55 protein-coding genes (1 of these 55 running past the window's edge) are annotated in these 56,897 nt (G+C 49.1%); 21 read left to right on the top strand and 34 right to left on the bottom strand.

Features of this window, described 5'->3' with window-relative positions:
* The 3 genes from B160_RS0109315 to B160_RS0109305 all read left to right on the top strand — a co-directional run.
* Positions 1–235, top strand: partial view of an MGMT family protein gene (locus B160_RS0109315; RefSeq protein WP_018627641.1) — the 3' portion only. The gene continues 158 nt to the left of window position 1, outside the view; the window shows 235 of its 393 coding nt (coding positions 159–393); the start codon falls outside the window, past its left edge; its stop codon occupies positions 233–235.
* Positions 236–487: 252 nt separating this feature from the next.
* A complete protein-coding gene (locus B160_RS0109310; protein WP_018627640.1) occupies positions 488–1,912 on the top strand; it encodes a Gfo/Idh/MocA family oxidoreductase in 1,425 nt (474 codons plus the stop codon).
* A gap of 108 nt (positions 1,913–2,020) precedes the next feature.
* Entirely contained in the window at positions 2,021–2,464 is a 444-nt protein-coding gene (locus B160_RS0109305; RefSeq protein WP_157557975.1) for a hypothetical protein, read from the top strand.
* A 33-nt stretch (positions 2,465–2,497) separates the two neighbouring features.
* Here the strand turns inward: B160_RS0109305 and B160_RS0109300 are convergent, their stop codons facing one another.
* Positions 2,498–3,997 carry an aminotransferase-like domain-containing protein gene (locus B160_RS0109300; protein ID WP_026309660.1) on the bottom strand — a complete coding sequence of 500 codons (1,500 nt, stop codon included), beginning with the start codon at positions 3,995–3,997 and terminating at the stop codon, positions 2,498–2,500.
* A 129-nt stretch (positions 3,998–4,126) separates the two neighbouring features.
* On the opposite strand from B160_RS0109300, the gene B160_RS0109295 reads away from it, so the two are divergent.
* The gene (locus B160_RS0109295; protein WP_018627637.1) at positions 4,127–6,079 is read left to right on the top strand and encodes a TonB-dependent receptor plug domain-containing protein; all 1,953 of its coding nucleotides are present in this window, start codon (positions 4,127–4,129) and stop codon (positions 6,077–6,079) included.
* Positions 6,080–6,103: 24 nt separating this feature from the next.
* On the opposite strand, the gene B160_RS0109290 is transcribed toward B160_RS0109295, so the two are convergent.
* From B160_RS0109290 to cysS, 5 genes are all read right to left on the bottom strand, one after another.
* Complete coding sequence (locus B160_RS0109290; protein ID WP_018627636.1) at positions 6,104–7,153, bottom strand: NAD-dependent epimerase/dehydratase family protein; 1,050 nt, start codon at positions 7,151–7,153, stop codon at positions 6,104–6,106.
* Positions 7,135–8,574: a S41 family peptidase gene (locus tag B160_RS0109285; protein ID WP_018627635.1), complete on the bottom strand. Its 1,440-nt coding sequence runs from the start codon at positions 8,572–8,574 to the stop codon at positions 7,135–7,137. Before B160_RS0109285 ends, B160_RS0109290 begins: the two co-directional genes overlap by 19 nt.
* Positions 8,575–8,592: 18 nt before the next feature.
* The gene (locus tag B160_RS0109280; protein WP_018627634.1) at positions 8,593–9,114 is read right to left on the bottom strand and encodes a DUF2975 domain-containing protein; all 522 of its coding nucleotides are present in this window, start codon (positions 9,112–9,114) and stop codon (positions 8,593–8,595) included.
* An 88-nt stretch (positions 9,115–9,202) separates the two neighbouring features.
* Positions 9,203–10,489, bottom strand: a complete 1,287-nt coding sequence (locus B160_RS0109275; RefSeq protein ID WP_018627633.1) for an ABC transporter permease — start codon at positions 10,487–10,489, stop codon at positions 9,203–9,205.
* A 51-nt stretch (positions 10,490–10,540) separates the two neighbouring features.
* Positions 10,541–12,043, bottom strand: coding sequence for a cysteine--tRNA ligase (gene cysS, locus B160_RS0109270; RefSeq protein WP_018627632.1), 1,503 nt, complete (start codon positions 12,041–12,043; stop codon positions 10,541–10,543).
* A 271-nt stretch (positions 12,044–12,314) separates the two neighbouring features.
* On the opposite strand from cysS, the gene B160_RS0109260 reads away from it, so the two are divergent.
* Entirely contained in the window at positions 12,315–12,875 is a 561-nt protein-coding gene (locus tag B160_RS0109260) for a hypothetical protein (protein ID WP_018627630.1), read from the top strand.
* Positions 12,876–12,886: 11 nt separating this feature from the next.
* Here the strand turns inward: B160_RS0109260 and B160_RS0109255 are convergent, their stop codons facing one another.
* The 6 genes from B160_RS0109255 to B160_RS0109230 all read right to left on the bottom strand — a co-directional run bounded on the left by B160_RS0109255 (position 12,887) and on the right by B160_RS0109230 (position 18,523).
* On the bottom strand, positions 12,887–14,011 hold the full coding sequence (locus B160_RS0109255; protein ID WP_018627629.1) for an endonuclease/exonuclease/phosphatase family protein: 1,125 nt from the start codon (positions 14,009–14,011) through the stop codon (positions 12,887–12,889).
* Between the two features lie 70 nt (positions 14,012–14,081).
* Positions 14,082–15,020 carry a rhomboid family intramembrane serine protease gene (locus B160_RS0109250; protein WP_018627628.1) on the bottom strand — a complete coding sequence of 313 codons (939 nt, stop codon included), beginning with the start codon at positions 15,018–15,020 and terminating at the stop codon, positions 14,082–14,084.
* A gap of 56 nt (positions 15,021–15,076) precedes the next feature.
* Entirely contained in the window at positions 15,077–15,751 is a 675-nt protein-coding gene (locus tag B160_RS0109245; RefSeq protein ID WP_018627627.1) for a rhomboid family intramembrane serine protease, read from the bottom strand.
* Positions 15,752–15,779: 28 nt separating this feature from the next.
* Positions 15,780–17,210 (bottom strand): 23S rRNA (uracil(1939)-C(5))-methyltransferase RlmD, encoded by a 1,431-nt coding sequence (gene rlmD, locus B160_RS0109240; protein ID WP_018627626.1) that lies wholly within the window; start codon positions 17,208–17,210, stop codon positions 15,780–15,782.
* Between the two features lies 1 nt (position 17,211).
* Positions 17,212–17,514 (bottom strand): putative antibiotic biosynthesis monooxygenase, encoded by a 303-nt coding sequence (locus tag B160_RS0109235; protein WP_018627625.1) that lies wholly within the window; start codon positions 17,512–17,514, stop codon positions 17,212–17,214.
* 58 nt (positions 17,515–17,572) lie between these two features.
* Entirely contained in the window at positions 17,573–18,523 is a 951-nt protein-coding gene (locus tag B160_RS0109230; protein WP_018627624.1) for a methylenetetrahydrofolate reductase, read from the bottom strand.
* A 205-nt stretch (positions 18,524–18,728) separates the two neighbouring features.
* Here B160_RS0109230 and lptB point away from each other — a divergent pair, with 205 nt between their 5' ends.
* Positions 18,729–19,547: an LPS export ABC transporter ATP-binding protein gene (gene lptB / locus B160_RS0109225; protein ID WP_157557974.1), complete on the top strand. Its 819-nt coding sequence runs from the start codon at positions 18,729–18,731 to the stop codon at positions 19,545–19,547.
* 14 nt (positions 19,548–19,561) lie between these two features.
* Here the strand turns inward: lptB and B160_RS0109220 are convergent, their stop codons facing one another.
* The 6 genes from B160_RS0109220 to B160_RS0109190 form a co-directional block, all read right to left on the bottom strand.
* Positions 19,562–19,846 carry a hypothetical protein gene (locus tag B160_RS0109220; RefSeq protein ID WP_026309659.1) on the bottom strand — a complete coding sequence of 95 codons (285 nt, stop codon included), beginning with the start codon at positions 19,844–19,846 and terminating at the stop codon, positions 19,562–19,564.
* Between the two features lie 192 nt (positions 19,847–20,038).
* Positions 20,039–20,875, bottom strand: coding sequence for an SDR family oxidoreductase (locus B160_RS0109210; RefSeq protein WP_018627620.1), 837 nt, complete (start codon positions 20,873–20,875; stop codon positions 20,039–20,041).
* A 65-nt stretch (positions 20,876–20,940) separates the two neighbouring features.
* Positions 20,941–21,603 (bottom strand): LPS export ABC transporter periplasmic protein LptC, encoded by a 663-nt coding sequence (gene lptC / locus B160_RS31340; RefSeq protein WP_245562180.1) that lies wholly within the window; start codon positions 21,601–21,603, stop codon positions 20,941–20,943.
* 171 nt (positions 21,604–21,774) lie between these two features.
* Complete coding sequence (locus tag B160_RS0109200) at positions 21,775–23,181, bottom strand: hypothetical protein (protein ID WP_026309658.1); 1,407 nt, start codon at positions 23,179–23,181, stop codon at positions 21,775–21,777.
* Positions 23,153–23,881: a type III pantothenate kinase gene (locus B160_RS0109195; RefSeq protein ID WP_018627615.1), complete on the bottom strand. Its 729-nt coding sequence runs from the start codon at positions 23,879–23,881 to the stop codon at positions 23,153–23,155. The genes B160_RS0109200 and B160_RS0109195 overlap by 29 nt, the downstream gene beginning before the upstream one ends.
* A 79-nt stretch (positions 23,882–23,960) precedes the next feature.
* The gene (locus tag B160_RS0109190; protein ID WP_018627613.1) at positions 23,961–24,617 is read right to left on the bottom strand and encodes an LON peptidase substrate-binding domain-containing protein; all 657 of its coding nucleotides are present in this window, start codon (positions 24,615–24,617) and stop codon (positions 23,961–23,963) included.
* A 340-nt stretch (positions 24,618–24,957) separates the two neighbouring features.
* Between B160_RS0109190 and meaB the strand changes: the two genes are divergently transcribed.
* Entirely contained in the window at positions 24,958–25,860 is a 903-nt protein-coding gene (meaB, locus tag B160_RS0109180; RefSeq protein ID WP_018627611.1) for a methylmalonyl Co-A mutase-associated GTPase MeaB, read from the top strand.
* A gap of 30 nt (positions 25,861–25,890) precedes the next feature.
* Here the strand turns inward: meaB and B160_RS0109175 are convergent, their stop codons facing one another.
* From B160_RS0109175 to B160_RS0109150, 5 genes are all read right to left on the bottom strand, one after another.
* Positions 25,891–26,706 carry a glycosyltransferase family 2 protein gene (locus tag B160_RS0109175; RefSeq protein ID WP_026309656.1) on the bottom strand — a complete coding sequence of 272 codons (816 nt, stop codon included), beginning with the start codon at positions 26,704–26,706 and terminating at the stop codon, positions 25,891–25,893.
* Positions 26,707–27,240: 534 nt separating this feature from the next.
* On the bottom strand, positions 27,241–27,957 hold the full coding sequence (locus tag B160_RS0109165; RefSeq protein WP_026309655.1) for an RluA family pseudouridine synthase: 717 nt from the start codon (positions 27,955–27,957) through the stop codon (positions 27,241–27,243).
* 68 nt (positions 27,958–28,025) lie between these two features.
* Positions 28,026–28,946 (bottom strand): pseudouridine synthase, encoded by a 921-nt coding sequence (locus B160_RS0109160; protein ID WP_018627607.1) that lies wholly within the window; start codon positions 28,944–28,946, stop codon positions 28,026–28,028.
* 104 nt (positions 28,947–29,050) lie between these two features.
* The gene (locus B160_RS0109155) at positions 29,051–29,434 is read right to left on the bottom strand and encodes a hypothetical protein (RefSeq protein WP_018627606.1); all 384 of its coding nucleotides are present in this window, start codon (positions 29,432–29,434) and stop codon (positions 29,051–29,053) included.
* Between the two features lie 31 nt (positions 29,435–29,465).
* Positions 29,466–30,155 (bottom strand): hypothetical protein, encoded by a 690-nt coding sequence (locus tag B160_RS0109150; protein ID WP_157557973.1) that lies wholly within the window; start codon positions 30,153–30,155, stop codon positions 29,466–29,468.
* Positions 30,156–30,312: 157 nt separating this feature from the next.
* Between B160_RS0109150 and B160_RS0109145 the strand changes: the two genes are divergently transcribed.
* From B160_RS0109145 to B160_RS0109125, 4 genes are all read left to right on the top strand, one after another.
* A complete protein-coding gene (locus tag B160_RS0109145) occupies positions 30,313–31,152 on the top strand; it encodes a metallophosphoesterase (protein ID WP_018627599.1) in 840 nt (279 codons plus the stop codon).
* A gap of 423 nt (positions 31,153–31,575) precedes the next feature.
* Positions 31,576–32,241, top strand: coding sequence for a DUF3575 domain-containing protein (locus tag B160_RS0109135; RefSeq protein WP_018627597.1), 666 nt, complete (start codon positions 31,576–31,578; stop codon positions 32,239–32,241).
* A 73-nt stretch (positions 32,242–32,314) separates the two neighbouring features.
* A complete protein-coding gene (locus tag B160_RS0109130) occupies positions 32,315–33,058 on the top strand; it encodes a DUF3575 domain-containing protein (protein WP_245562178.1) in 744 nt (247 codons plus the stop codon).
* A 56-nt stretch (positions 33,059–33,114) separates the two neighbouring features.
* Positions 33,115–33,858 (top strand): DUF3575 domain-containing protein, encoded by a 744-nt coding sequence (locus B160_RS0109125; RefSeq protein WP_245562175.1) that lies wholly within the window; start codon positions 33,115–33,117, stop codon positions 33,856–33,858.
* A 19-nt stretch (positions 33,859–33,877) separates the two neighbouring features.
* On the opposite strand, the gene B160_RS0109120 is transcribed toward B160_RS0109125, so the two are convergent.
* On the bottom strand, positions 33,878–34,573 hold the full coding sequence (locus B160_RS0109120) for a YjjG family noncanonical pyrimidine nucleotidase (protein ID WP_026309654.1): 696 nt from the start codon (positions 34,571–34,573) through the stop codon (positions 33,878–33,880).
* A 197-nt stretch (positions 34,574–34,770) separates the two neighbouring features.
* Between B160_RS0109120 and B160_RS0109115 the strand changes: the two genes are divergently transcribed.
* The 3 genes from B160_RS0109115 (at position 34,771) to B160_RS0109100 (ending at position 39,747) form a co-directional block, all read left to right on the top strand.
* Positions 34,771–35,646, top strand: a complete 876-nt coding sequence (locus B160_RS0109115; protein WP_018627591.1) for a UDP-2,3-diacylglucosamine diphosphatase — start codon at positions 34,771–34,773, stop codon at positions 35,644–35,646.
* Positions 35,612–36,592, top strand: coding sequence for a glycosyltransferase family protein (locus B160_RS0109110; RefSeq protein WP_018627590.1), 981 nt, complete (start codon positions 35,612–35,614; stop codon positions 36,590–36,592). The genes B160_RS0109115 and B160_RS0109110 overlap by 35 nt, the downstream gene beginning before the upstream one ends.
* A 317-nt stretch (positions 36,593–36,909) precedes the next feature.
* Complete coding sequence (locus B160_RS0109100; RefSeq protein ID WP_157557987.1) at positions 36,910–39,747, top strand: outer membrane beta-barrel protein; 2,838 nt, start codon at positions 36,910–36,912, stop codon at positions 39,745–39,747.
* Between the two features lie 456 nt (positions 39,748–40,203).
* Here B160_RS0109100 and B160_RS0109095 read toward each other — a convergent pair whose 3' ends face one another.
* The 4 genes from B160_RS0109095 to B160_RS0109070 form a co-directional block, all read right to left on the bottom strand.
* On the bottom strand, positions 40,204–40,905 hold the full coding sequence (locus B160_RS0109095; protein WP_018627588.1) for an SIMPL domain-containing protein: 702 nt from the start codon (positions 40,903–40,905) through the stop codon (positions 40,204–40,206).
* Positions 40,906–41,039: 134 nt separating this feature from the next.
* Positions 41,040–41,837, bottom strand: coding sequence for a TIGR02757 family protein (locus B160_RS0109085; RefSeq protein WP_018627586.1), 798 nt, complete (start codon positions 41,835–41,837; stop codon positions 41,040–41,042).
* Entirely contained in the window at positions 41,815–43,092 is a 1,278-nt protein-coding gene (locus B160_RS0109080) for a Fic family protein (protein ID WP_018627585.1), read from the bottom strand. The genes B160_RS0109085 and B160_RS0109080 overlap by 23 nt, the downstream gene beginning before the upstream one ends.
* A gap of 306 nt (positions 43,093–43,398) precedes the next feature.
* Positions 43,399–44,538 carry a cystathionine gamma-synthase gene (locus B160_RS0109070; protein WP_026309653.1) on the bottom strand — a complete coding sequence of 380 codons (1,140 nt, stop codon included), beginning with the start codon at positions 44,536–44,538 and terminating at the stop codon, positions 43,399–43,401.
* 401 nt (positions 44,539–44,939) lie between these two features.
* Here B160_RS0109070 and B160_RS0109065 point away from each other — a divergent pair, with 401 nt between their 5' ends.
* Together B160_RS0109065 and B160_RS0109055 are read left to right on the top strand one after the other, a co-directional pair.
* On the top strand, positions 44,940–45,380 hold the full coding sequence (locus tag B160_RS0109065) for a hypothetical protein (RefSeq protein WP_018627582.1): 441 nt from the start codon (positions 44,940–44,942) through the stop codon (positions 45,378–45,380).
* Positions 45,381–45,969: 589 nt separating this feature from the next.
* Positions 45,970–46,416 (top strand): hypothetical protein, encoded by a 447-nt coding sequence (locus B160_RS0109055; RefSeq protein ID WP_018627580.1) that lies wholly within the window; start codon positions 45,970–45,972, stop codon positions 46,414–46,416.
* Positions 46,417–46,476: 60 nt separating this feature from the next.
* On the opposite strand, the gene B160_RS28785 is transcribed toward B160_RS0109055, so the two are convergent.
* From B160_RS28785 to B160_RS0109035, 4 genes are read right to left on the bottom strand one after another with little or no spacing between them, the layout of a single operon-like run.
* Positions 46,477–47,118 carry a DUF2911 domain-containing protein gene (locus B160_RS28785; protein ID WP_018627579.1) on the bottom strand — a complete coding sequence of 214 codons (642 nt, stop codon included), beginning with the start codon at positions 47,116–47,118 and terminating at the stop codon, positions 46,477–46,479.
* 9 nt (positions 47,119–47,127) lie between these two features.
* A complete protein-coding gene (locus tag B160_RS0109045; RefSeq protein ID WP_018627578.1) occupies positions 47,128–47,688 on the bottom strand; it encodes a DUF2911 domain-containing protein in 561 nt (186 codons plus the stop codon).
* Positions 47,689–47,695: 7 nt separating this feature from the next.
* Positions 47,696–48,289, bottom strand: coding sequence for an acyl carrier protein phosphodiesterase (locus B160_RS0109040; protein WP_040679675.1), 594 nt, complete (start codon positions 48,287–48,289; stop codon positions 47,696–47,698).
* A 41-nt stretch (positions 48,290–48,330) separates the two neighbouring features.
* Positions 48,331–48,888, bottom strand: coding sequence for a thioredoxin family protein (locus tag B160_RS0109035; protein ID WP_026309652.1), 558 nt, complete (start codon positions 48,886–48,888; stop codon positions 48,331–48,333).
* 243 nt (positions 48,889–49,131) lie between these two features.
* Between B160_RS0109035 and B160_RS0109025 the strand changes: the two genes are divergently transcribed.
* Positions 49,132–49,632, top strand: a complete 501-nt coding sequence (locus tag B160_RS0109025) for a DinB family protein (RefSeq protein WP_026309651.1) — start codon at positions 49,132–49,134, stop codon at positions 49,630–49,632.
* Positions 49,633–49,746: 114 nt separating this feature from the next.
* Positions 49,747–49,935 carry a hypothetical protein gene (locus B160_RS0109020; protein ID WP_018627573.1) on the top strand — a complete coding sequence of 63 codons (189 nt, stop codon included), beginning with the start codon at positions 49,747–49,749 and terminating at the stop codon, positions 49,933–49,935.
* A 127-nt stretch (positions 49,936–50,062) separates the two neighbouring features.
* Here the strand turns inward: B160_RS0109020 and B160_RS0109010 are convergent, their stop codons facing one another.
* Positions 50,063–51,118 carry an acyl-CoA dehydrogenase family protein gene (locus B160_RS0109010; RefSeq protein ID WP_157557972.1) on the bottom strand — a complete coding sequence of 352 codons (1,056 nt, stop codon included), beginning with the start codon at positions 51,116–51,118 and terminating at the stop codon, positions 50,063–50,065.
* Positions 51,115–51,720: a nicotinamide riboside transporter PnuC gene (gene pnuC / locus B160_RS0109005; protein WP_018627571.1), complete on the bottom strand. Its 606-nt coding sequence runs from the start codon at positions 51,718–51,720 to the stop codon at positions 51,115–51,117. The genes B160_RS0109010 and pnuC overlap by 4 nt, the downstream gene beginning before the upstream one ends.
* A gap of 447 nt (positions 51,721–52,167) precedes the next feature.
* Between pnuC and B160_RS0108995 the strand changes: the two genes are divergently transcribed.
* The 3 genes from B160_RS0108995 (at position 52,168) to B160_RS0108985 (ending at position 56,505) form a co-directional block, all read left to right on the top strand.
* Positions 52,168–52,605, top strand: a complete 438-nt coding sequence (locus B160_RS0108995; RefSeq protein ID WP_018627569.1) for an SET domain-containing protein-lysine N-methyltransferase — start codon at positions 52,168–52,170, stop codon at positions 52,603–52,605.
* A gap of 95 nt (positions 52,606–52,700) precedes the next feature.
* Positions 52,701–53,711, top strand: coding sequence for a GTPase ObgE (obgE, locus tag B160_RS0108990; RefSeq protein ID WP_018627568.1), 1,011 nt, complete (start codon positions 52,701–52,703; stop codon positions 53,709–53,711).
* 91 nt (positions 53,712–53,802) lie between these two features.
* Positions 53,803–56,505 (top strand): alpha-L-rhamnosidase, encoded by a 2,703-nt coding sequence (locus tag B160_RS0108985; RefSeq protein ID WP_018627567.1) that lies wholly within the window; start codon positions 53,803–53,805, stop codon positions 56,503–56,505.
* The last annotated feature ends 392 nt before the right edge of the window (positions 56,506–56,897 follow it).

Raw genomic sequence — 56,897 nt, 5'->3', positions numbered from 1 at the left:
CTCCGGCAAATCGGCAAGGCTGGTGGGCTGGGCCATGAGTGCCGCGGGGAGGGTAAAACCCAAGGTACCGGCGCACCGGGTGGTAAACAGTGCCGGGCTGCTGTCCGGAAAGCATGCTTTCAAAACACCTACCTATATGCAGGAGCTGCTGGAAAAGGAAGGGATAAAAGTAAAGAACGATAAGGTGGTGGATTTTAAGACCCGGTTCTGGGATCCGGCGTTGGAGCTGGTTTAAAAGAGCACGGGTGAGGATCATCAACAAGCAGCATCAGCGGGAAAGCTCCCCCGCAGGCGATCCGGCATCAGCGTAGCAGCCGTATTTTGATCTTATCTTAACGATAACGATTTCGAGGTCTGTTGATCCTGCAATGCTTAAAATACATAAATTCGCTTCGCTCTATAATTGGGAGTAAAAGGACAGCTGTTGTTCAAAAAGATCACCGCTGCTTATTTTTTTATCGATTGTTTTACAAAATAATTTTCAGGAATGGCTACAACAAGAAGGGCTTTTATACAGCATACTGCGCTGGCAACGACCGGCGTGGCGTTATCCGGTTTATTTACGAAGGTAAATGCTTCCAGTTATAACCGCATCATCGGTGCCAACGGCAAAGTGAACCTGGCGCATATCGGTATCGGTAACCGGGGAGGAGAGATCATTAATGATTTTGCAAAAACCAACCTGGCAAATGTAGTGGCCCTGTGTGATGTGGATATGGGCGCCAAGCATACGCAGGCCACCATCGCTAAATTTCCCAATGCAACACAGTTCCAGGATTTCCGGAAAATGTATGATAAAATGGAAAAATCCATAGATGCCGTAACCATTGCGGTGCCGGATTTTGCACATTTCCCGATTACGGTGCATTCTATGGCGCTGGGCAAGCATGTATATGTAGAAAAGCCAATGGCACGCACCTTTCATGAGGTAGAACTGATGATCCGGGCGGCGAAAAAATATCCGCAGGTGGTTACGCAAATGGGTAACCAGGGACACTCGGAGGCCAATTATTTTCAATTTAAAGCATGGACGGAAGCGGGCATCATTAAAGATGTAACGGCCATCACAGCCCATATGAACAGCCCGAGGCGCTGGCATGGATGGGATACGAATATTAAGAAATTCCCTGCGGCTGAGCCCATCCCGGAAACCCTGGATTGGGATACCTGGCTGTCGGCCCAGATGTATCACGATTTTAATAAGGACTTTCATTATGGTCAGTGGCGTTGCTGGTACGACTTTGGAATGGGTGCGTTGGGCGATTGGGGCGCACATATCCTGGATACGGCGCACCAGTTTTTAAACCTCGGCCTGCCGGAAGAGGTCACCCCGCTGAAGCTGGAAGGACATAACGATTATTTCTACCCGATGTCCAGCACTATTGAATTTAAATTTCCCAAACGCAAAAGGATGCCGCCGGTAGTGATTACCTGGTATGACGGTATCAACAACCAGCCCAGGCTTCCTGAAGGATTTGGCAACTCGGAACTGGATTCGAGCATTCCCACCGTAGGAGGCAAAAAGATCCAGGCTGCAAAGCTCAATCCCGGTAAAGAGATCTATAGTAAGACGCTTACGTTTAAAGGCGGGTCCCATGCCAGTACATTGAGCATCATTCCTTCCGCAAAGGCAAAGGAAATGGAGCATAAATTACCGGAAGTGCCCAAGAGCCCGTCCAATCACTTTGCTAATTTTTTACTGGCCAGCCAGGGAAAGGAAAAAACCCGGTCTCCCTTTGAAATAGCCGGCCCGCTGAGCCAGGTGTTTTGCCTGGGGGTGATGGCGCAGCGTTTGAACCGGAAGATCATTTTTGACCGGGAAACCAAGCGGATAACCAATGATGCCTTTGCTGATGCGTTCTTAACCGGTGCTCCTCCCCGCAAAGGATGGGAAGACTATTATAAGATATAAGCACAGGTCACTGTCTGAATATTCTTTTAAGAGCTGGGGTTGCCTTTTTTGAGCAGCCCCAGCTCTGTTTTGGGGTTTCTGCAGATGGTTCCGGGTAATGATAAAAGAATGGAATGCCTGCCTGAAGCACCCCCGGACCTTTGGGGGCGCAGGACAGCGATCATTGATAGTGCTCCTGTGGAGCGCTTAATAAAAGAATTTGTACTTTTGAAAGTGCAATTATTTTCAATAATGAAAGGGAAACCATTCCTGGTATTGGCTTTTGCCGGGTGTTGCAGCCTTCAGCTGGCTGCGCAGGGAAACCATGTAATGCCATCAATAAAAAAAGACAGCGTCTGCAGCTATGTGCGGATGCCGTTGAAGGCGGATGCCGGTATTTTTAAAGTGAAGCCCGTAGCGCTGCATACCGTTTACTATAATCATTTGGGGTTTATGTGCCGGCAGGAGCTGAAACTGGAGAAAGCCACGAAGACCTCATTCCGCATCCGGCTGGGCAGTGTGGAATATACAGACCGGATGGAGGGCAAAAGAAAACCGGTTACCCTGCATTGAAACGGATGCGGTCAGCGTTAAAAAATACGGCACTTACTGTGGATGATGACCGGATCCCTGTGCTGCTGCCTGCTTCAGCATGTCTAACACGATGGAGGCTTCTGTTGGAGTGAAATTTCCGAACCCTAACCGCATAGCGCTCAATTCCTGTGTCTGGTATAACAGGAACTGTGGAAGCTGTAAGCCCTGTGTGGCTAATGCTTTACTGATCCTTAACAAATTCAGCCCCTGTTCCCATTTTGTCCACACTGCCAGACCTCCCGGTGGTATGGAAAAAGAAACGCTGCTGCCCAGCTCTGTATCCAGCATTTTGCAAAAATGATTGCGCCGCTCGTGGTAGATCTTTTGCACTTTCTTCAGATGACGGTGGATCTCCCCCTCTGCGATCAGCTCGCCCAGGACCTGTTCCATGATAGAGTCTCCCTGGCGGTCAATAATGCCCTGTACTTTCTGCATTTCTGTAACCAGGTTTTCAGGCGCTACCAGGAACCCTGCCCGGAAACCCGGGGCCAGGGTTTTGCCAAAAGAACCCAGGTATACTACCATGCCTTCGGTATCGGCGCTGGCCAGCGGAAGGATGGGGCTGCTTTGATAATGAAAGTCATATTCATAATCATCCTCCAGGATGATGAAGCCATAGGTGGCCGACAGCTTTAACAGCGCTACCCTGCGCTGGGCACTTAGTGTGGCGGTGGTGGGGTAGTGGTGATGCGGGGTAATGTACAGCAGCCGGACGCGTTGCTTTTTGCAGATGCGCTCTACTGCTTCCACACTGATTCCATCCTGGTCTGCCGGAACGGTCTTCAACCTTGCTCCCGATTGCTGAAAGGTCATATTGGCGGTATAATAACCCGGTGAGCCTACCAATACGGTATCGCCCACGCCAATAAGCGTACGGGCCGCAACATACATACCCATTTCCATTCCCCGGGTTACCAGGATGTTTTTGGGTGTAATGTGCAGTCCGCGGGTGCTGTTTAAAAAATTAGAAAGCTGTATTTTAAAGAAGGAGTCGCCGGTGGCTGCATGGTATCCCAGATGTTTCCGGTTTACTTTCCTGCGCAGGGCGGCCGTATAGTAGCGTGCCAGCTGATCTGTGGGCGAAAGCCGGTAGTCCGGTTGTCCGTCCGTAAGCATAAGAGACAGGCCTGGCGTGGGTTCGGGCACATCCAGAATATTGTTCCTGCTGAAATGAAACCCGGCTTTGGCCGGATACGCTGTTAACTTCAATGCATCCAGCTTTTTTTTGGCGGTATCCTTATGCGATACGGTTTTCACAAAGCAGCCTTTATTCGGCACGGTGGCGATCCAGCCCTGCGCATCCAGTTCTTCGTAGGCGGCTACTGCCGTTTTACGGTGTACCTGCAGCAGAATACTCATGGCGCGGGTGCCGGGCAATTGCTGCCCCCCTGAAAGAAATCCCCGCTGGATGGCATTAATGACCTGGTGCACGATCTGAAGATAAACCGCCGTGGTACTTTGCCGGTCGATGGGCACAAGGGTTTTGTATGGCAATTGAACCGGACTACTCATTATATAAAAACCGGACTACCTGAGTCGTCCGGCAAGGTAATAGTTTTGGCGGAAAATAAAGAAAGAAATGCCGGGGCACAAGGCCCTGAGGCATCAAGACACAAGTGTATGGAGTTTAAGAAAAAAACAATGAAACTGTCAAAACGGACTGCATCTGCAAAAACATCCGTATTGTTATTAACAGCGGGACTGACCCTTACTTCCCTGGCGTGGACAAAAAAGTCCGGCGCACAGGATACCCTGCTGGACCCGGTTACCGTAACCTCGTCCCTTATTGAAAAAACGAGCTCGGAAACGGGAAGGAATATAACCATTATCAGTGGCGAAACCATTGCAGCCCTGCCCGTTCATTCAGTGGACGAGCTGTTAAAATACGTTCCCGGCGTGGAGGCGCAGATGCGGGGCCCCCAGGGCGCACAAACGGATATTTCGATCAGGGGAGGCACTTTTCAGCAAGTGCTGGTGATCCTGGATGGGTTACGGCTGAATGATCCCAATACCGGGCATTTTACGGGCTATATTCCCATCAGCCCTGCAGAGATCGACCGGATTGAAGTACTCAAAGGGGCTTCTTCGGCGGTTTACGGATCTGATGCGGTAGGCGGGGTGATCAATATCATCACAAAGGCGTTTAACAAAAACCAACAGACCCGGCAAAAGCAGGCGTCTGCAATGATAAGCGTGGGTGAATACGGATTATTGAATGCCAATGCCGGCGGGTTTTATCAGAATGAAAAAATAAATGTGGGTGCGGGTTTCCTGACCAATAATGCGAATGGGGTACAGCAGCGGGGCATCCGGGGTTATTTTCACAATACCGCGGCTTCTGCCGGATTGATGGTAAAGCTGAATCCTTACTGGAACCTGGCGCTGCGAACGGCTTATGACAACCGGGACTTTGCCGCACAAAATTTTTATACCACCTATGCATCGGATACAGCGTCGGAAACGATCAGCTCCTGGTGGAACCAGGCGCGGCTGCAATACCAGAAAGGAAATACACAGGTAAGTGTAGATGCCGGATATAAAAGCATGGAAGACCGGTATGCGTTCAATCCCACATCGATCGCTAATAATAATCGATCGCACCTGTTTCAGGCGCAGGCTGCATTGCAACAGCAGTTTTCCGGGCAAACCAGTTTGGTGGCCGGATTTAATTTTCAGAACCGGGATATCCGTTCCAATGACCGGGGCGACCACCAGTTGAAGACGGCGGCGCCTTTTGTTTCATTGATCCGGAAATTCGGGACGCACTTTACGATAAACCCGTCTTTAAGAATGGAAGTTTACGGCGCGCTGCCTGCCGAATGGGTGCCCCAGCTGACGGCATCCTATAAAATGAACAATGTGCAGTTGCGTGCCAGTGGAGGCAAAACCATCCGGAATGCAGATTTTACGGAGCTGTACAATAATTACAACAAAGCAGAAGTAAAAAGCGGAAGCGTGGGCAACCCGGCCCTGGAAGCTGAAAGATCCTGGACCTATGAAGCAGGCGTTGACTGGTTTAGCACCGTTGGTGTAAAGATCTCTACCAGTTTTTTCCAGCGGTTTCATGCCGGACTGATCGACTGGGTAAATACGCCTTATGCGGAGATGCCCCGGAAAGACAACCTGGTAACGGGCAGTAATTATGCGTTGGCCAAAAATGTAGCCGAAGTGAACACTACCGGATGGGAAACGGATGCAGCCTATACCCGGCGGTTTTCATCCTGTCAGTCGTTACAGCTAAATGGTGGTTTTGTATGGCTCTACAGCAAAAGCAGTGAGCCGAACCCTTCTTTTTACATCTTATCACACGCGCGGTTCCTGGCAAATGGCATGCTTGCTTATCATTTCGGACCGGCTTCCGTAAGTCTGACGGCCATTTATAAAGCAAGGAACCCGCAAACGGCACCAGGGATCGGAGCAGCGATCACCAAAGATTATTTCCTGATGAACGGAAGGATTTCTTATGGCTTCCTGAAAAACAGGCTGACCAGTTTTGTGCAGGTGGACAATATGCTTAACCGGGAATACAGCGATCTGCTGGGTGCCCCGATGCCCGGCCGGTGGTTGCAGGGCGGGCTGAGTCTAAAGCTATAGATCTACCTGTTAGGGTTTTAAAACCTAACAGGCAGATCTATAGGCGTTGCAGGCGTTCCGGATGGTTTCCTCCAGGGACCGGTATTCAAATCCAGGCAGGGATCTTGCCAGTTTGGATCCGTCAAAAAGAGTTTCGCTGTTGGCTACTTTGGCGCTTTCTTTTGTAATAAGCGGTTTGCCCCCGGTAAAAAAAGACCGCAGGCGTTCCAGGCGCCAGGCGATGCCCGAGATCAGCGGAGAAGCTTCCCTTGCCGGTTGTTTTTTACCAAAAGCATCCGCCATGGTGTTTAACAGATGCCGGAAGCGCCAGTTGTCATTGCATACAATAAAGCGTTCTTCTGTAATGGATGAGCCGGCGAGCATTACAGCAGCATTGGCCACATCTTCCACATCCGAAAAACCATTGATGCCGTTGGTGTACCAACCAAATTCTTTATAAACATTTTTAAAAATGGCGCAGCTGCCTTCATTCCAGTTGCCATAACCCAGGATGGTGGCCGGGTTCAGGACCACCCCTTCCAGTCCTTCGGCAAACCCGCGCCAGGCTTCCAGCTCTGCCCTGAATTTGCTGATGGCGTAATGGGTATTGTTTTTATTGTCTTCCCACTTTGCGGTTTCGTCTACCGTGCTGCTTTCCTTTTTACGCCCCAGGGCGGCAACGGAGCTGATGTGCACCAGGCGCCGCACACCTGTTTGCAATGCCATGTTCACAACGTTAGCGGTACCTTCTACGTTCACCTGGTACATATTCCGCCGCTCTTTTTTTGCAAAGGAAACAATAGCCGCGCTGTGGATAACGGTATCAATGCCCTGCAGGGCTTCTTCCAGCGATGTTACGTCCAGGATGTCGCCGCTTACCCACTCTACTTTATTGAGGATCTGCGGGTCGATGTATGCAGGAATTTTGGCGGTATCTCTTTTTATGGCTTTTACGGCAATTTTCCGCTGTACCAGCTCTTTCAGAATATAGGCGCCCAAAAACCCGGTACCTCCGGTAACCAGTATATTTGCCGTTTGTTGTTTGATGTCCTTGACGTTTTGGCGAAAATAGCTATTTATTTTCCAAGAATCCAATTTGCCGCAGCTTCCATATCGGCGTCCTTATCTTTCGATTGCTCTACCGGTACATCCGGCATAATACGGCCGATATGATGGTGCTTTTTGCGGTCTGCAGCGTATGTGGTTGCCAGTAAAAGAGTGGATCCATCGGAGAGCCGGAAAGAAGAATTAGCGGTAGTGTAGCCTGCTGTGGGCTGACCAAATAGCTTTGTATTGGGCCGTCCGATAAAGGAGATGGTGGTGAACTCCCCACTGCTGGCCGTCCGGGGGCCTACCAGTACGGCAATTTTGCTGCGCCCGTCTTTTATGGTGTAAGCTGCAGGAACAACGGTGCCTCCGCTCCATGCTTTGTTGCCTTTTCGCATAATGGACCAGGCGCTTTTTTTCTTGCCCCGTACAAAGTACCCCAGGGCTCCTTTTTTTAAAAAAGGCCCTAAACCAACGATCATCGGGTACATATTTCCACCGGTATTTTTTCGCAGGTCGATGATCCAGCCACGGATCTCGTTTTTTGTGTCCAGTTCCCGTACAAGATCCTGGATATTTTGTGCAAAGACCGTCATCGCAGAATCATTGGTAGATCCAAATCCCGGAACGGAAATATAACCGATATCGCCCGGCAGGAGCCGGCTGGTTGCATCTTCCAGCTTTTTGATGGGCTGGTTGTAGTTTTTTGATGCGGTTACCGACATATGGAAAGAGTGATGATCGCCTGCTTTCTTCAGCTGCGCCAGCAGGTAGCGGATCACCGGCTTTGCATCGTCTGTTGTTTTCTGTCCGCCGGAGATCACGCCCACCGTTTCATCGATCTGTTTCCAGTTCATTGAATCCGCATAAAGCGCATGTTGCCGGATGAGATCCCTTACTTCCTTTATAAGACCCGCTGCCGGCTGTTGAGCCGGCGTTGCCGGGAAAGCCAGCTCTTTGACTGAGAAGTCGTCAAACCAAACGGTGCCGGTACCCGATAACAGGCCGCCCAATACCAGTTTTTTGGCATCCGGCTGAACGGCAAAGCTGATCGAATATTCCTTCCAGTCCCTGGTGCCGTTCACCACCTGCCCTTGCATGGCAAGATTTGAGAAATCGATCTGTTGGGTATCATTCCAAACCTGGTACCAGATCGAAGCATTGGCAGCCACTTCACTGGTTTTGAACCGGGCACTAAGGATCACCTTTCTTATGCCGGTAATATTGAGCGGCACGGACTGTGAAAAGGATTGAAACGAGCCTTTTTCTGTTTCATTGGCAATTTTGAATGACCAGGCTCCGGAGTAATGAACCGTTGAATCCGGGGAAAGGGTGTAGCCGTTCTTAAATTGACTGAACCAGCCGGACGGCTGATCCTTTTGAAGGGTCTCAAACCCGCTGTTCTGCACCTGGGAAAAGGCCGTGGTTGCACCGGCGGCGCCAAGCAGTATAAAGGTTATGCGTTTCATGATGTTATGGAATGGTTTCTATATGACTGAATCGTTTTCCATCTTTATTTCACTGGTATATTGCAACAGGTCAGCGATCAGGAAAACACACAGGATCAAAAACCAGGAGATGGGGGAATTAAAAAGCGCTGTCAGGAGCGCATTTTGATACAAATTATGGTCGGTCAGGTGATTCGCAAGTGAATCCTGCTTTGAAAGAACGGACTCCTGCCAGTTGGAGATAGCAGCATCGATCAGCAATACCAGCACATTCAGCCAGCCGATCCACTTGATCTTTTTGTAATAGCCCATATTCCATTTGACGCGGTTCATTACATTCCGGATAATGCGGAACAGTAAATAGCCCATGATTAGTAAAATCCCCGATTTAACAAGCTCCAGGATATTTAAGGGCATTACCTGGTTGCGGTATTCCTGTATGGACGCAATATTGGAAGAAAGCGCATTAGTGATGGTAACGACCAGGTTTACAACAAAGGCAACGCAGAGAAAACCGAGCGCCATCAGGCTGCTGCCGGTAATTTTGAATTTTGGAGGCATGGTCTTATTTATTTAATTAATACTTGAGTCAGCTATTTGCATTGGCTGTGTTTCGGATCACAAACATAAAGGATCTGCAAAAAAAAAATCAGATCAGCCTCTTTTGCTTCATCCGCAGCCAGGTGGCCAGCTGCAAAAGAGCAATAATGATGAGGACCGGGACAAGATTTTTGAAGATATCTCCCAAACGGCCGCCTTCGAGAAACAGGCCATAGAAGGCTTCCAGGCACCAATAAAGCGGTGAGATCCGCATAACGCCCTGGAAAGAGGCCGGCATGGCGAAGGCCGGCACCAGCAATCCGCCGATGGCGGCAAACAGTACGATGCTGATGGCACCAACGCCGTTGCTTTGTTCCTGCGTATCCGCAAAAGTGCCGATGCAGATGGCAAAGCTGGTTGCACACCATCCGCAGAGGAAGACCACCAGTAACAAGCCGGCTTTGTCAGCCGGAATGTTCAGCGCCGGAAGACCGATCACAGGAAACAGCCAGCGGCCGATGCTGAAGATCACCGCGGCCTGCAGCATGGTAATGAGGATATAAGTGATCTGCTTGGAGGCAAGGGATACAGACAGGGAAGTAGGCATTGTTTTGAGCCGGAGAAAGCTGCCGCTGGTTTTTTCCCGCACCAGGCTGCTCCCCAGCGAAATGACGATGAAGAACATGGCAAAAAGTGTCCAGGCCGGTATATTGTGCTGGGTGGCATTGGGCACCGGAAGGCTATTGTCCCTCGAAACGGCCAGCTGGTTTACCGGGGTTTCATTGGAGAGGATCTGCTGCTCCAGCGACTGGGGGATGCCGGGCTCATTGTTGATGCTGCTGTACAGCGCGCGTACGATGTATTTGCTTTGAACGATCTGCAATACGCTGTTGAGCGCCCCGTCAATGCCCTGACGGAAGGATTTTTGCAATACGGGATGATAGTACAACGTTAAGGGGCTTGCTTTTATGATGGCCGGATCGCCCGCCGTGCTGTCGGCAACGGCAATGGTTTTCAGCGCTTCACCGGATACCCGTTCGGCTTTGGCCAGCACATCCTGTGTATATTGGGGAGGGATGATGATGCCCAGCAAGGCATCCTTATCTTCCATTCTTTTTTTGATATCGCCGGCAGTTGCCAATGCCGGTAGTTTCTTTAACGTAAACATACCGCCTTTTTCCAGTGAGGCGATCAGCTCTCTTGAAGCTTCTCCCGTATCCCTGCATAGCACCAGCAAGGGTACTTTTTTATCATTTACCAGCTCAAAGGTGCTGTTCTGTACCGAGGCGATGATGATGGCCAGGATAATGGGCATGAGGAACATCAGTGCCAGGCCCACTTTATCCCGCAACAGGATGCGGCCGTCTTTTTTTATGCTTGCCCAAAGTTTGTACATGTTCTTATTGGTCAGACCTGTCAGGCTTTTAAAAACCTGACAGGTCTTGTGTTACTCCACGCTCCAGCTGATATTGCCGTCTTTTTCGTCTTTTAAAAGAATGCCGATCGTTGCCAGCTGGTTGCGGATCTTGTCGGATGTGACAAAATCCTTGCGGCTGCGCGCTTCTTTGCGGATCTCGATCAGCAGCTGCATTACATTCTTCAGCTTTTCGTTATCGGCCGCCGAAACAGACGTTAGCCCTAAAATTGTTTCCAGGTAGGTATAAAACTGCTGTTGCAGCAGGTCAAACGTAGCTCTTGAGATGCCGGTGAGGGCAATGGTCTTATCCTTCAGACTATTGATAACGGGCACCAGCTCAAACATATTGGCCAGCACCTTTGCGGTGTTGAAATCATCATTCATGAATGTATCAAACTCCGTCATCAGCTTCCGCAGGCGTTCATCCAGCTCCGGGTCTGCTGCCGTTTCCTGCAGCTCACTGCTTCTGTCCCTGAGGCGTTGTAAGTTCTCATAAGCATCCCATAGCCTTTTTAATCCTTTTTCCGATGCCTGCAGCGCTTCATTGCTGAAGTCGAGCGTACTCCGGTAATGGCTTTGCAGGATAAAGAACCGCACCACCATGGGATGATAAGCCTGGGTAAGCAGGGGATGGTCACCGCTGAACAATTCGGTCAGCTTGATCACATTGTTGTAGCTCTTTCCCATCTTGCGGCCATTGATGGTGATCATATTATTGTGCATCCAGTACTTTACGGGGGCGCTGCCATTGCAAATGGTGCTTTGCGCGATCTCGCTTTCGTGATGCGGAAACTGAAGGTCCATGCCGCCGCCGTGTATATCGAAACGGGTCCCCAGATATTTTGTTGCCATGGCAGAGCATTCGATGTGCCATCCCGGAAAACCCTCGCCCCAGGGACTGTTCCAGCGCATGATGTGTTTGGCCGGTGCGGCTTTCCACAGCGCAAAATCTGCCGCGTCCCTTTTTTCTTCCTGGCCCTCCAGCTCCCGGGTCGCTTCCAGCAGGTCTTCTATTTTCCGGCCGCTGAGCTTTCCGTAGTCGTGCCCCGCCGCGTATTTTTTTACATCAAAATAAATGGAGCCGTTCTTTTCATAAGCGTAACCGTCCGCCATGATCTTTTTGATCATTTCGATCTGCTCTACAATATGCCCCGTGGCCGTGGGTTCAATGGAGGGGGGGATCGTGTTGAACAGGTTCATGGCCCAGTGGAACAGGTTGGTATATTTTTGTACCAGCTCCATAGGCTCCAGTTTTTCGAGCACAGCTTTGCTGGAAATCTTATCCTCCGCCTCGCGCCCTTCTTCTTCAAAATGACCCGCATCGGTAATATTACGTACGTAGCGTACCTTATATCCCAGGTGCTGCAGGTAACGGAAAACCACATCAAAGGTAATATAGGGGCGGGCGTGCCCGAGGTGGCTTTCGCCACTTACCGTAGGCCCGCAAACATACATGCCTACATAGCCCGGGGTAATGGGCTCGAACGTTTCTTTTTGACGGGAATATGAATTATGTATCTTGAGTGTACTCATACCATCTTTTTGTAAGATTACAAATATAAAGGAGGTCGCTGGTATTTGACCCGGGATGAATAAAAAGGGCGCAGAACATTTTTAATATGTCCCGCCCTTGCCGGTGTGGTCATCAGCAAACGGAAATCAACATCAACCCGGGCGGGCCCGGCGTTAACCGGAAGGGAATATAAAGCGGCCACCGGGTCTGTTAAACTGCTGCCAAATCCGGAAATTGCCGGTAGTTTCTGCAAGGGGATTGTCGTCTGATAAACAGATCAAAACCATTTTTATGAAATACCATTTTTTACTGGCCGCTTTCCTTTTGATATTGTCGGAAAGCGATGCGCAGTTTTTGCTGAAACCGGATGGATTTGCTGCATCCGGGGGGAAAAACTATTATGTGATTGAAGTGCCCGGAGCCTCGCAGCAGCAGCTGTTTGAAGCGGTTGAACGCCGGATACAGGCCAGCTTTGGTTCTTTCCGCGACCGGATAGTGACTGATCCCGGAAAGGAGATCATTTTTCAGGCAACCGACCGCCGGGGCCTTAACTATTATAGAAAGGATTATGATATTACCTTCCAGGCCAGTTTTGAGTTTAAGGAGGGGAAAATAAAGGTGAACGCCCCGGTGATCAGAGGCATCCGCAGCTTTGATCCTCGTGTGGATTCGGTGGCCACCGTATTAGCCGTGAGAAGCCCGGGAACGGTGATCTTCCTGAACCGGAGCTATTTTGTGTATGATAAAAAAGGAAAACTAAAGAACCGTTCACTGAAAGAAATACTGGAGACACGATTTAATCACGAGCTGCTGGCTCCCCTGCTTGCCGTTAAAACCACAGAAGACTGGTAACCGCTGCAAAACTAATTGGGAGAAGGGTTCAGCTGCAGATCGCAAACCATCATGTAATGGTCGGAATAGTTAGTCGTTACCCGTTTGATCTGATCGATCTCAAAATGATCATCGGTAAAAACGTAGTCGATCCTTAATGTGGGCGATAATGAATTATAGGTTCTTCCGATGCCCAGCCCCTTTTTTAAAAAGGCATCCTTCATATTTCCTTTAACCCTGTGGTAAGTGTAGGAGTTGGGCACGTCGTTGAGGTCGCCGCAAAAGATCGTTGGATTGGGACTGTTCTTCAGTATTTCGGGCATCATATCGGCCTGTATGCTCCGGTGCTGGATGGCCGTCCTCAATTTGGTAAAGATGTAGAAGGCATTGCCGAGGATGTTCCCTTTTGCTTTTTTTAAGGCTTCGATTTTGGAGATATCTTCTTTGCGGAACTGGTTCGACTGCAGGTGGGTGGTATAAACGCGGAAGAGTTGTTTTCCTTTTTTTATATCTACAAACAGCAGGGCCTCGGGCAGTGTGGGGCGTGGGTAGCGCACAATACCGGTGTCCACGATCGGGAACCGGCTAAAAATAACACTGCCGTTAAACAACCGGTCTCCGTCCCAGTCGTGCGAATAATAAAAATACGGATACCCCAGCCCCTTACTTACGGCCACTATATTGTTATACCAGTCCGGGTTGATCGAAGAGCTGAATTCCTGAAAACACAGGATATCGGCGTTGACGCTCTGGATCTGCTGCAGCATTTTGTACCGGGTTTGGCTTCCCTTATTGTTATTGATCACCATTTCTACAAAACGTGCCACGTTCCAGGTAACGATACGGATATGCCCTGCTTTTTTTTCCTGCCGGAACGGCTTTCTGAAGTTGAATGCAAAAAAATTGGTAATGGCTCCTCCTCCCAGCACCACTGCGATCGCCGAGATCAATGCCCATTTCTTCCGGATAAAGAGCCACCAGCCGAAAAAGGCCAGCACCAGCAACAATAAAAAAGGAAAGCCCAGGCTGAAAACATAGAGAACGGGCCAGTCCATAGGACTGATATAGGCCGCCAGGCAAGCCAACAGGAAAAAAAAGGCCACCAAAATATTGATGCCCAGTAAAACCCTGTTGCTGATTTTTGCGAAAATGCTCATCGACGGACTCTTTCAAACCGAAAGATAGTCAAGTTATCTGCAAACTGGTAAAAGTGTGGGAGGTTTTTGACTATTTGCCCCTCAGATCCTCATGGCTGGCACGGGTTAAAAAATCTTTTTCTTCCTGAGTAAGCCTTTCATAACCACCGGATTGATTCATTTTGTCTAAAATGGCATCTAACCGTTGCTGTGTAAGCCGGGAGGTTTTGGTAAAAGGCTCCCCGGGGGCCTTATAAAAGTAGGTGTCTTTTATTTTTTTCCGGTTCTCCTGCTTGTCGGGGTTGAAGAGGTTGATGAACCAGTCATAAACGCGGTTCATCCATTCGCTCCCGTCATACCCTTTCCTTAAAAGATAAATGAACAGGAAGCCCGTCAACGCCCCCGTAAGCTGTGAAAAATAAAGCGCCGGTACACCCGCGGGGATGGTGGCAAAGTCGATCACGGTATAAACAAGGGTAATGATCCACAGAGAAATTCCCCCGTTGAGCATGGGCAGCAATTTATAATTGGGCGAGATGGTGGTGGCGGCAACGGCGATTGCCAGGATACAGGCCCCGGAGCCGCTACAGTAAGGAAACGCATGTGTTTCCGGGTGCATGGATTTGCAAATAAGCACGTACACCAGGCCCGAGAACAGCGTGGAATAAATAAACAGGGGGATCAGCTTTCTGTTGCCGGTAATGTCAATGAAAATAAAACCAAAGCACCACAACCATAACATATTTGCAATCAACTCCCATACATTTACCTGTACGAATGAGTAGGTGAGAAAGGTCCATATTTTAGTAAGGGCCGTGCTCAGTTTTGGCGACAAGGCAATCGTGCTCAGAATATTGTCGTTAAAATACCCGGTAACATCAGCCCCTTCGTCAAAACGCAGGTAGGTGAGCGCTTTAAAAAACGCAAGGACTACAAACAGGATCATGCTGATGGCTATCAGTATGACCAGCGGATTCACCCTTGTGCCAAATGACAACCGGCTATCATAGTTTCTGTCAGAAATACCCATATCAATTACCCAACAAAATTAAAGGGTTAAAAGTTGATTCCTTATTTAGGATAAATTTAGTAAAAATTACGTCGGTTTGTCTGATTCCATATTTTCAGAAGAATAAAACCGGTAATGGCCCCTCCCAGGTGTGCATAGTGCGCAATATTGTCGCCTGAGGCTCCGTATAACCCAAAAAACAGGTCGATTAAAATGAGGCCTGTAATTGCCCATTTTGCTTTTACCGGCACGGGGATGAACATGATATACAGCTCCGTATTGGGGAAGGTCATGGCAAAAGCCACCAGCACGCCCATTACCGCGCCGGAAGCTCCCACGGCAATGCTGCTGGCCCCGGAATAATACTGAACGGCCAGATGAAGCACCGCTGCTCCTACCCCGCAGATAAAGTAAAAGATCAGGAACCGTTTGGTACCCCATACATTTTCCAGGATGCGCCCGAACATCCACAGGGTGAACATATTGAACAGGATATGAAAGAACATTTGCGAACCCGAGGCAGAGTGGGAAAACATGTGGGTGATCAGCTGGTAGGCTTTAAACCCGCCACCGATGGGCCACAAAGCCAGCTTTCCCGTTAAAAACCCGACCAAACTTCCGTCGCTTGTAATGGTAACGGGGTACTTTTTGTCAAAAATGACCTGCGCCAGCCAAACCACCACATTAATGGCGATCAGGTATTTGATGGCGGGCGGAAACTTTTCGGGGGGTCTTGTAAAATAAGAACTCATGAATAATGTTGTATTTATGTTTGGCTCATTACCGGAGTTTCAGCTGCACTACATTTTCTATATGGAGCGTGTGCGGAAACATATCTACCGGCTGAATTTTTGTAACCTCATATTTTTCGTTCAACAATGCCAGATCCCTTGCCTGGGTTGCGGGGTTGCAGCTCACATAAACGACCACCGGTGCGGCCATTTCATTGATCTTCTGCACCAGTTTTCCGTGCATCCCCGCCCGGGGCGGATCGGTTACTATAACATCCGGGCGCCCATGTTGTTCAAAAAAGGCGTCGGTACAGATATCGATCACATCGCCGGCGTAAAAACGGGTCTTGTCCAGGCCGTTCCATGCGGCATTTTCTTTGGCATCTTCAATGGCCGCATCGATCATCTCCACGCCGATCACTTTCCCTGCCTTTTCACTGCAAAAGATACCGATGCTCCCGGTGCCGCAATAGAGATCATACAGGGTCTCTTTTCCGGAAAGCTCCGCAAAATCGCGGGTTACCCGGTACAGCTCCACTGCCTGTGCCGTATTTGTCTGAAAAAATGATTTGGGGCCGATCTTGAACCGGTATTGTTCCAGCTGCTCGGTCACGTAACCCGGTCCGTGCCAGATCACGGGCTCCAGGTCATAAATGCTGTCGTTCCGTTTTGTATTGATGGTGTATAAAAGCGTCGTGATCTGCGGAAACCGGGTCTGGAGGTGGTTGAGGATCTTTTCCCGCTTTTCCGGGTCGTCTGCGCCCATTACCAGGTTCACCATCAGCTCCCCGGTTTCACAAAGACGTACCTGCATGGTACGCAGGAGGCCGGTATGCTGCCGCAGATCATAAAAGCTGTATCCCTGCTCCAGGGCAAAAGCTTTTACCGCCAGGCGGATGGCATTGGTGGGCTCGCGCTGTAAATAACAGGTCTGAATGTCTACGACCTTATCCCAGAAACCTTTTCCGTGAAAGCCGGCCACACCCTGTTTCCCATATTCATGCGGGTTGACGCCCTGCTCTTTCAGTGCGTTGAACTGCTCTTTGGGCATGAATAGCTCCGTGCCAAATGTATATTCGATCTTATTGCGGTATTGCCGGGTTTGGGCGGCCCCAAGGATGGGTCGTATTTCCGGCAACGGAACTTTGCCGATGCGCTGGAGGTTGTCCTTTACCTGCTGCTGCTTGTATTGCAGCTGTTTTTCGTAAGGCAGTATCTGCCATTGACAGCCCCCGCAAACGCCAAAATGAGTGCAGAAGGGCGTCACCCGCTCTTTGGAATAGGACCGGTAAGCGATGGGGTGTCCCTCGGCCCAGTCCTTTTTATTTTTTCCCAGCCGGATATCGACCACATCCCCCGGAACCACCTGTTCTACGAAAATAACCTTTCCCTCCACTCGGGCAATGGACCGGCCCTCTGCGGCATAGTCTTCGATCAGGATATTTTCAAGAACGATATTTCTTTTCTTTTTCCGAGCCATTTTATAGTTGTTTTCCCTGAATGAGAACAGCCGACCGGATGGATTGTTCCTTTAAGTGTAAAAATTGTTTTCTTTCTTCGTCTTCCAGGAACCGCTTGAGATCCTCCTCTGTTTCAAAAGAAACCAGATGCACTTCATAAGGCGGTTCCGTATTTATTTCAATGAAATCCGCTTTTTGCGGGCGCAGCCGGAACAAAAGGCGGCCGTTGTATTTTTCTATCAATGGGATGGCCCGTTGCTCAAAATCATGAAAAACGGCCTCGCTTCCTTCATTGATGTAAATGAGTTGTGTAACAAATATCATTCGGGTAATTCAATAATCACGTGTTTTGCAGCTCTCCGGGCTGCTCCTGCGGGGAATATTACAGTTCCTTTACCACGTTTGCTATGATCTCCGGCCGGCCAAGCGTATAATAATGCAGTACGGGCACCCCGTTTTTTTTCAGGTCTTTCGATTGCATCAGCAACCATTCGGTCCCTACTTTTTCCACATCTTCATTGGTCCGGCATTTCATCATTTCCTTTGAAAGATCGGCGGGCAGGTCAATATGAAAAGTTTTGGGCAGCACATTGAGCTGCTTTTGGGTGTACACCGGCTTCAGACCGGGAACGATCGGAACCTGAATGCCCGCGCTCCGGCAGGCGTTTACAAACGCATAATATTTTGCGTTGTCAAAAAACATCTGTGTTACGATATAAGCTGCGCCGTTGTCTACTTTTTGTTTCAGATAGGCCAGGTCCAGTTCCATATTCGGCGACTCAAAATGTTTTTCCGGGTAACCGGCAACACCGATACAAAAGTCCGTCTTGCGCGTATTTTTCAGGTCTTCTTCCAGATAAACGCCGTTATTAAGGTCCACCACCTGCTTCAATAATTCCGAGGCATATTTATGACCATCCGGCTGGGGAATAAAGGCTGTTTCGTTTTTTGCGGCATCTCCCCGCAATACCAGCACGTTATCAATCCCCAGGTAGTCGAGGTTGATCAATGCATCTTCGGTTTCATTAATGCTGAACCCGCCGCAGATCAGATGCGGGACCGTATCTACATTGTATTTATTCATAATGGCCGCACAGATGCTTTCAGTACCCGGCCGTTTCCGCACAATGACCTGTTTGAAACTGCCATCCGGCTTCTTTTTAAAAATATGCTCGCTCCGGTGGTAGGTAACATTGATAAAAGCAGGCTGGTATTCCATCAGGGGATCCAAATGATCATAAAGCGCCTCAATGCCCCGGCCTTTTAACGGGGGAAGTATTTCAAAAGAGATCAGTGTATCCTTTGCATTCTTAATATGGTCGATCACCTTCATAGGCTGCAAAACTAATGGAAAGATACCAGTATTGAAGTTCGGGGTTTAAAGTTCCAGGTTGATTGCCTGATACCTGATGTGATGTCCCGATTCCCGATCCTCGATTCTCAATTCCCGGATCCAGCTGCTGCAGGCTGGCGGATCGCCTTAATATTTAACGAAACCCGTAGCAGATAATGTGGAAGCTTTCTTATTTTTGCCGGGCATGTTAATGAAAATACATACCAGGGATCTGGTAAAACGCTACGGAGAGCGTACGGTGGTGAACCACGTATCTTTTGAGGTGAACCAGGGGGAGATCGTGGGATTGCTGGGCCCCAATGGCGCAGGAAAAACCACGTCGTTCTACCAGGTGGTGGGCCTCATCAAGCCGGATGAAGGCGATGTGTTTTTAAATGACCGGAATATCACCAGGCTGCCCATGTATAAAAGGGCGCAGATGGGTATCGGGTACCTGCCACAGGAAGCGTCCGTCTTCCGGAAGCTGAGCGTGGAAGATAATATCGCTGCGGTGCTGGAAATGACCAAACTTTCGAGGGCCGAGCAAAAGGAAAAGCTGGAGTCGTTGTTGATGGAATTTCGCCTGGGCCATGTACGCAAGAGCAATGGCGATGTGTTGAGCGGCGGCGAGCGCAGAAGAACAGAAATAGCCCGGGCGCTGGCGGTGAACCCAAGGTTTATCCTGCTGGATGAGCCGTTTGCGGGGATCGACCCGATCGCCGTGGAAGACATTCAAAGCATTGTGGCCCGCCTGAAATATAAGAATATCGGCATCCTCATCACCGATCATAACGTGAACGAAACCCTATCCATCTGTGACCGGGCCTATTTGCTGATCGACGGAAAAATATTTGAAAAAGGTACTGCTGAAGAGCTTGCGGCCAATGAGCAGGTACGCCGGCTATACCTGGGAAGGAACTTTGAGCTGAAACGGAAAGACTATCTGCACGAAGAAGCCCAGCAAGATACGGCGCAGGAACTGCGGGCGGCCGCGGGGGCCGACAACCCGGAGATTGAAGAATAAAACGGCCGGGAGGGTCAGGGATTGGAAGGCTGGTCTTCAGGCTCTTCCAGCTTATGCTCCCTGGAGAACCGGTTGCGATGTTCTGTGAACTGGCTGATGACCGTTTCGATCTGTTCAACCGCTGTATCAATGTTTTCGTGTACATCGGGAAGGGTTTGATCCAGTAACCCGACTCCAAGATTAATGTTCTCCGCCTCGATCTGGGAAATTTTCTTCAACACAGCGGTTTCACTGTTTTTCAGATCATCCAGTTCTCTCAGGATCTTGTCCATTGCGGCTAATTTTTCTCTTTTATCCATAAGTTCATTTTTTACCGGCAGTGTTGGTAGCGCCGGCCTTGCCTGAATGGGCACAAACATTGTGCGAGACTGCCGTTTCTGCACCGCCTTTTGCATTTCTTTTGCAAAGACGGCCTGAAAAACCGTTTTTGCGTTGCTGAATTTCTGCAGGGGAACGACCTGGTCCAGGTATTGAATGAAGACGGATTTTTTTCAGGAAATATCCCCGTCATCCAAAAAGAGGTCGGTGTATAAGGGGCCTCCCGGTGTTACGGCGTAGGGCGTAAAGTCCGTAATACCTTCCGCTGAGAGTACTTCCTCATCCAAAAAACAGTTGCCGGTACAGCTGGCTGCGTTTTTTTGCAGGATGAAAAAAGCAGCGTCCGCCACGATCTGCGGCGTCCGGCTCCTGCTGGCCAGGGCCTGTCCGCCCAGCAGGTTGCGTACCGCTGCCGTGTCAATGGTGGTTTTGGGCCATAATGCGTTTGCTGCAATGGGAAGGTTCTTAAATTCAGCGGCCCATGCCAGGGTCAGCAGGCTCATATTGTACTTGGAAATGGTATAGGCAATATGCGGCGCCAGCCATTTGGGGTGGAGGTTGATGGGGGGCGACAGTGTTAAAATATGGGCGTTGGCCGATTTTTTCAGGTAGGGGAGGGCTGCCTGCACCATCAGAAAACTTCCCCGTACATTGATCTCCTGCATAAGATCATATCTTTTTTGCGGGGTGGAAGCTGTATCCGTTAAGGAAATTGCGGAGGCATTGTTGACCAGGATGTCGATGCCGCCAAACGTTGCCGCTGCGGCCTCCATTACTTTTTTTACCTGGTCTTCTGCTCGTACATCACAGGCTACAGGAAGTGCCTTGCCCCCTGCGGCGTTCACCTCTTCAGCAGCCGAATAAATGGTGCCGCCCAGTTTTTCATTTTCGGTCACCGATTTGGCGGCGATAACGATATTGGCGCCGGCAGCGGCAAGCTTCAGGGCAATGGCCTTTCCGATACCCCGGGTAGCACCGGAGATCACAACGGTTTTGTCTGTAAAAATCATAAGGGAAATTACGAAATCAGCAGCATTCCCCGCTCAGGATTTATGAAAGGAATGTCTGCCGGCAACTATGTTCCGGGTTTTTGCGGCGCCGGCGCCGGAGTGGGGGAACCGGTTGAATCAGGCGCTCCTGCCGGAGCAGGGGGTGCCTGGCGACCGGATGTATCGGTTTGGCCGGGAAGCCCGACCTGACCCGATGGTATCAGGCCATGACTGTTGATGAATTTTATGTCTTTCAGATCCTGCGTGGCTACCAGGCCTTCGTCTCCCTGGACCCGGTCCCCGGCTAAAGTTACCGACCGGGCGGGTTTGTGGGTGTAAAAGATCTGCTTGTTCTGGTCCCACCAGAGATCCTGGCAGTAAAGGGTATCTCCTTTCACCGTGGTGACCCGCACACTGTCCCGGAGATAGATCATACTTATGGTCTCCATATACTTGCCATACTTGCTGTCCAGCCGGCTTTCGATCTTTGCGCTGTCGTTATAAAAATCGACGTGCAGGGTTTGGGGAAATTCTGTGTAGACCGTATCTGCCTGTACCCGGAGCATGATGGGGGCCGTTAATCTTGCTTTTGCCTTACCTCCCTGCGACAGATAGCCTTCTACTTTGATGGCCCTGTCTGTCATGCTCGCTTTTTTGTTAAGGGAATTGATCTCCTCTTCCGTGTTCTCACAGGCGGCCAGGAGCAGCAGTACTGCGGAAAGAAAAACGTATGGTGAACGCAACTTCAAAACCGGTTTATTGCAAAAGTAATGTAAATCAGCAGATGATGACCAGGCCCCTGCCGGCGGATGCGCAACATTTTTTCTGTAAGCCGCCGCATCTTTCGTAGTCTCTTTGCAGCTCCGCAACAGGCGGACACGAACAGCGAAGGATCCTTTCCACAAGTAGGGCTACCGGCATTAACGGTCTCCGTTTCTGCGTTTGCCAAACCACATATCGGTTAAGGAAAAGCCCACTGTTATCCGGTACATATTTTCCTGCAGGGGGCTGTTGTTGTTGCCCCGTTTCATGTACTCAAGTCCCAGGTTGATGATCGTGGCCTGGCCTCTTGCCTGTTGGTTATAATTGGCCAGGGGCAAACCGATACCTGCGGTAACACCATAAAGAGGCAGCTGCTCCCCGCGAAGCTTTATATAATCCGGGCCGGTGAAGAAGCCGAGCCGGTAATACATCTGACTAAGATAATTCCTTTTGTTCACGGGACTGAATTCCGCGCCTACTTTCAGTTTCCAGTTGCTGGCAACTGCGGTATCAGGCCGGCCGTTCTCCCGGTAATTCTGCCAGTTGGTAGTTGTCAAATCGGCTCCAAAAAGCCATCCGGCTTCTGTTTGCGTTTGGGGTTTCTGCAGGATAAAACCGGCCGTTAGATTAGTGGGGTAAATAATATTGCCCGGTACCTCGCCGGTGGAATACGCGGTATCCGGTATCCCGGTGGTATTACTGATCACGCTGGAGGTTAAAGAGGCCTTTGTATTGATTTTTTGCTGCCAGTTGCCATATACACCAACACCCAGGTAGAGTTTATCGCTCATTTTTCCCTGGTACTGCAGGCCTGCATCGGTGTAAAAGCCACCCATGGATGTTTTTGTATCCCAGGCCCCTGTTTGATACAGGGTAGTGTCGTTAAAGAAGCTCCGGTGCCGGGCATAGTCTTTTGAGCCAAACAAATACCCCCCGTTGATCCCCAGGCTGAGGTAGTGGTTTTTGGCCAGCGCGAACTTTACCCCTGTTCCCAGCGATGCAAGGTAGGCACCGCCGGATCCTTCAAAAACGGTAAGCGAAGAATCAATGTCTTCGCCGGTATGCTCATCCTGGAGCCTTCCGCTTTGCTGGATCTTATAGCTGATCCGGTTCATCGGCCTCAGTCCAAAAGCCATTCCCCAGTTACGCCGGAGGGGAATGCCCACAGAAACCCGGTTAAAAATAAGGTTACTGGAAGTAAAGCGGGTTTGCTGTGTTTTATCGATCAGTGTGCGCCCCGTTCCTTCGATCCCGATGTCCAGTATGGCCCGCCCCTGCAATTGCTTGCGTGTACCGGGTTCCGGGATGGACAGAAAAAAAGAATAGGATGCAGGGTTGGCATAGTTAACAGAAGTATAGCTGTTATAGGCCGCAGAAACGCCGCCCATGCCCCTGCTGGTAGCGCTGGACGAGGAGATCTCGTCGCCCAGGCCGTATCTCGAATAAGGGGAATTATCCTGGGCATTTGTAATCAAACCAAAGCCGGTCAGGCAAATTGCTGCGGCAAATTGTTTTATTACAGATGCGTCCAATTTTCTAAGCGTTGTTAACTTCACTAATCGCATATAGGCCTTTAAATATTAATTCAGGGTCGGCAAATATCCTGCTTTTCAGGTGTGATGCCAAATGTTGCATATCTCCGCCGGTTAAGACCACGTTAAAGTTGTCAAATTTTTCCTCGTAAGCGGCAATGAATCCGTCCAGCTCATAAGCGATTCCCAGGATCGTACCGGACAGTATATTGGTCTCTGTATCATAGCCCATCAGGGGAACGTCCGCTTTGGGCGCCACAAGGGGCAGCTTTGCCGTGTAGTATTGCATCGATTTGAGCCGCATTTCCAGTCCCGGTGAGATCGATCCGCCTACCAGCTCCCTGTATTTGTTCACAAAATTAAGGGTAATGCAGGTCCCCAGCCCCACTAAAAGCAGGTTCTTGCCAGGGTAAAAGTGTACTCCGCCGCAGGCAATGGCCAACCGGTCTGCCCCGATGGTCTCGGGCTTGCCCACCGGAGTGGTAATGGGCAGCCGCGACAGGTGGTTCAACAGATGAAAGCGGGTAGTGTCTTTTAAAATCGTCTCTATTTCTGCATTGTGATGGATTACCGAGGATAAAATGGACTTTGCCGGTTTGTACGTTTCTACCAGCGACCGGATGGTTGCCGTGGTATCATCCTGTAATACAAGGATCTTCACGATTTCTTTTTCCTGAAAAACAGCAACTTTTTTCCTTGTATTCCCAAAGTCGAAACAAAGTGTGGTAGACATAGGGTGCAAGTAAATAAAAAAACAGCAACTTTTTTTCCCTTTCTTGTAAACTCCTGGTTTTGAACGGTAACCGTTCTGGTTAACCTTTTCTGCCGGGTTTATTTATATCAAACCCGCCCAGGTTTTTAAAATGGCCGTTCATTTGTATTTTTTGTTTTAACTGGTCCATTTTTTCAAAGACCGGCAGTGTTTTTTCAAAATGCCGCTTTAAGTATTCCTGGCGCTGCCGTTCCTGGGTCAGCTGCAGGAACTCGTATTCCTCCTGTATGGTCAGGCCGGAGTGATGGGCGATATCATAGGCTGTTAAAAGGCCCTCGTCTTTTTTAAAATCTTTCGTTACCTGCAGGTATCCGTGCAGCGCCCGCATCTGCCTTACGAGCTGCCGCATCACTTCAGGATTGCCCTTCAGGTTGTTCTCCGGGTAGTTGACGATGGCGCCTGAATACAGTTTTTCCGGAATTTCGCGGATCACTTCCAGTATGCGGAACAGGTCGCTCCCACGGGTCCGGATATCCATTTCGCCGCTTTCATAGACCGTTGCGATCTCTTCCACATACACCAGTGAGCCCCATTCCTGCAGCTGATTGTCTACTACCACCGGGATCCCGAACGGTTTTTTGGTTGCCGCGGATTCGTTGATCAATTGTTTGTACCGGGGCTCAAAAATATGCAGGTTCACCTGTTCTTCCGGAAACACAACGATCGATAAAGGAAATATAGGAATGAAGTTGGTCATGCCCAAAGGTAAAAAAGTTTGCCGGTTGCTGTTTTTGGGGATGCAGAACATTTTTTTCTGCTCCGGGCCGCTGGATCCCTTAATGGAGTGCTCCGGTACGGAAGGGCAAAGGCATCAGTTTATTGCAGCAGATCGGAAGATTGAAACGGTTGTGAAAATACCGGGTAAAATAATATGCGTCAGCGGCACAAACCTGCGCCTGCCGGAATCAGTCAGGCGGGCCGCTGCAGCCATTTAAACTGAAAAGCTGCCAAGCAATCTTATTGCTGCTATTTATACGTTCGCCCCGGGCAATGGATGGCCGCCTTGCATTTTCTTCCGTATTTTAGCGATGTACAATATGTGGGATTCGTTATATACCGGAGTCATACAGGGCGATGTAAAGCTCATTGCGCGCGCCATCAGTCTTGTAGAAAATGAGCAGGAAGGCTATATTGCCTTCCTGGAACAGCTGCCTCAGCGTGCTGTTCCGGTTTTGGGTATTACGGGTCCACCCGGTGCGGGAAAAAGCACATTGACGGACGCGCTGATCGGAATGGCCGTGCAGCAGGGCAAAAAGGTGGCGGTTATCTGCATCGATCCTTCATCGCCGTTTCATTTTGGCGCTCTTCTGGGAGACCGCATCCGTCTGAACCAGTGGTATCTGGATGATCATGTTTTTATCCGGTCCCTGGCCAGCCGGGGAGCAATGGGCGGGCTGAACCCCAAGATCATCGAGATCACCGACCTGCTGAAGGCCGCGCCGTTTGACCTGATCATTGTGGAAACGGTAGGTGTGGGACAAAGCGAAGTTGAGATCGCCGGACTGGCGGAGGTAACGGTTGTGGTACTGGTGCCGGAGGCGGGGGATGAAGTGCAAACGATGAAGGCCGGGTTAATGGAAGTAGCCGATATTTTTGTTGTAAATAAGAGCGACCGGCCGGGGGCCACCATTTTTTTAAAGAACCTGCAACAGATGCTGGCCCCGGCTTTTTCCGGAACCAGCCGGTTGCCGCTGATTGTACCAACAGTAGCACACGAAATGAAGGGAGTAGCTGAATTATATGCCGGCCTTTCCCGGAAAATAGAGGAAGCCCACTCCAATGAACGGAAAGGATGGCTTCTGGCCGAAAAAGCTTACCAGCTCCTGCAGAAAAAAAGAATGCAGGGCATTGACCGGCGGAGACTAAAGGATGCCATTGAAGCCGGCATACGATCGGGCCGGTTTAATTTATATCAGTTTGTAAGGGAACATGAAAAATGAGGAGCGGTCGGCGGAGGCCGGGTGCAGCGGTCAGGAACTTTGCAGGTGGTTTTGAATACCCATGGGTGCCATAATGAGCTTTTGAGAGATCGATTTTTGAAGCAATTCGTTATTGGTCAGAACGCTGTTCCGCTCTTTTTCTTTGTGATAGATATGAAAAACAATGGCACTGTGCTTCACCACCATTTTTGTGATGCCAAGATTGATCAGACGGGCGGCGATCTCATTATCTTCCCGCCCCCAGCCCTGTATCTCTTCGTTATAGCCGTTCACTGCCATCAGGTCCTTTCTCCAAAAAGCCATATTGCAGCCGCGCAGGTAAAAGATATCGTCGGCCCGGTGTTTTTTATAAAGTTTTGTGAGCGCGGGTATCCGCAACCCGTTGTTTTTATTCAGCGACCCCCATCGGAATATAGAGGCCCTGCCCTGGCGGAGGGTCAGCAGTTTTCTGGAATAGGACTCGCTGAGGATCACCCGGCTGCCGGTTGCAAAACTTCCGGAGTTGCTTACCCGGAGGTGGTCTTCCACAAACCGTTTGTGCAGGATGAGGTCGCTGTCAATTTGTATGATGTATTCATACCGGGCTCTTGCAATGGCCTTGTTACGGATCCGGGCAAGCTGAAAACCATCGTCCGGTTGCCACACATGGATGAGGGGTACCGGAAATACCTGCACGAACCGCTCTATTAACGCACGGGTATCTGTGGTAGAGCCGTCGTCGGCAATGATCACTTCATTGGGCAGCAGGCTTTGTCTCAATATACTTTTCAGACAGCATTCAAGCGCTTCCGGCCAATTGTAGGTGGAAATTATCAATGAGGAAGTCGGATAACTTTTATTAGTCATGCTGTGTTAAACTTGAGCGACCCATTCCTGCAGCAACATCTTTTGGTCTTTCACTTCTTTAATCATTTTTGAATCCTGTTTCTTTTCCTTGCTGCCTTTATTGCCGGATCCAACAGACCGGCGCTTTCTTCCTCCCTGCCGGCGCGCTTTGTGGTATTATTTATCTTCTGCTGCGAACGGCCAATGACAAAAATAAGGCAGATCCTGTTGCTGCGCCCGATGTTTTATATAGACGAATATTTCTGGCCGGTTATACGCAGAAACAATTCGCAAAAGGGTCAAATGTTTCTTCATTATGTAGTTGCCGGTAAGGATCACCCGTCCTGCTGTTGTTACTTCATCATCCGCTGTCAGGGCCCTGGCACGATCACTGCCTGTGCCGGAAAAATACCATTGTACAAAGGTATCAATTCGTTGCGGATATTTTCAATATTTAAACGGATACCAGCGGAATTTGATGAGGATGGCACCCGGCACCGGATTGCAAATACCGGAACCGGGGAACAGGGAAAGCAACCTCCTTTTCATACCTGTTTACTTTCTTTTTTCCAGCTGCTGCAGGGTTGCCCTCAGATCTTTATGAAGCGGCGCATCCAGCTCCAGCCACTGCCCGTCACCTGCCTGGATCTTTAAACGGGCCGCATGCAATGCCAGCCGGTTCAGCAGCGGACGTTCTTCCAAACTTTCTTTAGACAGGTTGAACTTTGGTTTAAACGAGGAAAGGTACACCGGTTTGCCATCGCCGTAAAGGACATCGCCCACCAGCGGATGACCGATCTCTTTTGCGTGTACCCGTATCTGGTGCGTTCTGCCCGTATGGATCCTGAACTCCATCCAGCTGTAAATAGTAAAATCTCTTAATACCTTAAAATCGGTGAGCGCCGGTTTACCGCGCCGGTGAATGAGCATGGTACCGCGTTTGACCATATTTTCGGCAATGGGGGCGTCGATGCTTCCCGATGCCTCCGCAACAGACCCGATGACCAGTCCGTTATAGATCTTTATGGTTTTCCGGGTTTCGAACTGCTGATTCAGATGTTTGTGCGCACCGGCATTTTTTGCAAAAAGGATCAGGCCGCTCGTTTCACGATCCAGCCGGTGGGTGGTAAAAATGGCTGGATAGGCCTCCTGCAGCAACTCTTTGAGCGATGGATCCTTTCCTTCCCGGTCGGGAATAGAAAGCATGCCGGAAGGTTTGTTCAGGGCTACCAGGTCCTCATTTTCGAAAACAATTAAATCCTGCAGTTTCATGTTCATTCCTGATTGATCGCTTACGACCCGGCAGTAAAGCCGGCCGTAAATCAAAATGCTGAGCGGGGTTATTTTTTACCCTTTCCAAAAAATTTGAGGTTGCGTACCTCTTTTTCCGATAGAAAGCGGAATTTTCCACGTTCAACGTTTTTTTTGGTCAGCCCGCCAAACATAACGCGGTCCAGGTGCTTTACGTCGTACCCTACCGATTCGAAAATACGGCGAACGATGCGGTTCCGGCCATTGTGGATCTCGATGCCAACCTGGGTCTTGTCTTTCAGATCGGAGTACGCCAGTACGTCAACGGGAGCCGGACCGTCTTCCAGTACCACACCTTTGAGGATCTTATCAAAATCTTTTTTTTCAAGCGGCTTGTTCAGCGTGACGGCGTAGATCTTTTTCACTTCATTGCTGGGGTGCGTCAGTTGCTGGGCCAGTTCTCCGTCGTTTGTTATGAGCAGTACACCGGAGGTATTCCGGTCCAGCCGTCCTACGGGGTAAACACGCTCGGTTGTTGCGGTTCTTATAAGATCCAGCACCGTTTTCCGTTTTTGCGGGTCATCGGTAGTGGTAATATAATCCTTGGGTTTGTTCAGCAGGATATAGACCAGGTTTTTGGCCGGGGTTATTTTTTTATTATTCACCAGGATCACATCAGCGGCTTGTACCTTATAACCCGGCTCCGTGATCACAGCCGCGTTTACTTTTACTTTTCCGTCCTTAATAAAGGCAACGGCATCCCGGCGGGAGCAAATGCCACCGTGCGCCAGGTATTTGTTTAAAGGCATCTGGGCCTCTGCGGAGGTTTTCCGCTCAATTTTAGGGGCCGCTATATGCGTTGCTTTTGCTGCAGCCTCTGCCTTTTTTTGCTCAAAAAAGGCGGCGCGTTCTTTTTTATATTGCCTTTTTTCCTGTTTAAATGCTTCTTTTATTGCTGCATTGCTTTTTTTGTGCGCAAATTTTTCAAAGCGGGGGTCAATTTTTTTCATTGTGTGGATTGCTATTTTTACAACAGTAAGCTGCAAATATCGTAAAAAAAAGGGCCATCCTAAAATTAAGATGGCCTTCTGGTAAAATATAAAAAGACAACTTCTTACTGCTGTGCCTGTTTATTCCTGCCCCGCTCCCTGCGCTCTTTCATTTTTGCTTCCATTTTTTCTGCCTGTTCTTTTGTAAGGATCTTCTCTCTTGCTTCCTTTTGTGTGGCACGCAGCGCCTTCATTTTTTCCCTTTTCTGATCGTTATTGAGCGCGTTGTCCTCCCGGATCGCTTTCATTTGCTTCATGTTTTCCTCGCCCAGGGCCTTCAGCTTGTCTTTCTGGTCTTTTGTTAAATTGAGATCAGGGTCATCCCAGTTCGGACCACGGCGATTGTTCATGCTTCTTTCGGCTTTTTCCTTTTTGGGAGCATCCTGCGCAAACGTAGCGGAGGTGCTGAACAGGCTTACGATCGCCACAATTAAAATTGTTTTTTTCATTTTTTGTTTTTTAAGTTTAACAGATGTTTGTTTATTGTTGGGAAATGTTTCTACGTTTCCGGTCCTGCTTTGCCCATTGCTGCCATTGCTCTGCGGTAAGGAGGGCTTTTCTTTTTTTCCGGAATTCTTTTTTTAATGCATCCATTTGAAGCTGTTTCTCTCCTGCCGACAGGGTTGGGTCCTGTCGTACGGAGCGGGCCCGTTTTTTAAAGGTCTGGGCCAGTTCATTTATTTTTTGCTGCTGTGCGCCGGACAGGTTCAGCCGGGCCGCGTTTTTCCCGGCCATTACGGGCAGCCCGTTGTTGTTAAGGTCGCGGCTGATGGCGCGCGCATTTCGCTGAGCTACAACAACCGTGTGTTGTGTTCTGCCACCTTCCCCCAGGCCTTCCTCTTTCCAGATCTTTTGCTGCGCGGGGGTAAGAAGCGCCATCTGTTTTTGGATTTGCTCCTGCCGGAGCGTAAGCAGTTCTTCCCTTTTTTCACCCGGTGTTGCCGTCTGCCCGTTCCGGATGGCCGCAGCGGCAGCTTTTCCTTCCTTCTGTAAAACGGCCAGCCGGCTTTTTTGCTCCGCGGTAAGCTTTAGTTTTTGGTACCCGTTGTATTGTTCGCGCTTTGTTTCTGTACGGCGGATCCCTTCATTGGTCCTTGAGGGGATCTCCTGGGCGGCAGCCCGCAGCGTCATTAAGAGCAGCGCGATAAAAAAAACGGATCTTGTATTCACTTGCAGACGCATTTATTTTTTCTTAGATGGGTTTTTGGAAAAATACCTTCTATACCCGTGTTAAAATTTTATAAACAGGTATTGGACCCTGTTTTCGTATAAAAGTTTAATATTCTATTAGTGAATCCTGAGCCGGCAAAAACTAATTTTGCCGGGCATGAACCGGAGAAAATTTTTAAAATACGGCGGCATACTGGGGGGAACCGGTCTGCTGACCGGCCTGTACACCTGGCAGGTAGAACCTTTTTGGCTGGAATTTACCCATGTTCCGATGAAGATCCGGAACCTCCCGGAGGCGCTGTCCGGAAAGCGGCTGATGCAGATCAGCGATATCCATATTGGAAAACGTTCGAGAAACAGTTATATAAAGGACGCTTTTGTAAGAGCGGCGGCCTACAAGCCGGATTTTGTTGCTTATACGGGTGATTTTATTACCTATGATTCCACCCTGCAATTTGACCGGCTCTACGAGCTGATGGGATATGCCCCCAAAGGAAGCCTGGGCACGGTAGCTGTTCTGGGCAATCATGACTATGGTGCTCACTGGAAAGAAAGCCATGTGGCCGATAAGGTTGCGGAGATCCTGGGCCACAGAAAGGTGCATGTGCTCCGGAACGAGCAACAGTCATTCGCCGGTTTAAACTTTATCGGGATCGACGATAAATGGGGAACTTTTTTTCACCCGGAAAACGTAATGCCGCACTGGGATCGCCAGGGGGCAAATATTGTTTTATGCCACAACCCGGATGTTATGGACCTGCCCGTATGGAATGGTTACAACAGCTGGGTGATCAGCGGTCATACGCATGGCGGGCAATGCAAGCCGCCTTTTCTGCCGCCGCCCTTGCTGCCCGTTGACAACAAGCGCTACACTTCGGGCCTGTTTGATTTTGCTGACGGGCGAACCCTTTACATCAACCGGGCATTGGGTTTCTCCTGGCAGGTACGTTTTAACGTGCGACCGGAAATAACGATCTTCGAACTGACCCCGGCCTGATCAGCGTGTAACGGTGATGTGCTCATAAAGATGGTACGGTATCCCTCCTTTTTGAACGATGCCCGATGTTTTTTTATTCAGCGGCACAAGATCTGAATAAGCGGGTTAACTGCTGCCTTTGTAATCTGCACCGGATGCGTAAAAGCGCCATGTGTTGCATCGTCTTCAAACCGTTGTTGCGGCCTATACTGCGGGGCGGTTGGCCGCTACAAACAGACGGCCCTTATACAGCCTGTTTGCCGGTTGCATGGCCGGATCGGAATTCTACCGTATCTCCCACGCATTTTACCGCTTATGATGACGATTAACTACAAGGACATAAGGGGCTTTTGCCCATGAATTGCTGTTGCTACTCAAATGTATTTATTTTAATATAATGTTACTTTTTATATCATCTTCACGTTAATACGATAAATAGGGCATATGAAAATTAACTGCTGTTTTGCGTTATTGCTTTTTTGTATAACGGGGTTTGCACAGGAAGAGAAGCCTCCCGGCATGGGTATAAAACTTAATGCAACAGCGGCCGCGGCCGTGTTTGATTTTCCTACGTTACAGCTGGGTATTGAGAAAAGGATGGGTAAGCATTTGGGGCTTTTTGCCGAGGCCGGCTACCAGTTGTATAAGCCCCGGGCGCTGGATACGGTATTTGTAAAAACAAAGGGTCTTAAAACCAATATTGAGCTGCGCAGGTACCTGAAGGAAGAACCCCGGGGAAGGAAATTTTATGTAGGAGGTGCCCTGTTTTATAGAAGCAATACAGCCAATGACTATACTTATGATAGCCTTATACATCAAAACGGGATTATTAAAAGACTGGGGAAGGATGCTTTCTGGTTCAAAAAACGTTCGTTTGGGGTTAACGTTATAACGGGATTTGATTTCCTGTTTAAAAAATGGCTGCAGGTAGAACTTTACGGAGGGATCGGCATAAAGAGGACAATGACAAAGGATTTTGAGTTACAGGCGGCCCGGATCGGGAATAAAGGGAATGAAGATGTGATCGGGTCGATGCTTAGCCGCGACAATATGAGGAATGGATGGGGCCCGAACATTACCCTTGGGGCCAGGGTGGGAAGGCTTTTTTAATCCCGGAACGGAAGATTTTTAAAGCGGTTCAGAGAATATAAATCGCTGTATATTGCACTACCCAAAAATGTTTATGAAAAAAATTGCCTGCCTGCTATTCCTGCCTACCCTGTGTTTTGTTAACGATGTAAACGCCCAGGAGGGCAACAAAAGCTACCGGTCCGCGGTAAAGCTGAATATAGTTGCACTGGCGGATGATATTTCTTTCCCAACGATACGGTTGGCGCTGGAGCGGGCTGTTTCCCAAAGGATAGCACTTTCCGGAGAACTGGGCTACCAGCTGTACTCCATTGATGGATATCTTGCCGATCCGGAATTTGTAAAGGAAAGCGGAATCAAAGCTAATGTGGAGTTGCGCCGTTATGCCCGCAGATCCCGTAGTGGAAACATATATCCTCCGCTTGCGGGCTTTTATACGGGGCTGAATTTTTTGTATGCACAAAACCGGCGTAACCTGACGGCACACTATTACAAAAAAGACGATCATCTCGAATTTACCGACCGGTTCTATGCCCGGAAAACGATTACGGGTTTAAGCTTTGTTCTGGGCTACCAGTTGGCGATCCGGTATCCGGCTTCACTAAAACCCGGTATTACCAAACAGTCGCGACATATACTTTTTGATTTTTACGGCAGCCTGGGGCCGGCCTACCGGAACAATAAAAATTACAACCGCAACTACCATACCGCATCTGATTCATTACTTCGATCCCGGCATGTAAATTTATCGGATGCAACGGTGAAATCTTACCTTGAAGAAAACAGCCGCGTTATCATTCGCCCCGCACTGGGCATCCGACTGGGATACCGTTTATAGGAAAATTTCAAATCTTATATTTGATGCGCTTTAATTTGCACCTGTTAAAACTGTTTATGAAAAAAGTTACCTGGCTGTTACTGATGGTTGTCTGCTGCTGTATAAAAAAACTGGATGCGCAGGAACCCGGAAAACCATATCAAACAGCATTGAAGTTAAATTTAACTGCTGCTACCGATCCTGTTTCTTTTCCAACCTTACGAATGGCACTGGAACATGCCATTGGCCGGCGGGTATCGCTCTCCGGGGAACTGGGGTACCAGCTTTATTCTATTGAAGGAGAAGGTGCCGGTCCTGAATTTGCAAAAGAAAAAGGGATAAAGGCAAATATAGAGTTACGTCACTATGCCCGCAGATCCCGTAGCGGGGAAGTATATCCGCCTCTTTCCGGCCGTTACATGGGGGTCAATTTTATGTATGCCCGAAACCGGCGCAATCTTACTGCGTACTATTACAAGGAAAATAACCGGGAGGAGTATGCCGATTATTTTTATGCCCGGAAAACCATTACGGGGCTAAGCGCTGTTTTCGGGTACCAGCGATTGATCGGGTATCCGGTTTCACGAAAGCCCCGTGTTATGCAGCAATCCAGGCACCTGCTTCTTGATATTTACAGCAGCCTGGGCCTGGCATACCGGAGCAATAAAAATTACAACCGGGAATACGCGGCAGCATCTGACTCGTTACTGCGATCGCGGCACCCCAATGTATTTGACGGGATGCGGCACTCATATCTCAAAGAAAACAGCGGAGTCACATTTCGTCCGGCATTAGGCATCCGCATTGGCTACCGTCTGTAAAGCGGATATGCGTGGAGCATTAAAAAATGGCTTCCAGCTCTTTTAACGCATATACCGTATAAGTGGGTTTAAAGTCCGGCGATTTGTTCACGTGGTTAATGTACACCTGGTCCAGCCCTGCATTTGCCGCGCCGATGATGTCCGCTTCGAGGTCATCGCCCAGCATGATACTTTCCGCTTTCTGTGCCCCGGTTGCTGCCAGCGCAAAATCGAAGATCTCTTTGTTCGGCTTTAAACTGTTGGATCCTTCGGAGGTAACCACCTGATCAAAATAGTGATGGATGTTTGAATTCCTGATCTTATGGTGCTGTACTTCTTCAAACCCGTTGGTGATCAGGTGCAGCCGGTAGTTTTTTGAGGTAAGGTAGGTCAGGATCTCGGTGGCATAGGGAAACAAGGTGTTGCGGGTGGGCAGCATTTCTAAAAAGCGCCGGCTCATTTCCTGCGCAAGTGCCTCATCGCCGATTTTGAAATCCAGCAATGATAATTGCATCCGCTTTACCCGCAGCTCTGCCTGCTTGATGAACCCGTTGCGGTAACGCGCCCATAATCTTGTATTGTGCTCCAGGTATTGCCTGTAAAAACGGTTAAAATCATCAATGCCTCTTTCTTCAAGTTTCAGGGTGCCATACAGGTCCTGCAGCGTCAGTTTTGCATTGGCATCAAAATCCCACAATGTATGGTCCAGGTCAAAAAAAAGATGTTTGTACTTCATGGCTGCAAAATACGAAAAAGGCCAGAGCTGTTTGGTCCCAAATACAGTGCAGCCGCATCGATCCTCACGATATAATGCCCCCGTGCCTTTATGCATGCATTTGTGGCGCAGTCTGCCCTACATAGATAATATTATTATAACATTAAGGTAATGGTTCTGTTACACTGGATTGGGAAATTTGGAAAACAGAAATCATAATGTCCCAACGCCGCATCGAAATAGCTGTTGTATCCGATCTGCACCTGGGTACCTATGCAAGCCGGGCACGCGAGTTCACTGCCTATCTGAAAAGCATTGATCCGCGTGTGCTGATCCTGAACGGAGATATTATCGACGGGTGGCAGTTTAGCAAACGCTATTTTCCACCGGATCATATCTCTGCTATCAAAGAGGTATTTAACAAGCTTTCTTCCGGAACCCGGGTCATCTATATCACCGGTAATCACGACGACTGCATGCGCCGTTATTCGGACCTGGAGCTGGGGAGCTTTCTGCTGACGGATAAAGTGGTGATCGAGGTCAATGGTAAAAAAGTGTGGATCTTTCACGGGGATGTTTTTGATCATACCACTACCCGGCAGGCAAAGTTCTGGGGTAAGCTGGGCAGCAACGGATATGCCGTCTTGCTGGGCTTTAACAAATGCATGAATGTGGTCTCCCAGCTTTTTGGCAGGGAAAAGCTGTCGCTTTCCCGGAAGATCATGGACCAGTTCAATAAGCGCATCATCAATATCGATGCTTTTGAGACCAAAATAGCGGAGCTGGCCATTGAAAAAAAGTTCGATACCGTTATCTGCGGGCACATACATCAGCCGCAGAAAAAAGAAGTGATAACTGCAAAGGGAAAAGTGAACTATCTGAATTCCGGCGATTGGATGGAGCATATGACCGCGCTGGAATATTACGACAATCAATGGCAGTTGTACACCTATAATGAAAAGGAAATGAAAACAGAACGGACCCCCCGGGACAAACCCAGGGCAACGGTGCTGACCAACGAGATCGCTTTTTATTTACACGCACTATCTGATAAAGACAATGAAAATTTTTTACGCCGTTCAGGCTACCGGTAACGGGCACATCAGCCGCGCTATGGAGCTGTTACCTTATCTAATGCAATACGGTACGGTGGATATCTTTCTGAGCGGTAACAACAGCAACCTGAAGCTGGATGCACCGGTGAAGTACCGGAGCAGGGGACTGAGCCTCTATTATACCTGCAACGGCGGGCTCGATTACTGGAAGATCGCCCGGCATGTGAATCCCCTGGCACTGAAGAAAGAGATCCGTGCCCTGCCGGTAGAGGATTATGATTTTGTGATCAATGACTATGACTACATCACTGCGGCAGCCTGCAGATCGAAGAAGATTCCATCCGTCAATTTCGGGCACCAGGCCAGCTTTCAAAGCGATAAAGTACCCCGGCCGGAGTCGCTAAGCCGGTCCGGTGAATGGATGCTGAAAAACTACGCCCGCGGAGAACGCTACCTGGGTCTGCATTTTAAATCCTATGACGATTTCATTCTTACACCTGTGATCAAAAAGGAGATCCTTGAGGCCACACCGGCTGATAAAGGCCATATCGCCGTATATCTTCCGTCTTACTGCGATCAGGAGCTGCGGCAGATCTTTTTAAAATTAAAAGAACACCGGTTTGAGATTTTCAGCCGGCAATCCGGTTCGGTACGGGAGGAAGGGAATATCCGTTTTGTTCCGGTAGACCGCCAACTGTTCAATAAGAGCCTGATCCATTGCCGGGAGATCATTACCGGTGGCGGATTTGAAACGCCCTCAGAAGCGCTGCATCTCGGCAAAAAAATAATGGCCATCCCCATCCGCGGGCAATATGAGCAATGCTGCAATGCCGCTGCATTAAAAGAGATGGGAATAATGACCCTTTCCAGGATCGGGGATGATTTTGAACAGCAGTTTGAAAAATGGCAGAACGAGTACAAACCGGTGCAAATGGATTACAGCAAAACCATTCCGCAAAGTATGGATCGGTTGTTTGGGCGTTAGACATTAGACGATAGACACTGGACGGCGGATGGGATCCGGAATAGGCAGTGAATGCCAAAACCACAATCCGGCATGAAATCTTGAATCCGGAGCAGCGATCAGCATTGCGAGTCGAGCATTGAGCGTTGCGCTGTCAGCCATCAGTCTTTAGCTACACAGTATTGAGCATTGAGCGGTCAGCTTTCAGCGATCAGCAGGATCTGGAATTGCAATATGCGCATCCGGCCGCAAAGGGATCCCAACCTTAAACATTCAACCTCAAACAGTTTTCAGCCGGTTGCTGTGTAACATTTTTCCGGTTGCTGCGTGTAGTAGGTATGCAAACCTTTTCCAGGCCATTGTCTCTTTATAGACGGGCCGCTTTAGTTGTATTTCTGTTTTTGGGTGCGTTGGGCATACGTGCGCAGGGGGTCATTACCGGAAAGCTTTTGGATTCAGCTACGGGCAAACCGTTGTATATGGCTACAATTACGGTGTTTAAGGCAGCCGACACTTCGATGGTGACATACCGCCTCAGCGGCGAGGAAGGCGCGTTCCGTGTACCGGGGCTTTCGCCTGAAGTGCCCTACCGGGTTATTATTACGTTTACCGGGTATGGGGTGTTCCGCAGGGAGTTTCAGCTTTCCAGGTCGCAACCGGCACTGGATCTTGGAACGATCCCCTTGCAAACCGGCACCACCGACCTGGATGAAGTATTGGTAGTGGCCGAGCGCCCGCCCATGGTGATCCGGAAAGATACGGTTGAATTTAATGCCAATGCCTTTAAAACCCTGCCCAATGCCCTGGTGGAAGACCTGCTGAAGAAGCTGCCGGGAGTGCAGGTAGACAAGCAAGGCAACATCATGGTGAATGGGAAACGCGTGAACCGGATCCTTGTAGATGGAAAGAATTTTTTTGGCAGCGATCCCAAAATGGCTTCGCGTAACCTGCCCTCCAATGTGATCGATAAGATACAGGTAACGGATGACAAGGACGAACTGCTGGAAAGAGGAGACGATAACCTGAACAATGTGGGAAAGGTCATCAACCTCACCTTTAAAAAAGGAGTGAAGAAGGGCCTGTTTGGAAAAGCCTATGCCGGAGGTGGCGGTGGCATTAACGGAAGCCGCTTTGAAGGGGGGGCCATCGCCAATATCTTCCGCGACACCCTTCAGGTAAGTCTTTTGGGCTACAGCAATAACCTGAACCGGCCGGGTTTTGGCTGGAGCGATCTGATGCAAACCGGCGGCCTGCAACGGAACAGGGACGTATCTGGCGGGGGCAATAACAGCAGCAACAACAGCAATTTTGGTTCAAATATCATGATCAACGGCATTAACTTTGGCGGCATGTCGCGCATGGGCGGGGTGACCACCAGTAATGGCCTTGGTTTTAATCTCAACCATTCTCCCAACAGGAAAAAATCCTTTTTTGCCCAGTATTATTTTGGGAAAGTACATACTGATGTGGAGACGGATAACAGCACCCGGATCTTCAACGGGGACACGATCATTACCAACAAATCGCTTAACAATACCGTTCTGCGAGGCAATACGCATACTTTTGGGGTGGGAATGAATCTGAAACCGGATACACTGACCACCATTACCGCTACAGCCACCTATATTATCGGGGGAGAAGAGAATAACAGCGTAAACAATCAAAACGGGATCAATAATTTTTTGGGCGATCTGAACGATGGCCGCGTTTTAATTAACGGTGACACCCGCAATGATATCCTGCGGGAGAATTTTTCATTGACCCGGTTGTCTGCAACAAAAACCGGGCGCAGGATCTCATTTGCGCAGGGAGTGGTTTGGAACCGCAAGACAACGGACAATTATACGGATGCCCGTATCCGCTATCTGTATCCGGACAGGTTCGACAGCCTGACGAACCAGCTGAGAACAGAAAGCGTTCCTACCTGGTTTGCCTATGCCGGTGCCAATTACCGCGAGCCCCTTGGTAAAAAATGGTTTCTCCGTGCAGGAACCCGGTATGAATATGAGCACCTGAAAAACGATGTGGCTACGTTTGATAAAAGCGGGCCCGGCTACGACCAGCGGAACAATGAGCTAAGCAGCATGTTCCTGCGCAGCAGCAATAAGTACCTGGTGAGCACCGGCCTGGAGTTTAAACATAAAGGACTTGCGGTAACCCCTGGTCTCCGGTACCAGTACCAGCAATTTGAGAACAATGTCTCTTATGTTCCCGAGCCGCTAATCCAAAAGCAGGGCAATGTATTGCCGGAACTGGAGGTCACGTATAAAAAATTAACCGTCAACTTTTCCCGAGATGTGGTATTGCCGGACTACTATTACCTGCTGCCCGTGCGCAACAATACCAACCCTTATGTTATTAATATTGGGAACGCGGGTCTTCTGCCCGCCCTCAGGAACCGGGTAAATGCGAACCTGAATACCTTTAATCCCAAAAACAATCTGAATGTATGGAGTTGGGGAGAAGCGTATATTGCAGATAATGATGTTGTGCAAAGCATAACAGTAGACGAAAGCGGGATACAGACGATAAAGGCCGTGAATGCGGATGGAAGCAAACGTATTGCCGCCAATTTCGGCCTGAACCAGGATATCAAATACAAGAACAGTTTTACCTTCTCCTGGAATGTGGGCACCTGGACCGAATACCGGGAAAATAAATTCTTTTACAATGAGGCGCCCAGCATTCAAAAGCGGCTGAATAGTAATATCTGGAGCAACCTGGGCTTTAACTGGAATGATAAACTGGAAATAAGACCGGCTTATTCTTTTTCTTATATGAGTGTAAAGAATACCAATCCCCGGTTCACACCTGCAAGAAGCTTTGACCAAACGGCCGGAACAGAGCTGATCATACGTTATATAAAGCATGTGATCTTTGATACCGAATTGCGGTACCTGAACAACAATGCCTTTGCAGATCCGCAATACCGGAGGATGTTCATGTGGAATGCAGGCGTGAATTTCACGTTCTTTGAAGATGAGCGGGCGGTACTGCGCCTGTATGCTAACGACCTGCTGAACCAGACGCGCAATACGGATATCATTCCTTACCAGAATACGGTACGCACTACTTATAGCAATATCCTGGGGCAGTACTTCCTGGCGACTTTTACTTACAACCTGCGCCCGGCCGGCACCAAGAAAAAAGTAGGCGGCGGCTGGTCGTTGTGGTAGGGGTGTAAAAGCAGACCCGTTAGGGTTTCTAAACCTAACAGGTCTGTCCGGCAGGTGTGGAATCGAAAATCACGGATCATAATTTAAGGGTAACATCATCGCTACTTTTTCCGACCAATAGAAAACCCATTGGTTATAAGATCAGCACTTTTATAAACGCGCCGTGTTGCTTCCTATAAGCCGGCCGGTGCTCACGAAGCGTAAAAGTGTTAAAGTTAATAGGCTTACCCGTGTGTAGTAANCCAGCCATATTGTACCTGTTTGCAAGGCACCCGATTTTTATCTTGGATGGGGATGACCCCGTGCATCTTTTAAAGAGCGCCGGTATATAACATAACAGGGTGGTCTTTTACGGACAACCCTGTTATAATATTGTATTCCTAAGTTTTATTTTAGAAAGCCGCCGTTGGCAGTGCGTGGTAATGAGGGGCCAGGACCATCAACGGCAACATGAGCTTATTTTATTTCGAAGACCGTATTCACGGTAAAGCTCAGTTTTATTTTTTTAAAGTTCAGGTCGGCATCTCCTCCGGCCATATCTGCTGCTTCAGCCTTCATGGCATAGTTCCGGTACATTACGGGTTGCATCGGGCTATCGCCGCCGTCTTGTATTTCCAGTACATTGCCCAGTGTTCCGCCCAGGGCTTCTACCATATAGGTTGCTTTTTCTTTTGCAGCTTTCAGGGCTTTTATCTTCAGCTCTTTTTTCAGCTCTTCCATCTTTGAGTAATCATAGCTCTGGATGCCGGTGCTTTGAACCCCCTTGGAATCAACACCGCTGAGGATCTGATCCAGCTTGTTCAGGTCGCTTACTTTTAAAAGATACTGGCGGCTGGCCAGGAAGTCGGGGCTCTTTTTCTTTCCGGTAGTGTTGGCCCAGCTGTTGAGGTTGCTGATGGTTAAGTGCTCTTTTGAAAAGCCGGCTTTTTGTACTGCTGCAAACAACTGGTTCTCCAGTGTGGAAATGTCTACGCGTCTCTTGCTGTTGCCGTTCTCAAAATATTCCTTCAGCGAAATGTTTACGTAAATGATGTCCGGGGTGATCTCGGTTTCTGCAGTACCGCTTACCGTGATCTTTCTTCTCAGGTCAACGGATTGTGCGCTTACAGTGCCAAAAGCCACCAGTGATAATAATGCGAATGCGAATAATTTTTTCATGTGTTTAAATTTTAAAAATGAATCATTCAATGAATAAGGTTGTTTGACTGCTCTAAGGATGCGGGATGTTTTTCTGTTACATAAGAACCTTTTCCCTTTAACGTTCTTTTTGCAAGGATGTTGATGCGGATCAATCAGAATTTTTCAATAACGCCCAGGCCAAACAGGGCAAAATCATATTTTACCGGATCCGCGGGGTCCAGTTGGCGCAGGTGTTCCGAAAGTTCCAATGCCGACTGCCAGTCATTATTCGGCCGTTGCAGCAGGTTAAAATGCCGGGCTACCCGGGCAACATGCAGGTCCAGCGGGCAAATCAGTTGTGTGGACCGGATCTCCTTCCATAATCCGAAATCAACGCCTCTTTTATTACTCCGAACCATCCAGCGAAGGTACATATTCAACCGCTTGCAGGCCGATTTACGCTCGGGAGTGGCAATATGCTTTTGAGTACGGGCGGGATAATGGGGAAAGATCTTTGCGTCAAAAAAGGACCGGCGAAATCCTATAAGCGCATTTTCCACAGTGGCATCGGCCGGCTGCAAATGCCTGCTGAACGCTGTTTGCAGCGATGGTTGTTTTTGTGCTTTATAGTGGTGTTGTAAGAAATCAAGGAAATGAAACAGGTCTGTGGCGTTAAAAGTACGGTGCACGAAAGGCACCATCGGTTTCAGGTCGGGTTCTTTAAAGTGCATTACAAAGTCGTAGGGCGCGTGATCCATCAGCTGCAGTAGCCGCTTACAGGAGTTGATGATGCTCTTCCGGTTGCCCCAGGCCAGTATGGCAGCAAAGAACCCGGCGATCTCGATGTCCTGTGGTGTTGTGAACAAATGCGGAATGGAGATCGGATCATCTGCAATAAAATCCGGCTGCTCGTACAGGGCGGCCTTGGTGTTCAGGAGCCCGGCCAGGTTATCCTTCTGTGAGTTTTTCATGCGTCAGGTGTTCAAACGAATCCCCTTTTACAAAGGCATAGGTCTTTTTATTCAGGTGATAAAATTTCAGCCAGCCATTTTCGGTCAGTGCCGTAAGATCTGTTCGTGCGGTTTCTTTTGATACTCCGAAGCCGGAGCGCAATTCCCGTATCGTTACGATCTTTTCCGCATCGTCCCGGATCCATTGAAGGGCGGTGGCCTGCCGTATATTCAGGCCATCGACCTTTACGAAAGGATTGCTTTCCTTTTCTTTATTGGTGCGCTGCAGGCTGTCCTTTAACGAACGGTCGGCCATGCGCAGGGCCTGGATCATAAAGTGAATAAAATAACCGGCATCGGCATTGATCTGTACCTGCAAAAAGGACCGTTGATACTGCGCTTTCAATTTGATGATGATGCCGGAGACCGCTGTGTATTGCACGGCCCAGTATCCTTTCCGGAGCAGGTACCAGTAGGCGATCAGGCGGGCCATTCGCCCGTTGCCGTCTTTAAACGGCCGGATATAGGTGATCAGGTAGGCCATGAGGCAGGCCTTTATAACCGGATGGATGTAATAGGGCTTCTTTTCATCGTTGAAGAACGACTCCAGCCACTGCATCCAGTTTTTGATCTCTTTTGCTTCCACGGCTTTGTAAGAGGCTGGATCTTCAATGCCGGAAATGTCGTATTTGTTATTGGTACGGTAGCGACCGATCCCTTTTAGTTTGATCGTATCCTTTGTAAGTTGCTGGTGCAGTTCCAGCATCCTGGTTTCGGAGAACGGTTCGTTTTCCCATTCTTTAACTTTCTGCAGGCACTTGTAAAGATTTACCAGCACCTGTTCCGTTTCGCTGGAAGTTGTTTTCTTTTTTAATAACAACTCCCGGGCCATTTTCCGGGTTACCGGGTAGCCGGCAAGTTGAGCAGAAGCCATGGTCTCTTCCAGGGAAGCATTGATCAGGTACCGGTGATCATTTTTCTGATCCATCACTACCACAATGCCTTTGCCACCCGCCAGATGTACATCCAGGTCGTGCAAAACAGCCTCCATATCATTGGAAACGGACCAGGAAAACAACCGGCCCTGGATGATCAGGTTACGGGTGAAACCCTGATCCCTGGCCTGTTTGGCGGCTTCCCATATTTCACCGTTGGAAAGCGTCTCTGGCTTCAGGGTCATATGCTGCACTTTTTCCCAATCGAGGTAACTGTTGTTGATTTGAAGGACGGTCTGTGTGAGTGCTGTTTGTTCTGCCTGCGATAATTGCCTGTTCATAAAATGATCTTTAATTGACCAATTGGTTGCAAGATAGTTGGTTTACAGGAGAGATTATGCATTTTTAAAAGCCGAAACGAAAAATTAATGCATTTCTTTAACAGGGGTTCGCATACAAAAAATGCATATCCGGCAGTATCATCCAGACCGGCGACGGCGCTTTATTTGGGTACAAAAATACCCGCGCTACTGGTTGTCCGGGGGCCGGACCTCCCCGTTATTTCCAACAGGTAAAGCGATGTGTTTCTTCGCATGACCCGTGCCTGAATCCAGCTGGCCAGGCGCGGGAATAGCTTCCGGGAAAGATCAGCCAATGGCTTGCCGGAGGTCTTCGATCAGGTCATCCGCATCTTCAATGCCCACGCTCAGGCGGATCAGAGCATCACTCAGCCCGTTCTTAATGCGTTCTTCCCGGGGAATGGAGGCATGGGTCATCGATGCCGGATGGTTGATGAGGGATTCTACACCCCCCAAACTTTCTGCGAGGGCAAACACCTTTGTGGCGGTGAGCACCCGGGTGGCGGCTTCTATGGAATCGTCCTTCAATTCGAAGCTCATCATCCCGCCAAAGTCCCGCATCTGTTTTTTTGCAACAGCATATCCCGGCTGGTCCTCAAAACCGCACCAATACACTTTTTTCACTTTTTCGCTGGCGGCCAGGAACGCTGCGATCTTTTTGCCGTTCTCACAATGGCGCTGCAGACGCACATGCAGGGTTTTGATACCGCGCAGTACCAGGAAGCAATCCATCGGACCGGGAACGGCACCGCTGCTCTTCTGGATAAAGAACAGACGTTCGCGCAGTTCATCGCTGTTAAACATAAGCGCTCCCATGACCACGTCACTGTGGCCGCCGAGGTATTTTGTAGCCGAGTGCATAACGATATCGGCTCCCAGGTCCATCGGGTTTTGCAGGTAGGGAGATGCAAACGTGTTGTCTACACAAAGCAGCGCCCCCGCCTTTTTTGCTATTTCCGCCACTGCTGCGATATCGGTAATATTCATCAGGGGATTGGTAGGCGTTTCGATCCAGATGAGTTTGGTATTGGCCGTAACCGCATGGGCAATATTTTCTGTATGGGTGGTATCGGTATAGATAAACCGGATCCCGAAGCCTTCCCAGATCTTTGAGAACAGCCGGTAGGTGCCGCCATACATATCATTGGCTGCAATGACCTCATCCCCCGGTTTTAATAGTTTGATCACGGTTTCTGTAGCCGCCACCCCACTGCTGAATGCCAGGCCATGTTGCGCGTTCTCCAATGCTGCCAGGGATTGCTCCAGTGCGGTACGTGTTGGATTTCCTGCTCTTGAATAATCATAGCCCTGGTGTTGGTTGGGGCCCGACTGTACAAAAGTGGAGGTCTGAAAAATGGGGGTCATGATCGCCCCCGTTGACGGGTCTGGTTTTATTCCTGCATGGATGATCTTGGTATTCAGCTTCATGTTCTTTTTTTTAACGGCACAAAGGTAGGTATTGCGAAGTGTGAAACCATCCGGGCAGCGTGCCGGCTCTTTTTTAAAACTACGGAACGTTCGTAATTGGGCTGCCGGCTTAATTAAGAAAGACTTAACATTTTTTTTACCCGAAAGCTGTAACATAAAACAAACCGGAGCGACTTATATATACAAACGCGTTTTGATGATTCCGGAAAGAGTCCAGAAAGTTAAATGAGAAGTTGGCGCTGAAGGAAATGAGGTTTACCCGTAGAAATCTGCTGTTCACCCCGTTTCTTTGGTATTCTGCCACAAACTGCTTGACAGATAGTGCAACCTGATGCTACTTTTGATTTAACGAACCGATAAAAGATTAACAAACCGCCTCCTGAAGGTATAAAATTTTTAAAATGAAATTCTTTATTCTTGCCGCCGTTCTTTCCCTGGGCTTAAACGCAATGGCTGCAACCCCCACCGTGAATGAGAAAGCATTAAAAACTTTCAAAACCATATTTGCCCACGCAAAAAATGTGCAGTGGAGTACGACCGCTAATTACAACGAAGCCAGTTTCCGTTCCGGCTCTGTAACCACCCGTGCGGTGATCGATAATAACGGAGCGCTGATCCGCACCATTCGTTATTATAAAGAAAACCTGCTGCCTCCGAATATTCTTTACAAAGTCAAAAAGAGATACGATGGCAAGGAAATATATGGTATTACCGAAGTGACCAGTGCTGATGGAACCAATTACCATATTATATTACGCGACAGCCGGAATATTTATAAGGTGTTGGCCGATAATGGCGGCAGTCTTATGCAGACGGCAAAATTCAAGAGAGGCGATATTTAGTCTTCTCTTTCAAACCTGACATTTCTCATGTATAATACGGAGTGGAACATTCTTGTTCTCTCCCTTTTTTATTTTAAGGCGGTGGTAACCGGCGGATGGCCCCGTTCTTTACCATAACCCGGGACTTATGCATTCTCGGTACGCCTTCGTCACTCAAACAGTCGGATCTGCTAAGCAGCCATTTTAACCGGCACTGCAAAATCACCGGTATGCTCATTGAAAGGAAGGGGAATATTTTCCGTATAAAGGCTAAGCAATTGTTTGGCACAGGCCGGCGAATGTGCAGGCTGACCCTGAGCAAAAGATAAGATGGAACGATCATATTTTTTCTGATTCGTGAGGAGACACGGCCCGGGCCCGTGAAACACGGGCCACTGGAGAAATGGAAAATGTTATGTACTTTAATTAACCGGCTGCTATCAACGACGCCCGCCATAATTTTTTCGCCCCCGGAAAATGGCTGTTCACCCTGTTTTTTCCTGGTTCTGCCATAAAGCACTTGACTGCAGGTACTGCCACATACTATTTTTGAATCAACAAACCAATTAAAATATCAAACAGCCTTTTAGCGGGCATAAAACTTTAAAAAATGAAACTCTTTATTCTTACCGCCGCTCTTTCCCTGTCTTTAAATGCGATGACCGCCGTTGCATCAAATCCTGTAAATGAAAAGGTGATGAAAACATTTAACCAGGTCTTTACGGATGCCCGTGATGTACAATGGAATACTGCTGCCGGATATAGCGAAGCCAGCTTTCACTCGGGCACTATATCCGTCCGTGCCATGATCGGTAATAACGGGAACCTGATCCGCACGATTCGTTATTACAAGGAAACGGGACTGCCTCCCAATGTGCATTATAAGATCCGGAAAAAATACGAAGGCAAAGCGATCTTTGGTGTTACCGAAGTGACCGATGCAGCCGGGATCCGTTATCATGTAATTATACATGACAACCGGAATATGTACCAGGTAATTGTTAACAACAACGGAAATGTTATTGAAGCAACAAAATACAGGAGGGGCGATATCTGACGCGTTCCTTCATTTCAATTTTGATGAAAAGCAGGTGCGGGCCGTTCGGTCCGCACTTTTTTATTTGATGACAAAAGGCAATTTTACAAGAGTGTTGCCCCAGGCAATGATGAGGTCCGCACCGGTATCGGTCTGTTTGAAGACCATTGTAAAGTATTCGACCATCGGGTTGTCATTTGTAGCTGGTACTTCTACACGCATGAGGTCTTTTGTACTGTCCTGGTGAAGCCCCCAGGTATCCAGGTTGTTGTTCAAAACCAGGGTCCAGCTTTTTTCATGGGGGATGCTGTACAATGTATAGCGCCCCGCTCCTATTTTTTTATGATCCAGGTACACGGGTTTAAAAATATTCAGCTCGGTGGCCTCGTTGGCACCCATTCTCCAGGGATGATCATATTTGAGCACGGTTTCGAAGAGGGAGCGTCCCTGCAGATGCGGCCGGCTGTAGATGACCCGCATAACGGGACCTCCGGTTGCTTCCCCGCTCATTTTTTGCAGTGGATAATGAACCGGGTAGTAGCTCATATCCAATGGAGATACGTCTACGGCTTCGTAGGGATTGCTGGTGTTTACCGGCGGCAGGCTTGCAGACTTGTTTGTTCTTTCTGCCGGTTGTGTTGTTTTTGTTTCAGACAGCTGATTACAGGCAACCAGTAACGCGAAGCCGGCAAGCAGGAACCATCTGCCCTTTAGACCATTCATTCGTTGTAATTAAAAATTAACAGGCAGGGATGCTTTTTTTTGATCCCATTCGATCACCAAGTTAACGGTTGATCCGCTTTTTTCAAAATCAATAGTTAAGAATTCTACAGGATCTTTTAATTCTTCCACCGGAACAGTGGTCCGCACGATGTCCTTGGCGGCATCGTAGTTAAAGGCACCCCAGGCATCCGTGTCCTTATTGATGATAAATGTCCATTCCTTTTCGGCAGGAATGCAATAAATGGTGTACCGGCCCGCAGGTACTTTTTTACCGCCGATCACCGCCTGGGTAAAGAACTGGATCTCGGTAGCCTCGTTGGCTCCCAGGCGCCAAACCTTACCATAGGGAACAATATCGGAGTCAAATATTTTGCGGTTGCCTTTTGCCGGCCGGCTGTAGATCACTCGCATGCGCAGGGGCTCACTGGTGCCACGGATCTTTTTTGAAGGGTAATCAACGGGGTAATAGATCTGGTCCATGGGTGATTTGTCGACCGGTATCCAGGATTGACCCTGCACCGGTAAATGGATCAGAAAGCCAATAAGGGCTATCCATACATATTTTGCCATACACATCTTATTTTATCATCAACTGTTTAAATTTTTCTGCCGCAAAAGGTTTCAGGTCTGCCCAAAAAAGACGGTAGCTTTGCCCCAAACGTTCGATGTTCGCTTCAAAGAGTTTTTCGGCCGGCCGGCTGTCATTTAAATACTTTGCCCGGCGCACCAGTCCCCCAAAGCTTTTATAGATCCCCCAGGGCTCCCGGTAATGATACAACCAGTTTTGCTGCTTCATGTAATGAAATAACTGCCGGAAGGGTTCCGGCAACCATTCAGCGTGGGTGCCGAGCGTGTGATAGGTATTGCGGGCAAAGGCCTCAAGGGCGCCCTGCGGAAACTCTGCAGCATCATTTGCGAGAAAATAATCATACACAACATCCATAAAAGCACCGCTGTATAACCGGTAGTCGCTCCTGAAGACCTGCTTGGCGGCGATGGTAGCGGGGTGCGCATCCGTGAAGGTATCAATTTCACGGTGCAGCCGGATGCCCGCCCGGACTCCCGGAGGGTAATTCAGCTGGCGGCTTCCTTTTACAAAATCGCTGATCATGTTGCCTACCAGAACGTCCTCATTGCCGAATGAAAGGTATGCGTGTGCCAGGAAGTTCATGCGCAAATGTAGGGATAAAGAAAAAATCCCTTTGGGTGATTTTAACGGTGTTTTTGCAGCAATATACCTACTTCCTGCTGGATACCGGTGCTTTTGTCACTGTTATAAACCTGCTGAAGGGCGATCTTTGTTTCTTCGAAACCGGCCTTTTTTTCCTTTAATGCTTCGTACACCTTTTTTGCCGCAGCGGGCCGCGGACCCCAGTGGAACAGGTCGTTGCCGTTTTCATCGCGCACGATCAAAATAGGAATGGAACGGGTGCCATTGGTAAGATACTGCTCAATTTCAGAGCCGGAATCCCGCAATTGAAGGCTGAAGCCGATATGGTCATTCTCCTGGCTCATCCGGTACAGAATGGGAACAATATGCGCTGCATCTCCGCACCAGGGCTCGGTGATCACCACCCACTGCTGTTTCCGGTTAATGGATGCCAGAATGGCTTTCGTTTCTGCTGTTATGGGGTTTTGTTTGAGCCAGCGGTTCATGCGCGACCGGTTCATTTTTGTGTATTGAAAATAATCGGCATTGTCATAAGGAGGCGTGGGCTTTTCGGCATCTAAGATACTGTCGAACATTTCTGAATATTCCTGAAAATTCATACCGGTAAAATACATTTGATAGTCGCCCGGATATCCCGGGTATTTGTAAAACATGCGGGAGGGCAAAAAGTTCCGGATGTTTTGGGTTCCGGAAAAACGGCAAAACGGATGCATCAAATCCGGGAGGAACCATTCGGGTATCCGTGGCAGGGATTATGTATACGCCTGTTCCGGAAAAAACGGCTCCTCCGTGATAGGAAAAACAGGATTTGTGTATCTTCACACCCGTGTAAAACTTAAATTATGGACACCTTACAACAATTGAGATCCGAACTGGAAGAAGAATATCGCACTACTAAAAAATTCTTTGAGCGCTACCCGGCAGACCAGGGCGACTATACGCCGCATGAAAAGAGCATGACGCAAAGCAGGCTAGCCGGGCATATTGCTGAGGTTTTTGGGTGGGCATCTTTTATCCTTCCTACAGAAACGCTTGATTTTGCAACAGGGAACTATAAACCGGCAGCGATCCGTTCAAAAGAACAGCTGCTGGAAGAGCTGGATAAAAATTATAAAGCCAGCAAAGAGGCGCTGGAAAATGCTGCTGAAGATGCGCTGCTGCCCAACTGGAGCATTGCACAAAATGGACATAAGCTGGCGGAGTGGTCAAAATATGGAGCCATCCGGCATTCGCTGAACCAGATCGCGCACCACCGGGCGCAGCTGGGAGTGTATTACCGGCTGCAGAACATCCCCCTGCCGGGGAGCTACGGGCCTTCGGCAGATGATCAACGATTTGCTTAGCGCGGACCGGGATATTTAACAGCAATTTGTTACCGGTAAGGCTTTGCGAGGGAACTATGGCACAGTTTTTTTGGAAAGATTGTTATTCATGAACTACTTAAAACGTATTCAAAGATGAACAAGAACACAAGAAACGGGCTTCTGGCGTTAGGCCTGGCAGCGGCCGCAGCCTGGTATAAAATGAGCCCCGAACAGAAATCAACTGTAAAAGATAAAGTATCCGGCTGGGGAAACAAATTAAAAGATGGACTGGCAAACCTGAAAAAGCAGGCAGGTCAGGCCAGTACGAGTTCCACGTCTTAAGCTCCGATCCAACAACAGTCCTTTAATACTTTACCAAAGAGGGTATCTAAAAAGAGCAGCAACAGGGTTATGGCAATCTGCCGGCCGGCAGATCCTGACAAGGCTGCTTTTAGATGCCTTCTTTATTTTACGCCGGTGCGTTTAATAAGGAATGCTGACTGGCTGTGAAAAGATCCCTGAAGATCCGGTTCAGTACCGTTCCGTTCTGTGTGGCACTGACGCCGCACCAGGGGTACAGGTCGGCCACCAGTTTTCTTGAGGATCCGGCCAGCAGCCGGCTCCGTTCTGAAACCTGCTGCAGCTGGTGCTCCGGCACCGAACCGTTTTTTAACAGGCTGCTCCAGGAATCATCAACGGCCGCATAAAAACGGGAACGCAACTGTTGCAGCTGCTGACCGGCCTGTTGCCCGCTTTGCTGCATCAACCCCGGGGCGCCGGACCGGGCTGCCAGCTTCCGGAATTCTTCCAGAAAATGGGCGGCCATTCCCAGGGTATTTACAGCCAGGGTGGTTTCCGCAAATTGCAGGAAGGGGTATTGGTAAATGGCACCCGGCAGGGTGGCTGCACCCGGATGGATCGTAAAGCTCCGCTCCGCGGGAATGAAAATGCCGGGAACACTAAAGCTTTCGCTGGCTGTGGCCCTCAATCCCATGGTATCCCAATCCTTTTGAATATGTACCTCGTCCCTTGTGAATAAAAAGGACCGGTAAAGGGGCGTGCCCTGTGCATCCATCAGCAGTTGCCCGTCTTTTTCAATCTTACAGTTGGCGGTAAAATGCGTGCAATAAGGTGCACCCGTGGCATATTTCCAGGATCCGCTGACCAGGTACCCGTTGACCATTTCCTTTGCCACTCCGGAGAGGGCACCGCTGCCGCCGAAGCAGACCCTGTCTTCTTTAAAGATCCCGCTGGTCAGGGAGGCTGGCAGGTATCCCGTAAACTGGGTGGCGCCGCTGCAAAGCGTAACCGTCCACCCCAGGCTTCCGTCAATTTTTGCCAGGGCTTCTTCCATCTTTAATCCATCGGGCAGGCTCAGTTCCAGCCCGTTCTGCGACCGGGGAACGAAAAGCCGGAACCATTTTTCACGGTAAATAATATCCAGCTGCTCCGGGGTCAGGCAGGCCAGCCGGTCGGCTTCCTTTGCAAAATGCGCTAATTGGTCTGCGGTTTTTTGATCCATCATTGTTCCTTTTTTTCCAGGATGCGCTTCCACTCTAAAAAGCCGAAGATCGCAATTACAAATAAGAAGAGGGTTAAGAGTGCATACAGCGGAAACTGCTTATAAAATAAAAGTGGTATTGCTGCAGCATTGCTGATATTGAGCAGGATCCAGTTCTCCAGTTTGCGTTTTGCCAGTAACCACATTCCCGCCCAGGCGGTTGCGCTTACAAAAGCATCCATGACCGGTACTGTTGAATCTGTCAGGAACCTGAGGGTTATATAGAGGATGATGAATCCGCCCAGGGCGATCCAAAGTGTGATGCCCCATTCTTTTTTAGTGGCCCTGGTGATGGGCAATGGGATAACGGACCGTTTAAAGACCCAGAACCACCATCCGTAAATACTCATTACCAGGTAATACAGGTTCAGCGCACTTTCGGCATATAAGCCTCCCGTAAAAAATATATAGATGCTGATCAGGACGGACAGAATGCCCGCCGGATATAGCCATACTTTATTGGCTTTTGCCAGCAATACTTCAGTGGCGCCTAAACCGGCGCCCAGCCATTCAAGAAGACTTGTATTCCTGATCTCTTCAACAAAAACAGTGACCCAGTTTGCCATAGCAATATCAAATAAAATACAGGGTCAGGCTGAAAAGCTACTGTTTCCTACGCCGGCATTACCCGGATCAGGTTCCTGAGCGCCACGGGTTACGGGAGCTCAATGGGTATATTCTCAGCCTTGATTTCATCCCTGCTGTCAGCAGGGAAAGGCACCCCTTATGGGGATGAAGGTAGGTAAAAAGGCCGAAGTAGAAATGAAGTTTCTGTTTTTGGCCGGGCAAGCGGATACTTTTTGATCAGTACCCGGTCCCGGATGACGAAGTGCCGCAGGCATGGCTTATTGTGCGCCGGGCTTATGGGGTGTACTTGCTGCGGCCATACCGCTTATAAAGGAGATAGGTCTGCCCAGCTTTCCAGATCCGCCGGCCGGGCCGAAAATAATTTTTCTCTTGTTTTATACTTTCGCACTGATTTGTGATATATTCGCTCCGCTTAATTCTTTTACATGCCAACGTCGAAGCGTTTATTCGTGAAAACTTCCACCCTCCCCAATGCCGGCAAGGGATTGTTTACAAAAGTTGCTATTGCAAAAAAAGAGATCGTTACGGAGTATACAGGCGACCTGCTGACCTGGAAAGAAGTTCAGGATGAGGCGGACAACGGGTACATCTTTCATATCAATGATGAAGCTGTGATCGATGCCAGTAAACACCCGCGGTCCTTTGGGCGCTATGCCAATGATGCTGCCGGTTTGCAGCGTGTAAAAGGTCTGCGGAACAATACCGAATATATAGAGGACGGTACAAGGGTGTTCCTGATCGCCAAAACAGATATTCCAGCGGGGAGTGAGATCTTTGTATCTTATGGCCCCCAGTACTGGCAGCAGGTACGGGAGAACATACGGCTTGACCGGCAGGAAAAAAAAGAACGATCAAAACGATAGATCCTTTTATCGTAATAGTGCAGACCGGTTCTGCAGCTGCCTGCTTTTTTCATTCCGACATCTAAGGGAATGCTGTTATCTTTGTTTAAAGGATAATGGAAAAGAGCAATTTTGTAGACCAGATACGGATATTTTGCCGCAGTGGCCATGGCGGTGCGGGCATCAAACATTTTTTGCGGGATAAGTTCACCTCCAAGGGCGGACCGGATGGTGGCGACGGAGGCCGGGGCGCCCATATCATTTTAAAGGGGAACCGCAACCTGTGGACCTTGTTGCATCTGCGCTATTTCAAGAATATCCTTGCAGAGAATGGTGAAAACGGCGGGCATAATAATTGTACCGGTCGCAGCGGAAAAGACGTGGTAATAGAAGTACCGCTGGGAACCATCGCAATAGATGAGGAAACCGGCAGAAAAGAAGCGGAGATCCTCGAAGACGGCCAGGAGCTGATCTGGATGCCCGGTGGTAAGGGAGGCCTGGGCAATGCCAATTTTGCCACGCCTACCAACCAGGCACCGGAATATGCACAGCCAGGTCTGCCGGGTATGGAAGGCTGGAAGGTACTGGAGCTAAAGGTACTGGCAGATGTGGGCCTGGTAGGCTTTCCCAATGCCGGCAAGTCGACCCTGCTTTCCGTAATTACTGCTGCAAAGCCCAAGATCGGCAACTATGCGTTCACCACCCTTACACCCAATTTGGGTATCGTAGAATACCGGGACGGCCGGAGCTTCTGCATGGCAGATATGCCCGGGATCATTGAAGGTGCTGCTGAAGGCCGGGGGCTGGGGCACCGCTTTCTCCGGCACATAGAACGCAACCCGGTGCTGCTGTTCCTCATACCGGCGGACAGTGCGGATCATCGCAAAGAATTTGATGTGCTGATGCATGAGCTGGAGCAATACAACCCGGAGCTTTTGCACAAACAATTCCTGATCGCTATTTCCAAAAGCGATATGCTGGATGATGAATTAAAAGCCGCCATCAGCAAGGAAATGCCCGGTCATATTCCCCATGTCTATATTTCTTCAGTGGCCCAGCAGGGGCTTACCCAATTAAAAGACCAGCTCTGGGAAATCTTAAACACGGTGCCCGAAACAGATCTGTAAAACGGGTTACAGGATTGTGCAGGATGGTTTGCCAGGCCGTTTTTTGTACTTTCGGAGCAACGGTGTTATTGATCAACAACAAGGCTTGCTCATGAATAAAAAAAGATCGCTTGTATTTATTGCCCTCCTGTGCTCACTAACGGTAACGGCACAATCGAAAATAGCAAATCTGCGTACGGAAAACCGGGTCGATCCGGTGGGTTTGGATGTGGTTCAACCCCGGTTTAGCTGGCAGCTGGAAAGCAGTAAGCGTAACGTAATGCAAACGGCGTATGAGATCCGGGTAATACATAATAAAGCCAGGGTGTGGAACAGCGGCAAAGTACTTTCCGACTCCTCGGTGCATGTGACCTACAAAGGTGCGGCGCTGGAAAGCGGCAAAAAATACCAATGGCAGGTAAGGGTTTGGGATAATGCCGGTAAGGCCTCTGTCTGGAGCCCCCCTGCGGTTTTTCAAATGGCCCTGCTGCAACCATCCGACTGGAAGGCCGAATGGATCACACCGGGTTATGTAGAAGACTCCGTATTTCGCCCCAGCCCCCTGATGCGAAAGGAATTCAACATCACGAAAAAAATTGCCCGGGCTACCGCCTATATTACGGCGCACGGAATGTATGAGGCCGCGGTAAACGGGAACCGCGTGGGCGATGCGCATTTTACACCCGGATGGACCTCTTATAAAAAACGTCTTCAATACCAGACCTATGATGTTACCGGCTTGCTGAAACAGGGTGCCAATGCATTGGGCGTAACACTGGGCAGCGGCTGGTACCGCGGTCATATCGGCTTTGCCAAGCAGAAAAATTTTTATGGCAGGGATATCGCACTGCTACTGCAGCTTCAGATAGAATATACCGACGGAACAAAGGAACTCGTGGTTTCTGATGGTTCCTGGAAGTCGGCAACAGGAGCCATCACCTATTCTGAGATCTATAACGGGGAAACCATTGATGCGCGCAAGACCAGGAGCGGCTGGATGCTGGCGGGATACAATGATGCGGATTGGGACCCGGTAAAAAAGACGTCCTTTGATAAAAACAACCTGTTAGCTACTTATAACGAGATGATCACCGCACATGAGGTGTTTAAGCCGGTAAAAATATTAAAAACCCCCGCGGGAGAAACCGTGCTTGATTTTGGACAGAACCTGGTGGGCTGGGTGCGGGTAAAGGTAAAAGGGAATGCCGGTGATTCGGTAACCCTGTCCCATGCGGAAGTGCTGACCAAGGCCGGCAACTTTTACACGGAGAACCTTCGGGCCGCAAAGGCGCAGGATACATATGTGCTTAAAGGCGGGGGCGAGGAAACCTTTTATCCGCATTTTACCTGGCAGGGATTCCGCTATGTAAAGCTTGAAGGGTACCCGGGTGCCGTAACGCCAGAGAACTTTGAGGCCGTTGCCTTTTATTCCGATATGGAACCGACCGGAACGTTTACGACATCAAACCAGCTGATCAACCAATTACAGCACAATATCCAGTGGGGACAAAAAGGAAACTTTTTAGATGTGCCTACCGATTGCCCGCAGCGGGATGAACGGTTGGGATGGACGGGAGATGCCCAGGCTTTTTTCCGCACCGCATCCTTCAATATGGGGGTGAATAATTTTTTTGCAAAATGGCTCAGGGACCTGGAGGCAGACCAGATCGATGGCCGGGTGCCTTTTGTGATCCCCAATATCCTGGGAAACGGGGCCAATAGCGCCGGATGGGCGGATGTGGCCACCATTATTCCCTGGCAAATGTACCTGGCTTATGGTGACAGACGTACGCTGGCAACACAGTACACCAGTATGAAGAACTATGTGGAAAGCATACGGAAAACAACCAACAATGATCTCTGGAATACAGGGTTCCATTTTGGTGACTGGCTGTTTTACCGGCCGGGGGATGACAACGACGGCCGTTCTGCTGTTACTGATAAATACCTCATTGCCCAATGCTTCTATGCCCATTCTGTTCAATTACTGGTCAATGCGGCTACCGTATTGGGGCATACTGCAGATGCCGCCAGCTATGCACAGTTATTAAAAAATATAAAGGCGGCATTTGTAAAAGAATACATGACCCCTTCCGGGAGGCTGGTGTCCGGCACACAAACCGCTTATGTGCTGGCGCTTCATTTTGATATGCTGCCGGAGGACCTCCGGAAACAGGCGGCTGAACGGCTGGTGGAAAACATCAAAAGCTATGGCAATCACCTGACCACCGGGTTTTTAGGAACACCTTATCTCTGTCATGTGCTTACCCGTTTTGGCTATACGGATGTGGCCTATACCTTATTATTACAGGAAACCTACCCTTCCTGGCTGTACCCGGTAAAGATGGGGGCTACCACCATTTGGGAACGCTGGGATGGCATCAAGCCGGATGGCAGTTTTCAAACGCCTTCCATGAACTCCTATAACCATTATGCCTACGGAGCCATCGGCGACTGGATGTACCGGAAGATGGTTGGGCTGGATACCGAAGAGGATGGCGTGGGGTACAAACATATTAAGATAAAACCGCATATCGGCGGCGATTTTAAAAACGCTTCTGCATCGTTAAAAACTTATTATGGCACTACAAAAGCCGGTTGGGAAGTAACCGGGGATAAAATTGTGATGGAGGTAGTGGTCCCCGCCAATACCAGGGCCACCATTTACCTGCCGGTGGCAGATGCTGCCGGGGTTAATGAATCCGGTAAACCCCTGTCCTCTGTAAAGGAGGTCAAAGAACTCGGATCTGAAGACGGTTACCTGAAAATTGAAACAGGGTCGGGGAAATACCGGTTTAGCTTGCCGGGTAAATAAGTAGATGATATTATTATTGATCAAATTCGATGATATCCGCATCCCCTGTTAACAAGCAGGTGATCATTTCCTGTATTTTAGGTCTCAGCGTATCCCAAAGAATCCGATTATCGCAATTACCTATTTTAACGTGAGTTCGGCAATTAAGCGTTTAGTTATTAATATATTAGGGTTGGATATTGTACTAAAAACAAAAGTTCAGCTTTAAATTTGTAATTGAAACAAAAACTACAATCTAAATGCTGAACTAATGACAGATATAAAGTTAGTAGAAATCTTCGTTAGATGCGATGATTTTTACAAGGAGTTTGAGAAATTCCTGGATGCTAAGGGGCTTGAGTGCCCTTTAAAAAAAACTCGCTTCTAAAAGCTGTAGCATGTCGCCATCGGAG

Source organism: Niabella aurantiaca DSM 17617, from assembly GCF_000374125.1.
GTDB classification, from domain to species: Bacteria; Bacteroidota; Bacteroidia; order Chitinophagales; family Chitinophagaceae; genus Niabella; species Niabella aurantiaca.
Note: the sequence above shows the minus strand (reverse complement) of the source record. Positions and strands in the feature narration are given on the sequence as shown.

Excerpts from the sequence above, each read along its gene's own strand:
- cysS (WP_018627632.1), bottom strand. The coding sequence starts at position 12,043 with ATGAGTACACTCAAGATACATAATTCATATTCCCGTCAAAAAGAAACG.
- B160_RS0109255 (WP_018627629.1), bottom strand. The coding sequence starts at position 14,011 with ATGAGCATTTTCGCAAAAATCAGCAACAGGGTTTTACTGGGCATCAAT.
- B160_RS0109080 (WP_018627585.1), bottom strand. The coding sequence starts at position 43,092 with ATGAACAGGCAATTATCGCAGGCAGAACAAACAGCACTCACACAGACC.
- B160_RS0109250 (WP_018627628.1), bottom strand. The coding sequence starts at position 15,020 with ATGGGTATTTCTGACAGAAACTATGATAGCCGGTTGTCATTTGGCACA.
- B160_RS0109025 (WP_026309651.1), top strand. The coding sequence starts at position 49,132 with ATGGACACCTTACAACAATTGAGATCCGAACTGGAAGAAGAATATCGC.
- B160_RS0109120 (WP_026309654.1), bottom strand. The coding sequence starts at position 34,573 with ATGAAGTACAAACATCTTTTTTTTGACCTGGACCATACATTGTGGGAT.
- B160_RS0109295 (WP_018627637.1), top strand. The coding sequence starts at position 4,127 with ATGAAACTGTCAAAACGGACTGCATCTGCAAAAACATCCGTATTGTTA.
- B160_RS0109135 (WP_018627597.1), top strand. The coding sequence starts at position 31,576 with ATGAAAATTAACTGCTGTTTTGCGTTATTGCTTTTTTGTATAACGGGG.
- B160_RS0109275 (WP_018627633.1), bottom strand. The coding sequence starts at position 10,489 with ATGTACAAACTTTGGGCAAGCATAAAAAAAGACGGCCGCATCCTGTTG.
- B160_RS0109310 (WP_018627640.1), top strand. The coding sequence starts at position 488 with ATGGCTACAACAAGAAGGGCTTTTATACAGCATACTGCGCTGGCAACG.
- B160_RS0109065 (WP_018627582.1), top strand. The coding sequence starts at position 44,940 with ATGAAATTCTTTATTCTTGCCGCCGTTCTTTCCCTGGGCTTAAACGCA.
- obgE (WP_018627568.1), top strand. The coding sequence starts at position 52,701 with ATGGAAAAGAGCAATTTTGTAGACCAGATACGGATATTTTGCCGCAGT.
- B160_RS0109190 (WP_018627613.1), bottom strand. The coding sequence starts at position 24,617 with ATGACCAACTTCATTCCTATATTTCCTTTATCGATCGTTGTGTTTCCG.
- meaB (WP_018627611.1), top strand. The coding sequence starts at position 24,958 with ATGTGGGATTCGTTATATACCGGAGTCATACAGGGCGATGTAAAGCTC.
- B160_RS0109300 (WP_026309660.1), bottom strand. The coding sequence starts at position 3,997 with ATGAGTAGTCCGGTTCAATTGCCATACAAAACCCTTGTGCCCATCGAC.
- B160_RS0109220 (WP_026309659.1), bottom strand. The coding sequence starts at position 19,846 with ATGGATAAAAGAGAAAAATTAGCCGCAATGGACAAGATCCTGAGAGAA.
- rlmD (WP_018627626.1), bottom strand. The coding sequence starts at position 17,210 with ATGGCTCGGAAAAAGAAAAGAAATATCGTTCTTGAAAATATCCTGATC.
- B160_RS0108985 (WP_018627567.1), top strand. The coding sequence starts at position 53,803 with ATGAATAAAAAAAGATCGCTTGTATTTATTGCCCTCCTGTGCTCACTA.
- B160_RS0109010 (WP_157557972.1), bottom strand. The coding sequence starts at position 51,118 with ATGATGGATCAAAAAACCGCAGACCAATTAGCGCATTTTGCAAAGGAA.
- B160_RS0109045 (WP_018627578.1), bottom strand. The coding sequence starts at position 47,688 with ATGGCAAAATATGTATGGATAGCCCTTATTGGCTTTCTGATCCATTTA.
- B160_RS0109100 (WP_157557987.1), top strand. The coding sequence starts at position 36,910 with ATGCAAACCTTTTCCAGGCCATTGTCTCTTTATAGACGGGCCGCTTTA.
- B160_RS0109195 (WP_018627615.1), bottom strand. The coding sequence starts at position 23,881 with ATGTCTACCACACTTTGTTTCGACTTTGGGAATACAAGGAAAAAAGTT.
- B160_RS0109020 (WP_018627573.1), top strand. The coding sequence starts at position 49,747 with ATGAACAAGAACACAAGAAACGGGCTTCTGGCGTTAGGCCTGGCAGCG.
- B160_RS0109130 (WP_245562178.1), top strand. The coding sequence starts at position 32,315 with ATGAAAAAAATTGCCTGCCTGCTATTCCTGCCTACCCTGTGTTTTGTT.
- B160_RS0109085 (WP_018627586.1), bottom strand. The coding sequence starts at position 41,837 with ATGAAAAACTCACAGAAGGATAACCTGGCCGGGCTCCTGAACACCAAG.
- B160_RS0109230 (WP_018627624.1), bottom strand. The coding sequence starts at position 18,523 with ATGAAGGTGATCGACCATATTAAGAATGCAAAGGATACACTGATCTCT.
- B160_RS0109280 (WP_018627634.1), bottom strand. The coding sequence starts at position 9,114 with ATGCCTCCAAAATTCAAAATTACCGGCAGCAGCCTGATGGCGCTCGGT.
- B160_RS0109070 (WP_026309653.1), bottom strand. The coding sequence starts at position 44,538 with ATGAAGCTGAATACCAAGATCATCCATGCAGGAATAAAACCAGACCCG.
- B160_RS0109175 (WP_026309656.1), bottom strand. The coding sequence starts at position 26,706 with ATGACTAATAAAAGTTATCCGACTTCCTCATTGATAATTTCCACCTAC.
- B160_RS0109155 (WP_018627606.1), bottom strand. The coding sequence starts at position 29,434 with ATGAAAAAAACAATTTTAATTGTGGCGATCGTAAGCCTGTTCAGCACC.
- B160_RS0109145 (WP_018627599.1), top strand. The coding sequence starts at position 30,313 with ATGAACCGGAGAAAATTTTTAAAATACGGCGGCATACTGGGGGGAACC.
- B160_RS0109055 (WP_018627580.1), top strand. The coding sequence starts at position 45,970 with ATGAAACTCTTTATTCTTACCGCCGCTCTTTCCCTGTCTTTAAATGCG.
- B160_RS0109095 (WP_018627588.1), bottom strand. The coding sequence starts at position 40,905 with ATGAAAAAATTATTCGCATTCGCATTATTATCACTGGTGGCTTTTGGC.
- pnuC (WP_018627571.1), bottom strand. The coding sequence starts at position 51,720 with ATGGCAAACTGGGTCACTGTTTTTGTTGAAGAGATCAGGAATACAAGT.
- lptB (WP_157557974.1), top strand. The coding sequence starts at position 18,729 with ATGTTAATGAAAATACATACCAGGGATCTGGTAAAACGCTACGGAGAG.
- B160_RS0109200 (WP_026309658.1), bottom strand. The coding sequence starts at position 23,181 with ATGCGATTAGTGAAGTTAACAACGCTTAGAAAATTGGACGCATCTGTA.
- B160_RS0109125 (WP_245562175.1), top strand. The coding sequence starts at position 33,115 with ATGAAAAAAGTTACCTGGCTGTTACTGATGGTTGTCTGCTGCTGTATA.
- B160_RS0109260 (WP_018627630.1), top strand. The coding sequence starts at position 12,315 with ATGAAATACCATTTTTTACTGGCCGCTTTCCTTTTGATATTGTCGGAA.
- B160_RS0109245 (WP_018627627.1), bottom strand. The coding sequence starts at position 15,751 with ATGAGTTCTTATTTTACAAGACCCCCCGAAAAGTTTCCGCCCGCCATC.
- B160_RS0109285 (WP_018627635.1), bottom strand. The coding sequence starts at position 8,574 with ATGAAACGCATAACCTTTATACTGCTTGGCGCCGCCGGTGCAACCACG.
- B160_RS0108995 (WP_018627569.1), top strand. The coding sequence starts at position 52,168 with ATGCCAACGTCGAAGCGTTTATTCGTGAAAACTTCCACCCTCCCCAAT.
- B160_RS0109115 (WP_018627591.1), top strand. The coding sequence starts at position 34,771 with ATGTCCCAACGCCGCATCGAAATAGCTGTTGTATCCGATCTGCACCTG.
- B160_RS0109235 (WP_018627625.1), bottom strand. The coding sequence starts at position 17,514 with ATGATATTTGTTACACAACTCATTTACATCAATGAAGGAAGCGAGGCC.
- B160_RS0109160 (WP_018627607.1), bottom strand. The coding sequence starts at position 28,946 with ATGAAAAAAATTGACCCCCGCTTTGAAAAATTTGCGCACAAAAAAAGC.
- B160_RS0109210 (WP_018627620.1), bottom strand. The coding sequence starts at position 20,875 with ATGATTTTTACAGACAAAACCGTTGTGATCTCCGGTGCTACCCGGGGT.
- B160_RS0109110 (WP_018627590.1), top strand. The coding sequence starts at position 35,612 with ATGAAAATTTTTTACGCCGTTCAGGCTACCGGTAACGGGCACATCAGC.
- B160_RS0109305 (WP_157557975.1), top strand. The coding sequence starts at position 2,021 with ATGGAATGCCTGCCTGAAGCACCCCCGGACCTTTGGGGGCGCAGGACA.
- B160_RS0109040 (WP_040679675.1), bottom strand. The coding sequence starts at position 48,289 with ATGAACTTCCTGGCACACGCATACCTTTCATTCGGCAATGAGGACGTT.
- B160_RS0109165 (WP_026309655.1), bottom strand. The coding sequence starts at position 27,957 with ATGAAACTGCAGGATTTAATTGTTTTCGAAAATGAGGACCTGGTAGCC.
- B160_RS28785 (WP_018627579.1), bottom strand. The coding sequence starts at position 47,118 with ATGAATGGTCTAAAGGGCAGATGGTTCCTGCTTGCCGGCTTCGCGTTA.
- B160_RS0109035 (WP_026309652.1), bottom strand. The coding sequence starts at position 48,888 with ATGAATTTTCAGGAATATTCAGAAATGTTCGACAGTATCTTAGATGCC.